The organism is Mesorhizobium helmanticense (assembly GCF_003034915.1).
In the GTDB taxonomy this organism is placed as follows: domain Bacteria; phylum Pseudomonadota; class Alphaproteobacteria; order Rhizobiales; family Rhizobiaceae; genus Mesorhizobium; species Mesorhizobium helmanticense.
Window position 1 is genome coordinate 281,853 of the sequence record NZ_PZJX01000024.1, and the last position, 46,597, is coordinate 328,449.

The 46,597-nt window shown below is 62.2% G+C and carries 43 protein-coding genes (1 of these 43 running past the window's edge); 18 read left to right on the plus strand and 25 right to left on the minus strand.

The window, feature by feature from the left end; all coding sequences use genetic code 11:
- The 3 genes from C9427_RS11085 to C9427_RS11095 all read left to right on the plus strand — a co-directional run.
- Window positions 1-417, plus strand: the 3' end of a protein-coding gene (locus C9427_RS11085) for a nitrate reductase (RefSeq protein WP_107649195.1). The gene continues 2,421 nt to the left of window position 1, outside the view; the window shows 417 of its 2,838 coding nt (coding positions 2,422-2,838); the start codon falls outside the window, past its left edge; the stop codon is at window positions 415-417.
- Window positions 418-684: 267 nt separating this feature from the next.
- On the plus strand, window positions 685-1,170 hold the full coding sequence (locus C9427_RS11090; protein ID WP_107649196.1) for a hypothetical protein: 486 nt from the start codon (window positions 685-687) through the stop codon (window positions 1,168-1,170).
- A gap of 111 nt (window positions 1,171-1,281) precedes the next feature.
- Complete coding sequence (locus tag C9427_RS11095) at window positions 1,282-2,721, plus strand: aldehyde dehydrogenase family protein (RefSeq protein ID WP_107649197.1); 1,440 nt, start codon at window positions 1,282-1,284, stop codon at window positions 2,719-2,721.
- 115 nt (window positions 2,722-2,836) lie between these two features.
- On the opposite strand, the gene C9427_RS11100 is transcribed toward C9427_RS11095, so the two are convergent.
- The 6 genes from C9427_RS11100 to C9427_RS11125 all read right to left on the minus strand — a co-directional run bounded on the left by C9427_RS11100 (window position 2,837) and on the right by C9427_RS11125 (window position 10,682).
- Window positions 2,837-4,411, minus strand: a complete 1,575-nt coding sequence (locus C9427_RS11100; protein WP_107649261.1) for a glycosyltransferase — start codon at window positions 4,409-4,411, stop codon at window positions 2,837-2,839.
- Window positions 4,412-4,444: 33 nt separating this feature from the next.
- The gene (locus C9427_RS11105) at window positions 4,445-6,574 is read right to left on the minus strand and encodes a glycosyltransferase (RefSeq protein ID WP_245437047.1); all 2,130 of its coding nucleotides are present in this window, start codon (window positions 6,572-6,574) and stop codon (window positions 4,445-4,447) included.
- 20 nt (window positions 6,575-6,594) lie between these two features.
- Complete coding sequence (locus tag C9427_RS11110) at window positions 6,595-7,245, minus strand: bifunctional DNA primase/polymerase (protein WP_107649199.1); 651 nt, start codon at window positions 7,243-7,245, stop codon at window positions 6,595-6,597.
- Between the two features lie 159 nt (window positions 7,246-7,404).
- Window positions 7,405-8,748, minus strand: a complete 1,344-nt coding sequence (locus C9427_RS11115) for a glucoamylase family protein (RefSeq protein WP_245437048.1) — start codon at window positions 8,746-8,748, stop codon at window positions 7,405-7,407.
- A gap of 59 nt (window positions 8,749-8,807) precedes the next feature.
- Entirely contained in the window at window positions 8,808-9,560 is a 753-nt protein-coding gene (locus tag C9427_RS11120) for an SDR family NAD(P)-dependent oxidoreductase (RefSeq protein ID WP_107649262.1), read from the minus strand.
- Window positions 9,561-9,755: 195 nt separating this feature from the next.
- Window positions 9,756-10,682 carry a TIR domain-containing protein gene (locus C9427_RS11125; RefSeq protein ID WP_107649201.1) on the minus strand — a complete coding sequence of 309 codons (927 nt, stop codon included), beginning with the start codon at window positions 10,680-10,682 and terminating at the stop codon, window positions 9,756-9,758.
- 255 nt (window positions 10,683-10,937) lie between these two features.
- On the opposite strand from C9427_RS11125, the gene C9427_RS11130 reads away from it, so the two are divergent.
- Complete coding sequence (locus C9427_RS11130) at window positions 10,938-12,215, plus strand: O-antigen ligase family protein (RefSeq protein ID WP_107649202.1); 1,278 nt, start codon at window positions 10,938-10,940, stop codon at window positions 12,213-12,215.
- Between the two features lie 238 nt (window positions 12,216-12,453).
- Here C9427_RS11130 and C9427_RS11135 read toward each other — a convergent pair whose 3' ends face one another.
- The 3 genes from C9427_RS11135 to C9427_RS11145 form a co-directional block, all read right to left on the minus strand.
- Window positions 12,454-13,212 carry a class I SAM-dependent methyltransferase gene (locus C9427_RS11135; RefSeq protein ID WP_107649203.1) on the minus strand — a complete coding sequence of 253 codons (759 nt, stop codon included), beginning with the start codon at window positions 13,210-13,212 and terminating at the stop codon, window positions 12,454-12,456.
- A 91-nt stretch (window positions 13,213-13,303) separates the two neighbouring features.
- Complete coding sequence (locus C9427_RS11140) at window positions 13,304-14,530, minus strand: polysaccharide biosynthesis/export family protein (protein WP_107649263.1); 1,227 nt, start codon at window positions 14,528-14,530, stop codon at window positions 13,304-13,306.
- 148 nt (window positions 14,531-14,678) lie between these two features.
- Complete coding sequence (locus C9427_RS11145; protein ID WP_107649204.1) at window positions 14,679-15,356, minus strand: sugar transferase; 678 nt, start codon at window positions 15,354-15,356, stop codon at window positions 14,679-14,681.
- 480 nt (window positions 15,357-15,836) lie between these two features.
- Between C9427_RS11145 and C9427_RS11150 the strand changes: the two genes are divergently transcribed.
- The 5 genes from C9427_RS11150 (at window position 15,837) to C9427_RS11175 (ending at window position 20,734) form a co-directional block, all read left to right on the plus strand.
- The gene (locus C9427_RS11150) at window positions 15,837-16,232 is read left to right on the plus strand and encodes a hypothetical protein (RefSeq protein WP_245437049.1); all 396 of its coding nucleotides are present in this window, start codon (window positions 15,837-15,839) and stop codon (window positions 16,230-16,232) included.
- A 343-nt stretch (window positions 16,233-16,575) separates the two neighbouring features.
- Window positions 16,576-17,589, plus strand: a complete 1,014-nt coding sequence (locus C9427_RS11160; protein WP_107649207.1) for a glycosyltransferase family 2 protein — start codon at window positions 16,576-16,578, stop codon at window positions 17,587-17,589.
- 286 nt (window positions 17,590-17,875) lie between these two features.
- Window positions 17,876-18,274, plus strand: coding sequence for a single stranded DNA-binding domain-containing protein (locus tag C9427_RS11165; RefSeq protein WP_107649208.1), 399 nt, complete (start codon window positions 17,876-17,878; stop codon window positions 18,272-18,274).
- 225 nt (window positions 18,275-18,499) lie between these two features.
- On the plus strand, window positions 18,500-19,321 hold the full coding sequence (exoK, locus tag C9427_RS11170) for an endo-1,3-1,4-beta-glycanase ExoK (RefSeq protein ID WP_425351642.1): 822 nt from the start codon (window positions 18,500-18,502) through the stop codon (window positions 19,319-19,321).
- Window positions 19,322-19,402: 81 nt separating this feature from the next.
- A complete protein-coding gene (locus C9427_RS11175; protein ID WP_107649210.1) occupies window positions 19,403-20,734 on the plus strand; it encodes a UDP-glucose dehydrogenase family protein in 1,332 nt (443 codons plus the stop codon).
- Between the two features lie 141 nt (window positions 20,735-20,875).
- On the opposite strand, the gene C9427_RS11180 is transcribed toward C9427_RS11175, so the two are convergent.
- The 5 genes from C9427_RS11180 to C9427_RS11200 all read right to left on the minus strand — a co-directional run bounded on the left by C9427_RS11180 (window position 20,876) and on the right by C9427_RS11200 (window position 26,553).
- The gene (locus C9427_RS11180) at window positions 20,876-21,325 is read right to left on the minus strand and encodes a hypothetical protein (RefSeq protein WP_006325262.1); all 450 of its coding nucleotides are present in this window, start codon (window positions 21,323-21,325) and stop codon (window positions 20,876-20,878) included.
- A gap of 13 nt (window positions 21,326-21,338) precedes the next feature.
- The gene (locus C9427_RS11185; protein WP_107649211.1) at window positions 21,339-22,781 is read right to left on the minus strand and encodes a GMC oxidoreductase; all 1,443 of its coding nucleotides are present in this window, start codon (window positions 22,779-22,781) and stop codon (window positions 21,339-21,341) included.
- Between the two features lie 96 nt (window positions 22,782-22,877).
- A complete protein-coding gene (locus C9427_RS11190) occupies window positions 22,878-23,957 on the minus strand; it encodes a glycosyltransferase (protein WP_107649212.1) in 1,080 nt (359 codons plus the stop codon).
- A gap of 39 nt (window positions 23,958-23,996) precedes the next feature.
- The gene (locus tag C9427_RS11195) at window positions 23,997-25,019 is read right to left on the minus strand and encodes a phosphoribosyltransferase (protein ID WP_107649213.1); all 1,023 of its coding nucleotides are present in this window, start codon (window positions 25,017-25,019) and stop codon (window positions 23,997-23,999) included.
- A 37-nt stretch (window positions 25,020-25,056) separates the two neighbouring features.
- Window positions 25,057-26,553: a lipopolysaccharide biosynthesis protein gene (locus tag C9427_RS11200; RefSeq protein WP_107649214.1), complete on the minus strand. Its 1,497-nt coding sequence runs from the start codon at window positions 26,551-26,553 to the stop codon at window positions 25,057-25,059.
- Between the two features lie 165 nt (window positions 26,554-26,718).
- Between C9427_RS11200 and C9427_RS11205 the strand changes: the two genes are divergently transcribed.
- From C9427_RS11205 to C9427_RS11230, 6 genes are all read left to right on the plus strand, one after another.
- On the plus strand, window positions 26,719-27,891 hold the full coding sequence (locus C9427_RS11205) for a glycosyltransferase family protein (protein ID WP_107649215.1): 1,173 nt from the start codon (window positions 26,719-26,721) through the stop codon (window positions 27,889-27,891).
- Window positions 27,892-27,916: 25 nt separating this feature from the next.
- Complete coding sequence (locus C9427_RS11210) at window positions 27,917-28,912, plus strand: glycosyltransferase family 2 protein (RefSeq protein WP_167434313.1); 996 nt, start codon at window positions 27,917-27,919, stop codon at window positions 28,910-28,912.
- Window positions 28,912-29,862 carry a glycosyltransferase family 2 protein gene (locus tag C9427_RS11215; protein ID WP_107649216.1) on the plus strand — a complete coding sequence of 317 codons (951 nt, stop codon included), beginning with the start codon at window positions 28,912-28,914 and terminating at the stop codon, window positions 29,860-29,862. The genes C9427_RS11210 and C9427_RS11215 overlap by 1 nt, the downstream gene beginning before the upstream one ends.
- Window positions 29,852-30,820 (plus strand): glycosyltransferase family 2 protein, encoded by a 969-nt coding sequence (locus C9427_RS11220; RefSeq protein ID WP_107649217.1) that lies wholly within the window; start codon window positions 29,852-29,854, stop codon window positions 30,818-30,820. The genes C9427_RS11215 and C9427_RS11220 overlap by 11 nt, the downstream gene beginning before the upstream one ends.
- Before the next feature lie 57 nt (window positions 30,821-30,877).
- Window positions 30,878-31,774: a UTP--glucose-1-phosphate uridylyltransferase gene (locus tag C9427_RS11225; RefSeq protein WP_107649218.1), complete on the plus strand. Its 897-nt coding sequence runs from the start codon at window positions 30,878-30,880 to the stop codon at window positions 31,772-31,774.
- A 151-nt stretch (window positions 31,775-31,925) separates the two neighbouring features.
- Window positions 31,926-34,304, plus strand: coding sequence for a GNVR domain-containing protein (locus tag C9427_RS11230; RefSeq protein WP_107649219.1), 2,379 nt, complete (start codon window positions 31,926-31,928; stop codon window positions 34,302-34,304).
- A gap of 56 nt (window positions 34,305-34,360) precedes the next feature.
- On the opposite strand, the gene C9427_RS11235 is transcribed toward C9427_RS11230, so the two are convergent.
- Window positions 34,361-35,443 carry an acyltransferase family protein gene (locus C9427_RS11235; protein ID WP_107649220.1) on the minus strand — a complete coding sequence of 361 codons (1,083 nt, stop codon included), beginning with the start codon at window positions 35,441-35,443 and terminating at the stop codon, window positions 34,361-34,363.
- A gap of 176 nt (window positions 35,444-35,619) precedes the next feature.
- On the minus strand, window positions 35,620-37,527 hold the full coding sequence (locus C9427_RS11240; protein ID WP_107649221.1) for a propionyl-CoA synthetase: 1,908 nt from the start codon (window positions 37,525-37,527) through the stop codon (window positions 35,620-35,622).
- Window positions 37,528-38,044: 517 nt separating this feature from the next.
- Between C9427_RS11240 and C9427_RS11245 the strand changes: the two genes are divergently transcribed.
- Genes C9427_RS11245 through C9427_RS11255 form a run of 3 tightly spaced genes read left to right on the plus strand, consistent with a single transcriptional unit; the run spans window position 38,045 to window position 39,752 of the window.
- Entirely contained in the window at window positions 38,045-38,332 is a 288-nt protein-coding gene (locus C9427_RS11245; protein WP_008872463.1) for a PqqD family protein, read from the plus strand.
- The gene (locus tag C9427_RS11250; protein ID WP_107649222.1) at window positions 38,332-38,766 is read left to right on the plus strand and encodes a lasso peptide biosynthesis B2 protein; all 435 of its coding nucleotides are present in this window, start codon (window positions 38,332-38,334) and stop codon (window positions 38,764-38,766) included. Before C9427_RS11245 ends, C9427_RS11250 begins: the two co-directional genes overlap by 1 nt.
- Window positions 38,763-39,752, plus strand: coding sequence for a phosphoenolpyruvate carboxykinase (ATP) (locus C9427_RS11255; RefSeq protein ID WP_107649223.1), 990 nt, complete (start codon window positions 38,763-38,765; stop codon window positions 39,750-39,752). The genes C9427_RS11250 and C9427_RS11255 overlap by 4 nt, the downstream gene beginning before the upstream one ends.
- An 86-nt stretch (window positions 39,753-39,838) precedes the next feature.
- On the opposite strand, the gene C9427_RS11260 is transcribed toward C9427_RS11255, so the two are convergent.
- The 9 genes from C9427_RS11260 to C9427_RS11300 all read right to left on the minus strand — a co-directional run.
- Window positions 39,839-40,969: a nucleotidyltransferase family protein gene (locus tag C9427_RS11260; protein WP_245437051.1), complete on the minus strand. Its 1,131-nt coding sequence runs from the start codon at window positions 40,967-40,969 to the stop codon at window positions 39,839-39,841.
- Complete coding sequence (gene dhaK, locus C9427_RS11265; protein ID WP_107649224.1) at window positions 40,924-41,910, minus strand: dihydroxyacetone kinase subunit DhaK; 987 nt, start codon at window positions 41,908-41,910, stop codon at window positions 40,924-40,926. Before dhaK ends, C9427_RS11260 begins: the two co-directional genes overlap by 46 nt.
- 35 nt (window positions 41,911-41,945) lie before the next feature.
- The gene (locus tag C9427_RS11270; protein WP_097576800.1) at window positions 41,946-42,371 is read right to left on the minus strand and encodes a hypothetical protein; all 426 of its coding nucleotides are present in this window, start codon (window positions 42,369-42,371) and stop codon (window positions 41,946-41,948) included.
- A 9-nt stretch (window positions 42,372-42,380) separates the two neighbouring features.
- Window positions 42,381-43,982 (minus strand): phosphoenolpyruvate--protein phosphotransferase, encoded by a 1,602-nt coding sequence (gene ptsP / locus C9427_RS11275; RefSeq protein ID WP_107649225.1) that lies wholly within the window; start codon window positions 43,980-43,982, stop codon window positions 42,381-42,383.
- Complete coding sequence (locus C9427_RS11280; RefSeq protein WP_107649226.1) at window positions 43,966-44,268, minus strand: HPr family phosphocarrier protein; 303 nt, start codon at window positions 44,266-44,268, stop codon at window positions 43,966-43,968. The genes ptsP and C9427_RS11280 overlap by 17 nt, the downstream gene beginning before the upstream one ends.
- 22 nt (window positions 44,269-44,290) lie before the next feature.
- On the minus strand, window positions 44,291-44,680 hold the full coding sequence (gene dhaM / locus C9427_RS11285) for a dihydroxyacetone kinase phosphoryl donor subunit DhaM (RefSeq protein WP_006325214.1): 390 nt from the start codon (window positions 44,678-44,680) through the stop codon (window positions 44,291-44,293).
- On the minus strand, window positions 44,677-45,297 hold the full coding sequence (gene dhaL, locus C9427_RS11290) for a dihydroxyacetone kinase subunit DhaL (RefSeq protein ID WP_425351640.1): 621 nt from the start codon (window positions 45,295-45,297) through the stop codon (window positions 44,677-44,679). Before dhaL ends, dhaM begins: the two co-directional genes overlap by 4 nt.
- An 11-nt stretch (window positions 45,298-45,308) precedes the next feature.
- Window positions 45,309-46,328 carry an ABC transporter ATP-binding protein gene (locus tag C9427_RS11295; protein ID WP_107649227.1) on the minus strand — a complete coding sequence of 340 codons (1,020 nt, stop codon included), beginning with the start codon at window positions 46,326-46,328 and terminating at the stop codon, window positions 45,309-45,311.
- A partial coding sequence (locus C9427_RS11300; protein ID WP_146172531.1) for a TOBE domain-containing protein occupies window positions 46,321-46,597 on the minus strand: 277 nt, incomplete at its 5' end. The genes C9427_RS11295 and C9427_RS11300, both read right to left, overlap by 8 nt.

Consider the following 46,597-nt stretch of genomic DNA (forward strand, 5'->3'; position numbering starts at 1 on the left):
TCGCTCCTCGGCGACGATGCGCAGGGCGAGACGCTCGCCTATCATGACGCTGCCGGCGGGCACTATCGTTTCGCCCGCTTTGCAGGCAGCCGGCTGGTCGGCGCGCTCTATCTGGCGCCCGGCCCGGTCGCGGTGTCACGTAGCTGGGTCGCGGAGCAGTTGGGCGCGGATCATGCCGATCGGCGCGGACGGCTGGCGATCGTGGCGGGGCGGCCGGGCGGCAATCACATCGACCGTGGCGCCGTCGTCTGCTCCTGTTTCGGGGTCGGCGCCAATCAGATCGCGGAAGCGGTGCGCGGCGGCTGCGCCAGCGTCGCGGCGATCGGCGCCGCTCTGGGCGCCGGCACCAATTGCGGCTCCTGCCGCGCCGAGATCAGAACCATTATCGACGCGCGCCGCCTGCAAGCGGCGGAGTGAAGGCGCGCCTGCCGTTGGATGTCCCGCGGCGGGGAACGGTTCCGCCATGAAGGCAATTTCCGAAAGCCTAGAGCCGGATGATTTCAGGTCAAGTCGACCTGAAATCTGAATCCGGCTCTAAATCAAAGAGATAGAGCATGATGTCGTCCGAAAACCGCTTCACACTTTTCGGCATCATGCTCTAGTCACCGCGCTTCCTTGACGCTTACCAGCCATTTACAGACGGTGGGCTACCAACATTCCAGTTCGATTCGCCGGGGACAAGGCATGAGCAAGGCTCTCACCTCATTTGCACTGGTCGCCGTGCTGACGGCTTTGCTGATGGCGCTGAGCCTGGCGGTAGCCAGGCATGGCTATCCCTATGGCGCAATCGGCGCCAAACGCCTGGACGACATTGCCGATGCCGGGATTTTCATCCCGCTTGCCGCGGTGTATTTTTTCAGTGCGCTGCTGATGATGATCCTGCCCATCAGGGCGGCCGGCATCGTTCTGACAAACGCCGCGGATGCCATCTTCTGGACGGTGATCGTGTTGTTCGCCACCATCATCGGCTGCCTCGCCGCCAGATGGGCTTTCGGCCAGGCTGGTGCCCTGACGGCGCTGCTGAACTGGCGCTTTCTGTTCGTGGCGGCCGTCGTGGCCTGCCATCTCTTCATGAATGAGCTGCGCCGCAATATCCTTCTGAGAAGTCTGTTCTTTGTCATTTTCGCCGCGGCGACGCTGGCCTGCCTGTTCTGGTCTTTCGCAGTGTGAGATGCGCAGCATATGTCTGCCGAACAGCAGAACTTTACCGTCCGGCGGTCTTGCCGTGTGGTGGCCAGTGGTCCAGATAGACGGCAACCGAACGGCTAGGAAGACTGCGACATGACCCTGTTTCGAAAGAACCTCATCGATGGCGAGTGGGTGGGCGAGCCCGGCTCCCGCAACATCAATCCATCCAACACCAGCGATGTCGTCGGCGAATATGCTTCCGCCGGCGCCGAGCAGGCCCGGCAAGCCATTGCGGCGGCGAAAGCGGCGTTTGCGGCATGGTCACGTTCCGGCCCGCTGGTACGCCATGCAGTGTTGAGGAAGGCATCGGACGAGATCACTGCGCGCAAAGATGAAATCGGCCGGTCCCTGGCGCGCGAGGAAGGCAAGACTTTGGCCGAGGGCATCGGCGAGACCGTGCGCGCCGCCCAGATCTTCGATTTCTTCGCCGGCGAGGCGCTGCGCCTGTCGGGCGAGTTGGTGCCGAGCGTGCGGCCGGGTGTCGGCGTCGAGATCACGCGTGAAGCGGTCGGCGTCGTCGGCATCATCACCCCATGGAACTTCCCGATCGCGATTCCCGCCTGGAAGATTGCTCCGGCACTCGCTCACGGCAACACCATCGTCTTCAAGCCGGCCGAGCTGGTCCCGGAGAGCGCCTGGACCATTGTCGATATCCTGCACCGCGCCGGCCTGCCCAAGGGCGTGCTCAACCTCGTCATGGGCAAGGGTTCGGTGGTCGGCCAGGCCATGCTCGACAGCCCGGACCTCAATGCCATCACCTTCACCGGCTCGGTCGGCACCGGCAAGCGCGTCGCCGCGGCAAGCGTCGAGCATATGCGCAAGTTCCAGCTCGAAATGGGCGGCAAGAACCCGCTTGTCGTGCTCGACGATGCCGACCTGGCCGTTGCCGTCGACTGCGCGCTCAACGGCGCCTTCTTCTCGACTGGCCAGCGCTGCACGGCGTCGTCCCGGCTGATCGTTACCGACGCCATTCACGACCGCTTCGTCGAGGCGCTGAAGGACCGCATGGGCAAGCTGGTCGTCGGCGATGCCCTCGATGCGAAAACCCAGATCGGTCCGGTCGTCGACGACAGCCAGCTGAAACAGGACGAGGACTACATCGCCATCGGCCGCAAGGAAGGCGCCGATCTCGCTTTCGGCGGCGAGCGGCTCGATCGCGACACGCCCGGCTTCTACCTGCAGCCGGCGCTGTTCACCGGAGCCAGCAACGCGATGCGCATTTCACGCGAGGAGATTTTCGGACCTGTCGCCAGCGTCATCCGCGTCAAGGACTATGATGAGGCGCTTGCTGTGGCCAACGACACGCCTTTTGGGCTGACCTCGGGCATCTGCACGTCGAGCCTCAAGCACGCTACGCATTTCAAGCGTAATTCGGAGGCGGGCATGGTGATGGTCAACCTGCCGACGGCGGGCGTCGACTTCCATGTCCCCTTCGGTGGCCGCAAGGGATCGAGCTTTGGCCCGCGCGAACAAGGCCGCTACGCGGCGGAATTCTATACCACAGTGAAAACCGCCTATACATTTGCCGGCTAATCAAGCTCGGCAAGTATCACGCACGGATCAGGCAGGCCGGAAGACATTCAAAAATGCCGGCCTGACCTGGCTCGCCGCACAAAGTGCGCGGCAAGTTTATAGGATCGACAACCCGTCACCACGGAACATGCAGTATCTCGAGCTTGGGAAGGCCGACCGGCCTGATGCCCAGATCGTTGGCGAGGGCGCCAAAGCCCTCGGTTTCGATCAGGTCGCGATAGGGGATTTCCGGAAACCGCAGGCCGCCACGATGCAGTGCGGCATCGACAAGTAGCATGGTTGCGCCGACGCCATCGAGACCGATGCTGTCGAGATGCCTGATATCGCTCAGATGTAGCCGGGCCATCGAATAGGCAGGCGGCTGGTAAAGACCGCCGCGTATGTCGCGATAGTAGCGATAGTTCTTTTCGGGCTGGGTGGTGACGAAACTATTCAGGTCGAAGCTGTCGCCGCCGGCGATCTTGACGCAGTTGGGAACGACGATGCGATGCCCGGCTGCGATCAATTGGTTAGCGACATCGCTCGGGAATCGCCAGACATCGATGTCGATCCACAGCGCCCAGGCGTCGTCGGTAGCCAGACCTTGATCAATCAAATGGTTGCGTATCTTGGCAATGGCGCTGCGTCTTTCGCGCTGCTGCCGCGGTCTTGCCCGCTTGTCCCGGTCAAGGCTTGTGCCCAGATGTTTTTGCAGCAGGACAATGCCGCGGTAGCTGGTGGCAAGCGGCGCCGTTGCCGCCTTCAGCCTGTCCCAACTGCCATCGGAACTGTCGCCTTCGCAAAAGACCAGCTTGATCCTGTTCTTGGGATAGTCGAGCCTTTGCAAGGCATCGAGAAATGGCTGGATATGGTCGGCCGCATCGCGAAGCGGCACCAGTATGGCAATGTTCGAGCCCGAAGGGCGCCCCGCAGAAAGCGCCGCCTGGCTGACGCCCGCTTTCGCCGCGGCCTCGTCAAGATGGGCGCCGCGTGTCAGATGGTGCCAGAACCGGTAAGCGTGATTGCGAAGCTTGTCCCGCCACCGCGTCGCGGGCCTTGCCGTCCACCATGTGCCCGCCCAGTGATGGATCGACAGCGTCGGCGTGCCATTGCCGGCTTGCGTCTCCATCCGCCCGGCCGAGTCCATTGGCGCGAACAAGGCGTTCGGATGAATGGCGAAGGCCGTCTGGTCGCGATAGCCGAGCTGCGCGGAGGTCAGCACGCAAGGGCCGGTCGCATCGAGCGCTTCCTTGGCGTGGACCAATCCCGGCAACAGCGACAAAAGCTGCAGCCAGAAGGGGTGCCGGGGCGGGCTCACCATCGTGCCGTTGAACAGCAGGTAGGGCAGCCCTCGAAACTTCGCCTGGACGAGTTCGTGCGAAGCCGGCTCGGTGCAGAGCACGATCCGATCCTCGCCCATGATCGGATCGAAAGGCGCCACGCATTCGCAGTCGATATCGGCGTAGACCCCGCCAAAATGGTAAAGCAGCAGGTAGCGTGCCGCATCGGCGCGCAGCACCCCGTGCGAATAGCTGCAGAAGGTCGGCAGGAAATCCGGATAGTGCTCGGCGACGAACTCGAGCAGCATCCGGTCGTTCCAGAACATGATCGTCCAGCCGGGATGGTGCCGTTTCCAGCTCTCGACGTAGCCCTGGAAGCGGGCAGGGACGCTGTCGGTCCTCCAGGTCTGGTGCAGGATGGTGGGGATCATCGGCAGCTCATCGATCGGCGGTTGCAAAGGGCGTCATGTGCCGGCATCGTCCAGCCCAAATCCCGCACTAACGGCGTTGCTTATGGCCGCCGGGCCAAACCTGGACCATACGCTTTCATGCGCGCGGGCGCGCTGCCTCGCCATGCTCATGCGGTCCAGGCAAAGCTCGATAGCCAGGCCGGCAAGGCCCTCGTCCGTATCAGACAGCAACACCTCTTCACCGTCGACCATATCCAGGCCTTCGACCGCCAGCGGTGTCGCGATCACCGGAATGCCCCAGGCCATCGCTTCCAGGATCTTGATGCGCGTGCCGCCACCCGCTGAAAGCGGAATGATGCTGAGATGCGCGCGGGCCAGCAGCGGCCTAAGATCGTCCGGATTCTCGACGAGGTCGACGCCTTGCAGCCCGCTCAGCGCCTTCACGGCCGGTTTGGGGTATCGGCCGGCAAGAACCAGTCTCGCCATCGGAAGCCTTTCCTGGATGCGGGGCAGGATGGCGCGGGCAAGACGCCCGGCGGCATCGATGTTTGGCTGGTATCCGAGATGGCCGATGAAGAGAATGACCGGAAAACTTTCGGACATTGCTGCCTCCGCTGGCAGGTCAACCGCAATGTCCTCGAAACGAGGGATGCCGTTCGGAACAATATCGATCGGCACCTCGCGCCGGGACAGTGCCGCCAGTTTGTCGTGGTCGAGGCGTGAGCAGACCCAGGCCCTGTCGACGATGCCGAGCGCCTTTCTTTCGAGGCGCCTGACGCCATAGGCGGCAGGCGTCGATCTTGTCGTGTCGGCGCCCTGCAACTGCCCCGCCAGATCGGATTCGACATTGTGCATGTCGAGGATGAGCTGCCCCGCCAATGGCCGCAAGGGTCGGAGCAGCTTGAACAAGGCAATGCCCTCGACGACGATGCTGTCCGGTTCAAACGCTCGGATAATTGCCTCCAGACGCTTCAGCGCGGCGCGCGAAATTCGTTTCTCGGCGCCTGTTCTCCACCAGCCGATCGAGGCCGTGCGAGCTTCTCCCGCGAGCGTCAAGGCCGCCGTTCGAATGCGGGTGTCGGCCGGTTTCGACGGATCGGGCTGAGGCCGGATCGAGACGAGGCAGACAGATCCCAGTTCCGCCGCGGCCACTGCGTTGCCATGGTTCCTCAAATCCGCGCCCGAGACGGGGGGAAAAGCCGGATCATAGCAGAGCACCAGCGTGCGCCGCTCCTTGCCGCGGTTGGGGGCGGGGCGTGAAAACCGTGTGTCTGGCACATGCCCTTGAACCAGGTTCCCGAAGTGGATGCGGGCGCTGTACTGAAAGGCCTTCCAGCTTCGGCCGGATATTTTGTGGGCACGAACGGCGCGCATCATGGCCGCCGCGTCGGCGTACATTTTGTGCCTGATCAGCTGCCGTGAAATTCGTTGCGCTATCCAGGCTTTTCGCCACTGTAGGGCATTCCTGTCGACGCCCAGGCCCGCCAGCCTGTCCAGTTCAAGCGCTATGGCCAGAAAAGTCCGGCGCGGCGCACTGATGAAGCGCTGTGCCATTCTGGCTTCGTCGTGATGATAGAGCAGCACTGGTGCCGAAATCGTGGCTGCATCGTAGCGCGCGAGCATCGCGACCCAGTAGCATGTGTCTTCGTCGAGACCGATCGCCGAGGGAAAGCGGATGGCGGCTGTCGCTGCTGTCGAAATCAGCGCGCTTCCCATGGCGATCGGCCAGAGTTCGTTGCGAAGATATCGCCGGGCGTTTTCGGTTCTGTCGCTTGTGTAGCCATGCGGCGCCTTGAGCTTGTCAGGCCGCCCGCGCGTGCGACGGATGCTGGCCCCGATCGCCAGGCCTGCACCGGGATTGCGTTCAAGCGCATCGTACAGCAGCGACAGGCCTCCCCTGATCAACTCGTCATCGGCATCGAGGAAGAATATCGACTTACCCTTGGCTTGCGCGATGCCGACGTTACGCGCGGCGCCGGCACTGCCAAGCCGGACATTCACGACCTCAAGCGGCAATCCGTATCGTTGTGCGCTCTCGGTCGCTTTCGTCGCGGTCCGGTCGTCCGAACCGTCGTCGATCAGAAGGATTTCGCCGATCAGGTCTCTGTCGGGGATCAGACTAAGCAACGCGGCATCGATCGTTGCAGCGGCATTCCTTGCCGGGATGACGACCGTGACCTCCAATCGCGTTTCCCCGGATCTGGTCACTGCCGCTCGAAGAAGCCGCGGTTCAGCATGCGGTCATAGTAGTGTTTGAGCGGCGTGACCGGACGCAATGAAAGACTGGCAAGGCTGTCAATCTGCTGAGGCTCGACATCGAAAGGCGACTGATTCTCCAGCCAGCCGTAGGATGAGCCGTCCTTGAGCAGCGAGGGGCTGCCCACCACGTAGCCGCCAAGTGCCTTGACGTGGCCGACGCGGCGCATGCCGAAATGCAGGCTCGACGATACCATCGGTTCACGCGTCCTCAGATAGACATGAAAGCCCCTCGGGGATTTTGCCATCGGCGTGCGGCTGGCAATTTCACCATGCCTGCCTTGCCAGCCTTGATATGCGGCGGCGCTGTCGAAATCCAGGATCAGCAAGTTGGAGAAGCCTCCCAATATCCCGACATTTCCGGTGAACTTGCAAAACCAGCGCTCGATATCCTCGCGGGTCGGCGGTTTCTGCGCCAGTTGGAACGCGATGGAACAGAAAGCGAGTTCCTTCAAATCCTTGCGTCGGTTTCGCAGATGCAGCGGGTCATAGCCCATCGCCTCGAGGTCGAGATGCTTGCCGCCGGTACGAAGTGGCAGGCACATGTAACCCTGTGCCAGAAGCCGGACTGCATAGTCGGTTGTTATGTCAGGCGGCATCCAGCGTATTCCGCGGCCATGCGATTCACTTGGAACTTGTTTTGTCAGGGGAACTTCTTTAGCCGAATGGTGCTTTCGTCAAGCTCTGGCGGCCGCTCAGCATGTGCAAGCCACTATTGATCCTTGATCAGGCCGCTGTCGCCGCAAAAGCCATGGCCACTATTCGACATAACCAGGCCTTAGAGGACTCGCCGGCTGCGACAGCCAGCCACCGCTAAATCCGGCTTTTCGCAAGCCGAGACGCAGATGCGGGCTTGATCGCATCAGATCCCAGATCAGGCGTGAGCGGTGGTTTTCAATCATCAGCACGACGATGCCCTGATCCAGGCCATAGTGTCCTTCCGACACCCAGCCGCTCGGGCCGAAGCCTCGCCGGTTCTTCAGAGTCGGGTTAAAGCCGCTCGGCATCCTGAATTTGCCGATCACCTCGGGGTGGCATTCCGTGAGATGCCGCAGCGCCGGCAAGCAGATTTCCGGCGCGAAGGGCAGCGATGCGAGACAGGACCACGGCGCGATCGTCCCGTCGTCCGGGCCGAAGGGCGCGCCGCGCGCCGCGTAGGCGGAAAATCTGCGCGGCTGCTGCTCGATCCGCGCACGGAAGTTGCCGGGTCCATCGCCCGCCGAAAGACCCCACAGCCCGTCGCCGTAGCCGCCGAAGCCATGGGGGTTTTGCCGCGCATAATCGCGGTGAATGTAGGTCGCGCGTCGGCTGTTTTCGAAATAGTCCGAGCCCTTCTCCCGCATGAATGCGTCCTGAATGCCATCGAAGTCGATCCAGGCATGCGAGAACTGGTGCATGAACAGCGGGCCGCCATAAAGCACCTCGTAGCCATGGATATTCTCCCACTGATATGTCGCCGTCCATGCGCCATAGCTGTCGTCCGAGGCCGGTCTGTTCGATGAGGCCATCGCCAGGACATAGAGGATCGTCGCTTCGTTGTAGCCCTCCCAGTCAGAGTACAGAAAGCCACTCTTCGGCTTCCAGCCCTGCCGCAAGGTTGGACGGCGGCCTTGCGCCCAACGCCAATCGACGCGCCGGTAGAGCGCCTCGCTCAGTTCGCGGATTTCGACCTCGTCTTCGCTGTCGCCCTGGAAATAAGCCCCGGCCACCAGCACGCCGGCCATCAGCAGTGCCGTGTCCACCATCGATAATTCGCAGCGCCAGGCACGCAGGCCGGTCCGCATGTCGAGGAAGTGATAGTAGAAACCCTTGTGGCCGGTGACATCGTCGCCATTGCCTTGCCGGCTGTTCCAGAAGAAACGCAGTGCGGCAAGCGTCAGCTTCGAGGCGGCATCGCGTGTGACCCAGCCGCGCTCGACCCCGACCGGATAGCAGGACAGCGCGAAGCCGACGACAGCGATGCTTGCCGGCCAATTTGGCCGCGACGTGTCGGCGACCAGCCCGTTCTCCGGATTAACGGTTTCCAGGAAATAGTCGAAGGCTGCGCGCTGGAAGCGGTCGAGCAGGTCCTCATCGGGCAGGGAAGGTTCAATGTCGGGCAAATGAAGAGGACTCCGGTCGGGCAGCGCGGGGCCCGTCGGCGGGTCGCGTCCAGTCTGCCTCAATAGGTGGCGCGGCCGCCCGAAACGTCGAAGACCGCGGCGGTCGTGAAGGAGCATTCCTCGGAAGCGATCCATGAGATCAGCGCCGCCACCTCCTCGACCTCGCCAAAGCGCGCCATCGGTATTTTCGACAGCATGAAGTCGATGTGCTGCTGGCTCATCTGCTGGAAGATCGCCGTGCGCACGGCGGCCGGCGTGACGCAGTTCACCGTCACCTTGGTCTTGGCCAGTTCCTTGCCGAGCGACTTGGTCATGCCGATCACCGCCGCCTTCGAAGTGCTGTAGGCCGACGCGTTGGGATTTCCTTCCTTGCCGGCGATCGAGGCGATGTTGACGATCCTGCCGTAATTGCGTTCCAGCATGTGCGGAACCAGCGCCCTGTTGCAGTAGAAGACGCCGTTTATGTTGATGTCGACAACCTGGCGCCAGTCATCGGTGGAATACTCCCACATCGTCATGTTCGGTCCGGTGATGGCGGCGCTGGTGACCAGGATATCGACCGCGCCAAGCGCTTCGATCGTCTGCCGGGCGGCGTCTTCGACCGCTGCGGGATCGGCGACGTCGACCGTCACGCCGCGCAGGTTAGCAACGACAGCACTGGCCCGCTCGATCTGGGCAGGGTCGCGATCCCAGATCGAAACGCGCCCGCCCTCGTCAACGATCCTTTGCGCCACGGCGAGACCAATGCCGGAGGCGCCGCCGGTGATCACGGCCGAGCGTCCGGCAAACCGTCCCCTGAAACTCATCGGCATGTGATCTTCCTTGCTGTTCCTATCCGGGAGGCGCCGGCCGGTCGCCATCGGCGGCGAATGTGAAGTCAACGGCGGACAAGTGCAAGCCGGGATCTGGCGCCTCAGAACGGGTTCACAATGGGCCGGGAGGGCAATCGAAACGCGCTGTAGGGTCAAGCATCGAACGGGTCGGAGCGACTCCCATGCGCACCGGGTTCAGCCATTCTTGATCGATTGCCAATGGCTTAGCCGTTCCGCGATCAACTCCACGCGCCGCTGATTGTCGCGCCCATCCAGGATGCTCAGATCGTCCGGATCGGCGCGCAAGTAGACCCCGGAGGTGCGCGCGTTCAGTTTTGGCTGTGTGTCGGCTCGCGTGGTGAAGTAACCGGACGCGCGATCGGCCGACTCCAGCCGGATCTCTCCTGTCCCGTACAACTGCGACGCGTTCGCGTCCAAGGGCCGTTCTCCATTCCAAAAGTAGAAGATACCGGAAGGCTCCTTTCTCTCCTTCACTGCTTCGCTCCAGTATCTGGCTGACAGACTGCCATTCTCTTGCCATGAGCGGCCGGTCACCTCCAGCGCACCATCGCGGTCTCTCGATATGCGCAGGAGACTCACGGCGGAGGGTTCTTTTGCGGAGCGCTCCGAAAGGGAAAACTGCCACCAGAGGCCTTCTATGCGGGCGATGCGCCCTTCATTCTCGATCGCATTGCGGAGCTTTTGGTTGATTGCCCTCATCTCCGCGCCGGTCGTCGCTTCGCCATACCTTACGGAGGTGAGGCCGAGCAGATCGCTTGGAAGCTTGGAACCATTGGCATGGAGGATGAACGTCCTGCGCATTCCAAGGACTCCGCCGAAAAGGCCGGCCTCGAAAACCACATTGTCTCGCGGAGAAGCCTGAGCCGATGCTGTAGCAGAGGCCGGCTGGCTCGCGCTGGTCCAGTCGTCTTGAGCGAACACAAAAGCGGCGAATTCCACTTCACGCGTAAGTTCGAGGAGGCGCCCCAAGGTGGTCGTCCCGGGATTGAAGGACGTCGTCCAGGGCTCCACATTCGCGATGTCTTCGAGGCCGCGTGTCAGCGCCTGCAGCAGTTTCTTCTGCTTTCCCGACGAGCCCAGGAAGATTCGAGGTTTGTCCATCCGTTCCCTCCAGCCCCGCGTAACCAGTGTCTGCCAATTATTTCTATTTCTCTTTTCCATCCGCTGTTGGCAAGCCCGGCGTCTGGTCGCGCCACGCCGGTCGATCGGCATGCGCTCGGTCAAAAGCCGTCTTTTGGGTGACAGATGGCGGAGGTTGGGCTATATTGCACTGCACAATGGAAATGCCCTGAGGGGCGCGGCGGCGAATCGGCGCCGAACTGCGTGGAGTTGCATGATCGGGAATCCGCTACCGAGATGAAGATTCCAAAATCTTTGTTGATCGACCCGGAGAAGAACTCGGTCTACGGCGCATTTGCCGTTGCCGTTTCCGTCTGGGCATTTTCCTACTCCAGCATTTTTGGCCAGATACTGATCCTGGCCTACTACGCGGTCTGGCTGCCTCTCATCCTGGTGGATTACCGGCGGCTGCTGCGGGGCGTGTCCAGTGCCTGGCTTCCGCTGATTTTTGCGTTCTATGTCTGTTTCTCGGTGTTCTGGTCGGATGCCCCTGGCATCACAGCCAGGACTGCGCTCCAGTATTGTTCCCATATTGCCTGTGCCTACATCGCCGCGCGTACCGTCAGCGCCCGGACCTTAACGATCGGCGCCTTGATCGGGATTTTTTTCGTCCTGCTCTATTCGCTCATGGTCGGCGGTTATTCCTATGACGGGCTCGACGGAACATACAATTTCGTCGGCGCGTTCAGCTCCAAGAACCAGCTCGGCTTTGTCGCGTCTCTCGGCATCTACTTTTGCGTTGTCTACCTGGTCTTTCTCAGACGCGGCCGGCTGAGCCTGTTCCTGACGGTGCCGGTCGTCGTTCTGTCAACCTATCTGCTGGTCGCTGCACATTCGGCCACTTCGACGGCCTCGATACCGGCGGTTCTCGCTCTGGTGGCCCTGCTTACCATGTCCAAGACGCTTTCGCTCCGCTATCGACGGGTGATTTTCCTCGTCGGCGCATGCGGACTGGTCACGGCCGCGCTGGTTGCCGTCAATGCGGGACTGCTGGATTTCGTCCTTGGCATCTTTGGCAAGGATTCCACGCTCACCGGACGGACCTATCTCTGGCAGCAGGGCTGGAATGCCGCGCAGCGATCGCCGATCCTCGGCGTCGGCTACGCGGCCTATTGGGTGCAGGGTTTCGCCGAGGCCGAGCGGCTCTGGAACGAATTCTTTATCACAACCCGAGCCGGCTTCCACTTCCACAACACCTATATCGAAGCCCTTGTCGAGCTAGGTTATATTGGCGCGACGCTGCTTTCGCTGATCATCCTGCGCACGCTGTGGGGCCACATATCGGCATTGATATTCAGGACATGGCAAGCCGAGTCCGTAATTCTTGCCGGTGTGATGGTGCTTCTGGTTATCCGGTCCTTCGTCGAGATCGATACCTTCAACCCCTACATCATGGGTTCCTTCCTCCTCTATTACAGCTACTTCAAGCTGCTTAGGGTGCCTTTCGCCCGTCCCCGGTGGACCACAGCCAACCTCGCAGAACCAGAAACCGCAGGGGGCCAAGCAAGGCCTTAATATCTTGGGACGCCACAATTTCGCGAATTTTTCGGGCAGGATTTCCCGCAACCAGGCTTCGTTGGGGGCATTTGGGGGACCACGGACCCAGCTCCATTACGCTGTGGCCCGATTTCAACGCCAGACAGCATTATTGAAGACGCCGCCCAATAGCGCCAAGGCCAAACAACTATCGCAGGCAGCTTCGGGAGGCAGTTGCTCCTTCACACTCGCCCGAGTTGGGCTTGCCGCCCGTTGATCAAGCCCTAAGGGTTAGAAGCGCATACCATGCGAACCGCTTCACAAAGGGAAGCGTCAGAACGACTGAATCGACAGCTTTGCCAACTGTGTAGACGGTCTCCGAGATGCTTCGCGGCATCAGCGCGCTTCCTACTGAGCACAGGCCAAAATATTTCACCTGGACATTGCTGAAATAGCGGCGAGCCAATGCGAAGTCCGAAGTCAACAAAGGATGTTCATCAGCGGTGCGGATGAGGGGTGTCCGCCTTCTATAGGCATTCAGGAGAGGATTGTGTCCCATCGGCTCGTAGAATGACGCCACGCCGTTCGGCTTCAAGACACGGACCACCTCGGAAAAGCACCGATCCAGGTCCAGGTGATGGATGATCCCGCGTCCATACACCAGGTCGAATTTGTTGTCCTCGAAGGACATGGCTTCCGCATTCATCGCCAGGAATGTAGCGTTCGTGCTTCCCAGCTTACTCGCTCGTTCGTTCGCCTTGTTTACTGCTACGTCCGAAATATCGATCCCCGCCAGAGATCGGCAAAGACCGGGCAGATGCAGGGAATGCAGGGACCATCCGCCATCGGAACAACCATACTCGAGCACGTCCGCCTTTTTCGAAAGGCGTTTTATTTCCTCGTCTTGACGTTCAGCACCGTGGCGAATTGTTCGATACCACTTGTCCAGACTCCCTCTTGGATCCTCCTCCTGACCAAATCTGAGATTGTGGAATTCTCTTTCTCTATCGACGATTGCGTCCCTTTCACTATGCATGACAAAGTTCCCCTCGGATTCGAGTTGCAAACTAAAGCACAACATCTCCTTGCAGCGTAATTACTCCTCTGTTCGACGCCGGTCGAAAAACCTATTGAACAGCCACTGGCGCCAGTTTCACCTTGATCACGTCTCCGGGCAGCACAGGCGTGTCTTCGCTGGCAGTGATTTCGCTGGTCTTGCCGTCGACCACCCGAACCAGGCCAAACGACAATGTTGGCTCTTCGCCGTCGCGATAGCGTTGCAACGCCGGGTTCCCCGACATGGCTTCGGACATCAGGCCTGTTTGCATGCTCATCTTGAGCATTGTTTCGCTGAGATCGGCTTCCGTCTGCTGCCGGTCGGCGGCCAGTCCCGCATTCTGGGTGTTTTCCAGATCGATGGCGTCCTGGGTGGCCTTGCTGATCGACTGCTTGGCGGTGAGGATGGCCGTGTCGTAGTCCAGGATCTGGCCTTCCAGGTCGGCGATCGTCTGTTGTGAATTCAAGACCCGTGTGTTGACGACCAGGCCCTTTTGCGCCAGCGAGCCGATGCCGTTCAGCTGTTCCTTTGCCAGGTCGACCTGCCGCTGCTGGTTGACGATCTTCTTCTGCAGCGATTCGATCTCGCTCTGCAGCAACGCCTTCAGATCGTCGAGCGCCTGCAGGCGTAGCTTGAGCTTCTTTTGGTCGGCCGTCAGGATCGCCATTTCGTCGGCGACGATGCTGGGAAGCTTTGGATCGTCGGCCACCTCCTTCGGCACGTCGAACGCCGGCTTGTCCGCGATCTCCGCTTCGATGCGCGCGCGCCTGACGGTCAGTCGGACCCGTTGGTCCTGGAGAACGTCAAAATCGCCCTTGGCATTGATCATGTCGCGATCGTACCGCTGTCCTTCGGGGCTCCGTCGGACACCGCCGGCGATGCTCATCGCCCTCAGGACGGTCAGGTCCGGCACGTAAGGATACTGGCCGGGCGTCTGGACCTCCCCGGAAATGTAGAACGGCCTGTACTGCGCCATTTCGACGGAGGCTTCCGGCCGGTCCGCCAAAGCGAGCTTGCGCTGGAGCGCCTGGCCGATCGCGGCTGCGATCTCGGCCGTGGTCTTGCCTGATGCGGGCATTTCACCGACGAACGGCACCGACAATGTTCCGGCCGGGCCAACCGTGTACTCTCCGTTGACGGCCGACCAGTCGCGGAACGTGCCCTCGACCGTCTGCCATTCGGCGACGCGGATGGTCAGCTTGTCCTGTGATCCGAGGCGGTATTCGTCGGCGGCGGCAAATTGGGGACCGGCAATCGCCAGCGAGAGGCACATGGCCGTAAGCCACTTCCGCCGCATGCGATTCGCAAGAATGCCGGCGCGGGAGATCTCGAAGATATCTGTTTTCAACTGAACGTTTTCCGATCCGCTCTGGCCCCACCCATTTAGCTTGCTGCAGAATTCTTGCCGTCTAGGCAGGCTCGCCTCTCGATGCGGGCAAGCCCGGTCAGTAGCAGCCTCGCGACATCCAGACCGCAGGAACGGTCTTGATGATGATGCGAATGTCCTCGAACAGCGACCAGTTCTCGACATAGTGGCGATCGAAGGCGACACGGCTGTCATAGGAGACATCGTTGCGCCCGCTGACTTGCCACAGCCCGGTCAGACCGGGACGCGATTTCAGATAGTAGACGGCCGAGTTGCCATAGATCTCCAATTCGTCACGCACCACGGGGCGCGGCCCGACAAGGCTCATATCACCCTGGAGTATGTTGATGATCTGCGGCAGTTCATCGAGGCTGAGCTTCCTCAGCACGGCGCCGACACGCGTCACACGCGGATCGTCCTTCAGCTTGCGGGTCGCTATCCATTCGGCGTTGGCGTCCGGATTGGCTGCAAGATGTGCGGCCAGCACCCGTTCGCCGTCCTGAACCATGGTGCGGAACTTGAGGCACGGGAAAATCCGTCCTCCCCGGCCGATTCGGCTGTGACCGTAAAAAATCGGACCGCCGTCGGAAAATTTGACGAGCAGCGCGACCATCAAAAACAATGGGCTGAGAGCAATCAACCCAATCACGGAACCGGCGATATCGAAGCTGCGCTTGATGAGACCGCCGATTGGTGGCGGAAAATCGATGCCGGCCTCCGAAAAATCCGCATTGGCCGGCTTGGCGATGTCCCTCATTCTTTAGTCTCCATACGTGGAACGGATGGTTCGGCGCACGATACCAAAAAAATGGTGCAGCGCAACACACAATTTCCCGCCGGCCTGAAATAGTCACGTCATGAATTGACTAAATAATAAACTGATCCTGCACAAAATTTGCCCTTTACGGCATACGTGTGACGCATTTTGGGCAACTTTGAAAAATCTAGTGCTTTTTTGGGACGGATTTTGGGCTGATCGCTCTTTGTGCGGCAGTTGAGAGCATCATGACGCCATACAGATGCAAAATATAGATGGATTTTAACGTAAAATACTAATCAATATTGTAGATCTTACTGAAGGGAGTTCATATCCGGTCGTTGGCGTTGATGCTAATGTGTGCGTCGCAACATGGCAGAGTCGATCTGGCCAGCGCATTCAAATTTCTTTGTGGTTGGCCTTGCCGGCTATTGCACGCCCTAATAGAATTGCAATTGGTTTCTGTCGGAGTATGGACAGTTGGGAAAGGCCGGAAGCAACCGGCCGAAAAGCGGGCGCTTTGATAAGCTCGCATGGCGAAGGGAGGCTCGGGGTGGGTCAATCATCGATTTATGCCCGAGCAGATTTGACAGGCTGTGGGGTATGTCGCTACCAAAATTCATCGTCGGCATGATTTTCGCCCTGGCGATCGTGATCGCCTGGTCCTATTTGGGTGGCGCCTCGTTCAGTACGACGCTTTTTCGCGTCATCGGCTGCGCCATTGTCATCCAACTGGGCTACTTTCTGCTGGTCTTCATCATGGTTGCCAGAAACGCCCCGACACCGGCTGACAAGATTCGCGACGCTGGACGAAAACTGGGTTCGGCCGAAGCGTCCGATGGCGAGAAGTTCAGCGCCAGGCGAAGCCTGCGCTGAGAGCTAGTCCGCGCTGGGACGACTGCCCGCTCACGGCATTCAACACCATTCATTTGACGTTGGATTGATTCGCAATCAACACCGGCTGCCTATCTAAGTGGCAACGCGCGCTGGCCGCGGGTATTCGCCCCAGCCGATCTGCGCCATAGCGGCACCGAAAGGAAAGACTGGACGGCGCGAATGATTTTGGCGATGCTTTGCTTCGCACTTGCAGCATAGCACTTGCAGCATAAGCGTCGGCCGACGCCGGCAGCGATGGGCCGGGCAGTCGATGGCAATGATATCGGGCATTGGGACGGGGGAAGGAAATTCGGAGCCACCTGTGCAATCGAGAGGCCAAGCCATGACAGGATCCCAGGTCTGCGTGATCATCGCCGCCCGCAACGCAGCGCGGACAATCCCGGCCGCCATCGCATCGGCTTTGCGCGAACCGGAGGTGGCGGAAGTTGTCGTCGTCGACGACGCCTCCACCGACGACACGGCCAAGGTCGCTCAGGCGGCCGATGATGGCAGTGGCCGGCTTTGCATCATCCGCTTCGACGTCAACCAGGGCCCTTCCTTCGCCCGCAACGCCGCGATCGCCAGGTCCAAATCGCCGTTCATCAGCATTCTGGACGCCGACGATTTCTTTCTCACGGGCAGGTTTGGCGAATTGTTCGCTGGCGCCGACTGGGATTTCGCCGCCGACAACATCATGTTGATCCGGGACGATGCGGCGACCGATGTCTCGAAGATCGTGGCCCCACGGTTTTCGGCCGATCCGGAGTTTCTCGATTTCGAGCGCTTCATCGAAGGCAACATTTCCAGGCGCCGTGTGCAGAGGGGTGAACTGGGCTTCCTCAAACCGGTGATCAGCCGTGCCTTCCTCGATCGGCATGGGCTGCGCTACGACGAAAACCTGCGTCTGGGCGAAGACTACGAACTCTACGCGCGCGCAGTCGCATGCGGGGCGCGGTTCAAGGTCATCAGGTCCTGTGGCTATGGGGCGATCGTTCGCGCCGATTCGCTGAGTGGCCGGCACAAGACCCAGGATCTCAAACGCCTGGCCGATGCGGATCTGGCGCTGCTGGCGATCGACACTTTGCCGGAAGGTTCGAAAGCCGTGCTCAGAAGGCACGAGCGGCATGTGCGCGACAAATACCGGCTGCGGAATTTCCTCGACGTGAAGGCCGAGCGAGGCCTGGCGTCGGCGGCGCGCTATGCGCTTGCCAGTCAGTCCAATCTTGTCCCCATCGTTCGCGGCGTGGCTGCCGACAAGCTGGAGGCGCTGTTCCGCCACATCGGCTTCTCAAAGCACCAGCATGTGCCGCCCCGGCGCTTTCTGATGACCGCAACCAGCGCGGCCAGCGAGAGGTAAGCGGTTCGCGCCAGAGCTTTGCCCCTCATGTCATCAGCTTCTTACCTCGCCGTCTCGGCCGGGATTCACGAGTTTCGGTCTGATGCGTGACGCCTGGGGGCGCAGCCATTCTTGCGTATAAACTACATAAAAACAAAAGCTTAACGCAAAGCCTGTGAATTTCTTCAGGCGCGACACGCTTTAGGTGGTTGCCTACTCGCTCCTGGGATGGCACTGTATGTTGCGGTGCAGCAATTCTGGTTGGCCGATCGAAACGGCCCCAAATATCTCCCAGTGAGAGGAGCATATGGCTTCGATATTCGGTTTCAGATCAAGGAATCCGGCCCGCGACAGGCGGACCGACATTGCGCGTCTGGATCGCCTGGCAAAGTTGTTCGACCAGATTGCCGCCGAGGTCGAAGCGGAAAAGAGCGGACTTGAGAGCCGCTACCGGACAAAGGCCACCAACGCGGCCTTCCTGGTCGAGGCGATGGAGAATGGAGCGGCGTCCTCCAGCAGTTCGGCGGAAGTCAGTGAATTAACGAAGTCGATCCTGAATTGCGAGCGCCGGATTTCAGCGCTCACCCGTCAAAACGAATTGATGAAGGACATCCGTCATTCGCTGGATGAAATCTTCGACCAGAACGCCCAGCATGGCTCCACTACCAAGGCCGCTCTGGCCAAGCCGGCTGCCGGCGCGGGCTGAAGCCAGGATCCTGGCCGACGCAGGCAACAGGCTGACGCTGGAGCAAGAGGCCAGGCGCGGGGCTGGACGAAGGGTCAAGATCAGCTTGTTTCATCACGGTTTGAATATCGACTTTGGGTTGGGGGCGCACAGCACAAAGGTGAGTTTGGTATGAGCGCGAATCCGAAGAACACGTCCACTCCGACAACTGGCACTCCAACAACCGGCGACCCATCAACCGGCCGAATGCCGTTCCTGCGCTGGATCAGGCAAGGGAGACGGCTATCCTCGATTGGGGCGTTTGTGCTGGTCGCTCTCGGCGGCCTGATTGCAGGCCCGGCCCCATCCCGTGCCCAAGATATCCAAAGCGCACCATCATTCGTCGATGATTTCAGCAAATTCGACCGTTCGCGCTGGTATATTGCCGACGGCTGGAGCAACGGCGCTTTTCAAAACTGCATCTGGTCCAAGAACCTGGTCAAGCTTTCCGACGGCATGCTGACGCTCGGCTTCGAAAAGCGCAAACTGAAGGATCGCGACTTTGCCTGCGCCGAAATCCAGACCAAGCAACGCTTCGGCTATGGCACCTATGAGGCGCGCATGAAGACGGACACCGGATCCGGCCTCAACGCGGCCTTCTTTTCCTATATCGGTCCCTCCGACAAGCAGCCATGGGATGAAATCGATTTCGAGATCCTGACCAAGGATACGTCCAAGGTGCAGGTCAACGCCTATATTGCCGGCAAGGGCAAGAACGAGAAGTTGGTCGATGTCGAAGGCGGCGCCGACAAGGCCTTCAACGACTATGCCTTCGTCTGGGAGAAGGACAGGCTGCGCTGGTACGTCAATGGCAAGCTTGTGCACACCATTACCGATCCGGCAAAGCTGCCCAGCCATGCGCAAAAGATATTCTTCAGCCTTTGGGGCAGCGATACGATGAAGGGCTGGATGGGCCCGTTTTCGGATCCGGGTCGCAAGCTCACCATGCAGGTGGATCGCGTCGCATTTACCGCACTAGGCCAACCGTGCCAGTTTCCGGAATCGCTGGCATGCGGCATAACGAACTAGCCGTGAAAACACGCCCTGAAAAACGCATCTGAACCGGCCGGACCGGAAACGGTCCGAAGCCTTGAACAGGAATGAAACCGAATGAATCTGACGGTCTTTGGAATTGGCTATGTCGGCCTCGTGCAGGCGGCGGTGCTTGCGGAAGTCGGTCACCAGGTGGTGTGCGTCGACATCGACGCGAAAAAGGTCGAACGGCTCAATCAGGGCTTGATTCCGATTTACGAGCCCGGGCTCGAAAACCTGGTCAAGGAGAACCATGCGGCCGGCCGTATCAAGTTCACCACCGACGCCGTCGCGGCGGTCAAGCATGGCGAGATCCAGATGATCGCCGTCGGCACGCCTCCGGGCGAGGACGGTTCGGCCGACCTCAAATATGTGCTGGCCGTCGCCGAGACCATCGGCCGGGAGATGGACGCACCCAAGATCGTCGTCGGCAAGTCGACCGTGCCGGTCGGCACCTGCGAAAAAGTCAAGGCCAGGATCGCGGCCACGCTGAAGGCGCGCGGTCGCGAGGATCTCGCCTTCGACGTCGCCTCGAATCCCGAGTTCCTCAAGGAGGGCTCCGCTGTGGCCGACTGCATGAAGCCCGACCGCATCATCGTCGGCACCGGCAGCGAGGGCACCGAGGCGGTGATGCGCGAGCTTTACGCCCCGTTCAACCGCAACCACGAGAAGATGATCGTAATGGACGTGCGCAGCGCCGAGTTCACCAAATACGCGGCCAACTGCATGCTGGCGACCAAGATCAGCTTCATGAACGAAATGGCCAATCTGGCCGAGGAGCTAGGCGCCGACATCGAGGAGGTCCGCAAGGGTATCGGCAGCGATCCGCGCATCGGCTACCACTTCATCTACCCGGGCCTCGGCTATGGCGGCTCGTGCTTCCCCAAGGATGTGCGCGCCCTGATCAAGACCGCCGAAGGCGTCAAATTCGATGCCAAGCTGCTGCGCGCGGTCGAGGAGCGCAACAACGCGCAGAAGTCGGTTCTGTTCGACAAGGTGAACCGCTATTTCAAGGGCAATCTCAAGGGCAAGACCTTCGCGCTGTGGGGCCTGGCCTTCAAGCCCAACACCGACGACATGCGCGAGGCGCCGGCGCGCGTCCTGATGGAAGCGCTCTGGAAGGCCGGCGCCAAGGTGCAGGCCTACGATCCTGAGGCGATGCAGGAATGCCAGCACATCTACGGGCTGCGTGACGATCTGCTCTTGTGCGGGACCAAGGAGGCAGCGCTGCGTGGCGCCGATGCGCTCCTGATCGCGACCGAGTGGAAGAGCTTCCGCGCCCCGTCCTTCGATGCGATGAAGGATGCGCTGACCACGCCTATCATCTTCGATGGCCGCAACCTCTACGACCCGAAGGTCATCGCCCGCCACGGCATCGAATACCACTCGATCGGCAGGATGGCGGCATAAGGCCTTGCGGTAACGACCGGCGTCAGGGCTTCGGATTCCAAGGCATGTCGCGCAAAAGTGTGCAGCGGTTTTGCGGTAACGACATGCATAAAAACAAGAACCTAAAGCGCGTCGCATGAGGCCGGTCGAACGCTACGCGCTTTAGGCGTCCTGGCGCATCTCGAAATTGGCGAATGGGTTGGTGCATGGATGCCAGCCGGTAAACCGGATCGGGTCGTTTGGCGAACTGCGCCAGGCGTAGTCGGTCAGCATATGAAATTCGGCGATCACCCAACGGTCGAAATGCCTGAGATCCTGCTTTTTCTCTTCGGGCAGCAACTGGCGTGCGGCTCCCAGTTTCAGCTCCTCAAGCAGAGTGACGGCATCGCCCAGCTTTTCGTTTGGAAATATCCACGGATTGCGATTCCGGAATTCCAGGACGAATTGCTGCAGATGTTCGATACGCATGTTGAGCTTGCCGAAGTATTTTTCGAGCGTGACCCGCACCAGGTCCTCGTCCGAAAGCGAGGAAACGGCGGCGTAGGCAATACCTGACGAAGCAACCCCGCCGGCCAGGATGGCCAGCGCCGCGCGTCGCGAAACCTCGATCATCTGACGTCTCCTTTCATGCTATCCGGCTCGCCGCCCGCAAGGAGAGGGCAGCCGCCGTCAGGCTTGGGTTGACGCAGGAGCAGCTTGGATAGGTGCTGGTGCCGACGACAACCAGGTTCCGCAGCTGATGGTGGATCATGTCGCTGTCGACGACCGAATCCGCCGGGCTCGAGCCCATCCGCAATGTGCCCTGGACGTGCGACTCGGTTGGCCGGATGCCGCGATCGAATATCTGCTCGACCGGCAACGGCGCGAGAAGCGCTGGCAATTTCTCCAGCGCCCGCGCCATGCCTTCGACGGCATAGTTCGACGGTGCCTTGAAACTGACGAATGCGTTGTCGGCCTTGTCGAGGGTGACAAAGTTTTCGGGATCGAGCAGATTCTCGGTCACGATGACAAGAGGAAGCGTCTGGCGGATACGCCCCTTTTCCGGGCGCATCCCGTGCTGCCAGCGATTTTCGAAATAGACGAGGGCTGCCGCATGCTCGGCTCTATGGGGGCCGTCATAAAGGCCGAAATTCAAGCCGGTGGTGATGGTGCTGCCGCCAAAATTGTCGACACCGTCGAGATAGGCTTCGAAATTCCATCCGTAGGATTCGTGCAGGCCGCGGCCGACGAATTCGCCCGACAGGCCGGAGCGCAACATGATCGCCGGGCTCTGGATGGCATTGGCGCCGAGAATGAAGAGATCGCCGGTGACGTGGTATTCCTTGCCTTCGTGCATGAATGTGACCGAACGGACCGATCCGCCGACTTGCTCGAGACGACGCACTTCGGCGCCGAGGCAGACCGAAACGTCGGGATGCTCGAAGACATGCATCAGGCCATTGTTGACGGTGAATTTTGCGTCGACCGGGCATAGGCCGCATCGCAAATTGGCGCAGCACGCGGTTCGCTGCGCCGTCGGTACACGCGCCCGCGCCGTCGGCATGACAAAGTGCTGGTCCGGCTGCGCCGCCTTCATCATCCGGTCCGGCGTCGACATGTTGTGTGGCGGCTGCGGAAACGGCCTGGAGCGCGGCATCATCGCCGCCATGTCGGGATCGCCGGAGATCGACATGACGTCTTCCGCATCGCAGTAGAACGGCTCCAGCTCGTCATAGCCGATCGGCCAGTCGTTGCCGATGCCGTAAAGGCTTTTCAGCCTGAAGTCGTTCGGATGGAAGCGTGGTGTCTGCGCGAACCAGCAATTCGTGCCGCCGCCCAATCCGATTGTGTAATTCCAAGGCTTGTCGGAATTGGTCTTGTAGGTCGTCTCATCGTCGATGTCGGTGTTGGCGTTCCGGTCGAGCTGCCATTCATGCGTGTTGTGTCGGCCCCATTCCAGAACCAGAATGCGGGCCTTTCGCCGCCTCGCGAACCCGTGCAGGAAGAAGGCCGAACCGAAACCGGAACCGATGGCGACGAGATCGAAATGGTCGTTGGCGATTTTGTCCGGCCTGACGTCCAGCACCATCAGATAAAACCCTTTCTTGGGACAAGCGCGTTCATCACGGCCTTCGTGCCACTCCTTCGTGCCGCGCCGGTTCGCGTCGCGACGCGCATCAGGCCCCTATGCAGCTTTTCGTGAAGGCTGTTGTGCGGCCTTGTCGAGCAGCGAGAAGAAAGTCGCGAACTGGCGCTCGGGGTTAAGGGCGGGGCGCTCGGAGAATGTCCGCGCGGCCGCCGAGAGCCGTTCATATTCACGGCTGTCGTTCCACAACAGCCGGATCGCAGCCACCCAGTCGGCGAGCGGCGCGTCATAATCCAGTACCATGCCGCCGGAGCCGATCGCTTCGGGTAGGCCGCCGCGGCGCGAGCCGACCACCGGGATGCCGCTGCAATGGGCTTCCGACGCCACCCGGCCCCAGGCCTCTTCCCACTTGCTCGGGGCAAGCAGGATCTTCGTGCGGCCATAAACCGTCTTCATGTCGCTGGTGCGGCTCTCCAGCGTGACGTTGCCGAGCGGCGCGATCGTCTGCTCGATGCGTGCCCGATGATCGTCGTCGAGCTTCCAGCTTTCGACGAACAGGAACGGGATTTCGGAGCATGCCTCGGCAATGCGCACCGCAAGCTCGAAGCCCTTTTCCTCATAGGGGTTGATCAGCGTGACGAATTCGCCAGTCGTCGGCGTGGAGTAGAATGCCGGATTGATGGTCGGCGGGATGACCGTCGAATCGATGTCGAACCTTTCCTTGTAGGTGCGCGCCGTGAATTCGGAATTGGCGATGTAGTGCGCCGAATGCAGCTCACGCAGGTCGCCGCCCAGTTCATGGAACTCGACATTCCTGAGATAGACGACCAGCGGCACGCCCTCGGCTTGCAGCGCCCTGCCGATCGGAACCGACTTGTGGCATTGGACCACGGCGACGTCGGGCTTCAATTTCTCGACGGCAAAGCGCGCCGCCTCCCAGGGGAACCAGGCCCGCACCACGGGGTAGCCGGGATAGCTGTCGATGACCGCGCGCTGCCTCAGAAGCTTCATCTTGGCGCGGGCCCTAAGCCCAAAAACGCCCTGGCCGAACAGGGCGGCAAGCACCGCCGCCTCATGCCCATGCTCGAGCAACTGCTCGGCCAGATGATGGGTGCTGGACTGGACACCGCCGCTGAATTGCGGCGTGTACCCATTGCCGCCTGCAAAAAGGATTTTCATGGGACAGGGCTCCTTGTCGCATCTCGCATTTCGGTGAGGTCAGGCCGGTCGTTTGACGCGGTTCTTGAGCGTCTCGTAGCCGCGTTCGCCAAGCAGCGTGCGCGCGACATTCTTGATGGCCGTCTTGCGCTCCTCAGGCGATTTGATCTGCCGCAATCTGGCCGGGAGATTGCGCGCGCTCTGCCCAAGTGCCGGCAGCGAAAGCGCGTCGGGATAGTTTACCAGATGTGTCTCAACGCACAGCACCGGCTTGCCGGAGAGCCTGGCAATCTTGAGGGCCTGTTCGTGCTCGCTTTCGATAAACAGGATGGCGTCGGATTTGCGGTAGAAATCGGCCTTGAAACTGCCATGCACGCCGAGCCGCTGCCGTTCCGCCTTGCTCGGCAGGTCGAGCATGATCAGGTGATCGTATTGGATGTCGTGCTTGGCAAGCCATGCTTCGGTAAGCTTGCGGTATTTCTCGAGCCGGCTGGTGACGAGCCAGCCGATCTTGCGGGTCGGGCCGTGGAGCGGCAGCGCTTCGCTCAGGAATTTCTCGTAGGCCGGTCCGTCGTCGTTTTCGGCTTCGGTCGGATCCAGGCAAAGCACGCCGTCAATGTCGACGCAGCTTTGGGCGAGGAATTTGTGGTGCATGAAGTTCCACTGGAACATCCTTGGATGCGGCACGACTTCGAAGACGAGATCGGTTTCCTCGTACTGCGGCACCAGGCCGAACACCGCGGCATAGGTGAAGTCCGCCTTGATGCCGGCGGCTTCTATCCGGCTGCGTGCGTCGCGCATGGCCGCACCGCCGCTGACGCTGTCGTCGATCACCAGGACCTTGCGCATTTCGGAAGCCTTGCGGTCGAGCGCGGCACGGCGTTTGGTGACGCCCGACGTATAGATCTTTCCAGCGAGGAAACTGTCCAGGTCGGTCATCGGGATGTTGGCCGTCAGGCTGACCAGCGTTGCGGCAAGGATGCCGCTGCGGGGAACGCCGACCACCAGGTCGATGTCGCGCGGCAGCCGGTGAAGGTTTCTGACGATGGCATCGTTCATGTCGGAGATCGATCGGTAGTGCATGGATTAGACCCGGTCCTGGTATGAATGTCCGTGCATGTTATTTCGCCTCGCTTGGCGCCGCCGCGGGCACCCGCGCCGGCAAGAGCTTCAAGGCCTCGCGCAACGCCTCGCGGCCGGAAGCGAATGCCAGCGCGATCACGATGGTGACTGCGTAGGACAGCACCGCCGCGCTCGCCATGGCGACGATGTGCTGCTCGGGCAGCAGCGGTTTGGCGAACCAGATGGCGGCAAGCGCCAGATGCGCGCCAAGCACGAAGGGCGTTGCCGCGCGCAGCACATGGCTTGCCCTGAGCGGCCCGGTCTTGCCGATATAGAGCCACAGGAAGGGTGTTCTCAGATACTCGCTGGCCGCATAGGCGATCGCCACGCCGAGCGCGCCATAGGGTAGGCCTATGATGAAGGCCAGCACCGAGGTCAAGGCTGTGATGATGCCCCAGCGCATGAAATCGCCTGAGCGGCCCTGGCTGACGAAAAGCCATCCCGCCGGATTGTTGAGCGGCTGCAGCAGCCCGGCAAAACCGAGCGCCAGGAAGATATCGGAGCTCTGCCGCCACTGTTCGCCGAGCGCGAACGGGATGAGCACATCGGACATGGCGGTGGCGAAGGCCACACCCGGAAGCGCCACCAGCAAGATCAGCGGCATGACGCGAAGATAGGCGCTGCGGTAGCGGTCCGGCTCGTCCTTCAGCCTGGAAAGGGCAGGCACCATCACCTTCGACAACGGATTGGTGATCTGGCTCAACGGAAACAGCAGCAGCTTGTAGGCGCGGTCATAGAGGCCGAGCTGCCCTTCGCCCCAATATTTTCCGATCAGCACGTTGTCGAGGTTGCGGGCGAAGAAGTTGGCGAAATTGAACCCGGTGATGCCGGCGCCGAAATTGATCAGCGCGCTGATGCCGTCGACCTTGCGCGGCAGGCTGGGGCGCCAGCGCGAGCTTGCCCAGAAGCAAAGCGTCGGCAGCACGGCGCCTGTCAGCGTGCCGGCAAAAAGCGCCCAGTAGGAACGGTCGATGAACGTCCAGGCGATCGAGACGGCAAGGCCGGCGACGGCACTCGCGACGTCGATGACGGCCAGGCGAACGAATTGCATGCGCCGCGTCAGCAGCGCCAGGTGCTGGGCGCCAAGGCCGTAGGCTATGATCTGCAGCCCCAATGCGGCCACCAGGCCCGCCACCCGCGGTTCGCCGTAGAACGCCGCGACCAGGGGTGCGGCACCGGCAAGCACGCAGGCGAGCAACGCGCTGACCGCGACATTGATCCAGAAGAGGTAGTTGACCTCCTCATGCCTGATTCCGCTTTTCTGGATCGTCGCCTGGGTCAGGCCGAAATCCTGGAACAGCGCGATGAAGGCGAGCACCGGCGCGCACATCGCCACGACGCCGAAGTCCTGCGGCGACAAAAGCCGCGACAAGACGATGACGGAGACGATCTGCGTCGCAACACGCACCGATTGTGCCAAGGCCGTGACGATGGCGCCACGACCGACCGATCTGCGGAGAGAACCCTCTGGCGGATCGAATGCATTGGCTTGCAAATTCAGGATCCCTGATCTTGTGCCGGCCCGGTCACCAAACTACGGCAATAATTTTGCAGTGCAACAAAAAACGTGGATTTTTGTTACGTCGCACCAAAAATGTTGCGATGCAGCAAAAGCTGTACTAAACCTTCTCGCGGGCGGGCCAACAGCGGTCGAGTTTTCATGCTGCATGTCTTGTACTTGGTACACGACGTCTCCGACCCGGCGGTACGCCGGCGTATCATAATGCTCAAGGCAGGCGGCGCTGAGGTTACCTTGGCGGGCTTCCGTCGGTCCGTGAGCCCGATTGCCGACGTCGAGGGATTGCGGCCGATCGACCTTGGCGCGACGCGCGACGGCCGATTCGGCCAGCGTCTGACTGCGGTTGCGAGAGCGGCGGTTTCCATCGGCTCGAAACTTGGTTCGATGCCCAGGCCCGACCTCATCATTGCGCGCAATCTGGAAATGCTGGCGCTTGCCCGGCGCGCCCCGTCGGCGTTCCAGGCATCGGTGCCGATCGTCTATGAGTGTCTCGACATCCATCGTCTGCTGCTTCGCGACGACTTGCTGGGCAAGGCGATGCGCGGCACGGAGCGCTATCTGGCCAGGGACGTCAAACTCCTGGTGACGAGTTCGCCGGCCTTCATTGCCAATTATTTCAAGCCGTTCGGGCAGGTCGCGGCACCGGTAGAACTGCTCGAGAACAAATATTTCGAGACTGCCGCGATGTCACCGGACGATGGCATTGCGGCAGAGAATCCTGTCGCTCCGCCTTGGCGAATCGGCTGGTTCGGCGCGCTGCGCTGCCGCCGGTCCCTGGAGCTTCTGGCCGAATTTTCCCGCCGCCTCGACGGCCGGGTCGAGATCGTCCTCAGGGGCCGTCCGGCATTGTCCGAATTTCCGGACTTTCACGGCTTTGTCGAAGCCGAGCCATGGCTCTCGTTCGGCGGACCCTACCGGAACCCGGAAGACATGGCGGCGATCTACCGGGAGGTTCATTTTTCCTGGGCCATCGATTTTTTCGAGCAGGGGCTGAATTCCGAGTGGCTGCTGCCCAACCGCCTCTATGAGGGCTGCCGCTTCGGCGCCGTGCCGATCTCGATGGGCAACACCGAAACCGGCCGCTTCCTTGATCGGCAGGGCATCGGCGTTCTTTTGCCTCAGGCGACGCCCGAGGCGCTTGAAGCCGCCCTCGGCGATATGGAGGAGCATCATTTCGCGACGTTGCGGGCGCGTGTTCTTGCCCGCAATCCGCGAACCTGGAGCCATGATCGCGGCGATTGTCGGGCGCTGGTCGAGAAGCTGCGCGGCTTGGCCTCCGTGCCCGATCCCTATGCCGCTGAGGCACTGGCATAGCATGGCTGGGGATGGACACAGGTCGATGACGCAAACCAAAATGCATCCGTCCAGCCTGATCGTGATTCCGTGCCTGAACGAGGCGGCCCATATCGGTGCGCTTGTTCACGCGCTTCGGCCGGCGGCCGAGAGGCTCGGCGCCAGGATCGTCGTCGCCGATGGCGGCAGCACTGACGGCACAAGGGCCATCGTCGAGGAAATCGCCGGCAAGGACCCGAAAGTGATCCTGCTCCACAACGAAAAGCGCCTGCAGAGCGCGGCGATCAACCTCGCCGTCGCCCGTTACGGCGAAGGCGCCGAGTATCTCATCCGCATCGATGCCCATGGCGGCTATCCCTCCGACTATTGCGATCGGCTGGTCGAGGAGGCGCTGGCCACCGGCGCTGATTCGGTCGTCGTCTCGATGCTGACCAGCGGCAGCGGCACCGTGCAGAAAGCCGCCGCTGCGGCGCAGAACTCCAAGCTCGGCACTGGTGGCTCCAAGCATAGGCATCTCTCGGCGGGAGAGTGGGTCGACCACGGCCATCATGCGCTGATGCGGATATCGGCCTTTACCGCGGTGGGCGGCTATGACGAGACGTTCAGCCACAATGAGGATGCCGAACTCGACTACCGGCTCCGCCAGGCCGGCTACCGGATCTGGATCAGCGGCAAGACGCAGATGGTCTACTATCCGCGCTCGTCGCTGAAGGGCCTCTATTTCCAGTATCTCGGCTATGGCCGCGGCCGGGCGAGGAACGTTCTCAAGCACCGCATGATACCGAAGGTCCGGCAGATGGTGCCGCTTCTGGTGTTTCCGGTGGTGCTGCTCGCGGCCTTCTCCTTCGTCCATTGGCTGGCGGCCGTGCCACTGCTGCTGTGGGCGTCGGTCTGCCTCGGCTATGGCGTGTGGACCGCCATCGGCCAGCGCAATCCCGATATTGCGCTGGCCGGGATCTCGGCGATGGTCATGCATTTCGGCTGGTCTGTCGGCTTCTGGCTGCAGCTCCTTGGACCTCGATCGCAGCGCGGGGTGGCGTGATGGGCAACACCGTCAAAAACAGAGGCATCGACATTTGCGTCTGCACGTTTCGGCGGCCGGAGCTTGCCGACACGCTCCGTTCCCTGGCTGCCATGGACATGCCTTCGGGGTTCGATATCAGCATCATCGTCGCTGACAATGACGATGCGCCGACGGCAGAGCCACTGGTGACGAAGCTGACGGAGGAGATCAAGCTGCCGATCCGCTACCGGCATGCGCCGGCGCGCAACATCTCGATCGCTCGCAATGCCTGCCTCGACGCCAGCATGTCGGATTTCGCCGCCTTCATCGATGACGACGAAACGGCGTCTTCGCGCTGGCTGGCCGAGCTGGTCGCCACGGCCGAGGCGAGTGGCGCGGCCGCTGTGCTCGGCCCGGTGCGGGCGCTCTATGCGCCGGACGCGCCCGACTGGATGCGCAAAGGTGATTTCCACTCGACCTTGCCGGTCTGGGTGCGCGGCGAGATCCGCACCGGCTACACCTGCAACGTTCTGCTCAGGATGAGCGCCGACAGTCTGCGCGGTCGGCGCTTCAGCCTGGCGCGTGGCCAGACTGGCGGCGAGGATACCGAATTCTTCGATCAGATGGTCAAGGCCGGCGGCCGTATCGCCTTTTCGCCCGAGGCCTGGGTCGACGAAGTGGTGCCGCGCTCCAGGGCGGCCTTCGACTGGCTGAAACGTCGCCGCTTTCGTTTCGGACAGACGCACGGTCACCTGCTCGGACACAACGCAGGCGGCGTACGGCGCGCGAAAGAGATCGGCATCGCCTCGGCAAAGGCGGCCTATTGTTTCGCCATGGCGCTCCCCGTCGCCATCAATCCGGTGCGCAGGAACCGCAGCGTGCTTCGCGGCATCATGCATGTCGGCGTCGTCAGCGGTCTGGTCGGCGTGCGCGAGATCCGCCAGTACGGCCTGCCCTCGCCGCGGGAAGGGGGCAAGCATGCAGCCTGACGTCAGCTTTGTCATTGCCGCCTACAATGCCGAGGCGACCATCGACCGGGCGATCAGCAGCGCCATCGCTCAGCGCGACGTCTCCGTCGAGGTCGTCGTCGTCGACGACAAGTCGCGCGACCGGACGCTCGACCTGGCGAATGCCTGGCCGCAAGATGTCGTGCGGGTCGTCGCCCTTCCCGCGAACCGCGGCCCAGGCGGCGCCAGGAATGCCGGCCTCGAACTTGCCCGCGGCCGATGGGTCGCGGTGCTCGATTCCGACGATGCGGTCTATCCCGGACGGATCTGCGCCATGATTGCGCGCGCCGAGAAAGCCGGCGCCGAGATCGCCGTCGACAATCTCCAGGTCGTTCGCGAGGACGGCGTCGCTGAAGAAACAATGTTCCCGGTCGACTATCTCGAAGGCCTGAGCGAAATCTCGCTGGCGGACTACATCGCCGGCAATGTTGTCTTCGAGTCGAGGTTCAACCTCGGCTATCTCAAGCCGATCTTCCAGCGCCGGTTCCTGAACGAGAACGGGCTTCGTTATGATGAGGACCTGATCATCGGCGAAGATTACATCCTGTTGGCCAGTGCGCTGGCCAAGGGCGGCAAATGCGTCGTCGAGCCGACGACCGGCTATGTCTACCATATCCGCACCGGCTCCATTTCCCGCGTGCTTGAACTTCATCACGTCGAGGCGATGCGCAAGGCCGATATCGTCTTCGCCAGAACGCATTCGATGGACGCAAAGGCCGAGGCCGCTTTCGCCAGGCGCACGCGTAGCCTGAGCAAAGCGGCGTCGTTCCTGTCGCTGGTCCAGCACATCAAGGCGCGGTCCCCGCTCAAGGCGATATGGACGGCGCTCAGCGATCCGGCGGCGGTCAGGCATATGGGCATGCCGATCGCCGTCCGGTTACGAAGGGTTGCGGCGCAATTTGCCGTGGGTGCGGGGGAGGTGAAGGATGCGGGCAGGTGAAAACGGTTTCACAGGCTTGCGACAGGTTGAATTCGATCCCCTCAGAAGGAACATGCGATGAAGAAAGTCAGGAAGGCAGTCATACCGGTGGCGGGGCTTGGGACGCGATTCCTGCCGGCGACGAAATCGATGCCGAAGGAAATGCTGCCGGTCGTCGATAGGCCTGTCGTGCAATATGCGGTTGACGAGGCGTTCGAAGCCGGCATCGAGCACATCGTCTTTGTGACCGGCCGCAACAAGGCGGTCATCGAGGACTATTTCGACCTGCATCCCGAACTGATCGGGACCCTGGAGCAGACCGGCAAGAAGGCGCAGCTTCTGTCGCTCGAAAGCCTGCTTCCGGTGGCCGGCGCCACCAGCTTCATCCGCCAGCAGTCGCCGCAGGGTCTCGGCCACGCCGTATGGTGCGCGCGCGAGGTCATCGGCGACGAGCCCTTCGCCCTGCTGCTGCCGGACATGGTGTCCTTCGGTGGGCGCGGATGCCTCGCCGAAGTCGCCGACCTTTATGCCGAGACCGGTGGAAACGTCATCGCCGTCGAGCGCTGCGACCCGACCGAGACCAGCAAATACGGCATTGTCGGCTGCGGCGCCGACGTCGGTTCGGGCTTCGAGGTGACGGCCATGGTCGAAAAGCCGGCTCCAGCCAATGCGCCGTCGAACTATTACATCAACGGCCGCTATATTCTGCAGCCTGAGATTTTCTCGCTTCTGGGCAATCAGCAACGCGGCGCCGGCAATGAAATCCAGCTCACCGACGCCATGGTCCGTCTCTCGCAAAGCCAGGCCTTCTTTGCCCAGCCCTTCAATGGCCGCATGTTCGACTGCGGTTCGAAAGAAGGGTTCATCCAGGCCAATATTGCCTTCGCGCTGGCTCGAGATGATATGAAGGAGCCCGTCTTCGACATGCTTCAGGAGTTCGTCCGGTCACATGAGCGCCGGGTCGAAGCCGCATAATGCCCATTTTTTGGGAGCATCAGCGTATGGATGGCGACGCAAGGATAAGCGAAGCGTTTGGCCGCCAGGTCTCGCGATATCTGGCATGACGTTTGCATCGCGTATTCGCTGATGCTCCCGATCGCACCTGCAAACTGGAATTGGACCGAAGATGAATTATGCCAACTTTCCTCTCGACAAGAGGAAGCCATTGCCGAATTCCGAAGCGGTGAACGCTGAAGACTTCATCGATGTCGAGCGCCTGCTCGCCATGGCGGCAAGGCAGGCGAAGGTGGTTGCGGCATGTGCCGCGATCGGTCTTTTTCTGGGCGTGCTCTATTTGCAGACCACGCCTCCCACCTACATAGCGACGAGCAGCGTGCTGATCGACGAAGGCTTGAACAAGGTCGTCGACGATATTTCGGCGGCGTCGGTCAGCATGCAGACCGACTCGGCCATTCTGAGCCAGCTCGAAATTCTCCAGTCGGCGAGACTGGCGGCGGTGGTCGTCGACAAGCTGAAGTTGGACAAGAACGACGCTTTCATGAATCCTCCGACGTCGGCCGTGGCGAAGGCTGGCGGCTTCGTGCGCGGCGTGATCCGGTACTTCCGCCCCAACCCCGTCGCGGGCGGCGCCGACATCAGCCAGCTCGATCCGGCGACGCGTGACGCGATGATCGCTTCATCAGGCCGCGATTACGCAATCCTCAAACTGCAAAGCGAGGTGCAAGCGCAGCGCAGCGGCCGAAGCTTTGTGATCTCCATCGCCTATCCGGCGAAGGATCCGGCGCTTGCGACCGCGATCACCAAAGCCTATGCCGACGCCTATCTGGCCGATCAGCTCGATGCCAGCTTCGATGCGACCGAGCGCGCGGCGGTCTGGCTGCAAGGCCGGCTGACGGAGCTTCGCGAGAGTTCGCAAGCCGCGGCGCTCGCCGTCGAGAAGTTCAGGGCCGAGCATGGATTGGCCGTCAATGACGGCCAATTGATCAGCGACAAGCAACTGGCGGACCTCAATGCCCAGCTCATCGTCGCGCAGGCCGATACCGCTCGCGCCAGCGCCCGCTACCAGCAATACAAGACGATTACCGAAAACGGCTCGGAAAACGCCTTCAACGATGCGGCCATATCAAGCGACCAGCCGAGCAGCTCGGTCATTGCAACGCTCAAGACCCGCTATCTCGCGGTCGCCAAGCGGCAGCAGGATGTCGAAGCCAATTACGGAGCTCAGCATCCCCAGGCGGTCGCGCTTGCCAAGGAAAAGGCCGATATATCGGCGCAGATCTTCGGCGAGCTGAAGCAACTGACCGAAGGCTATCGCAACGAATACGAGGTCGCCCTCGCGCGTGAGACGGCGCTCCGCGCAAATGTCGCGTTGGCGGCCGGCAAGAGTTCCATCGACAACCAGTCGCAGGTCAAGCTGCGGGAACTGGACCAGAAGGCAACGGCGCTCGCGACGCTCTATCAGACGTTCCTCGGCCGTTATGAGGAAGCCTCCCAGCAGCAATCCTTCCCGGTCGGCAAGATCCGCGTCATATCGGATGCGTCGATGCCGCAGTCCGCGGCAAGCCCGCGCACGTCCATCGTGCTGGGGCTGTCGCTTGTGCTTGGCATGATGCTGGGAGCCGGCGTTGGTGGGCTGAACGAATTCAGGGAGCGGTTCTTCAGGACCGGCGAGGACGTTCGCGATCGCGTCGGTCTCAAATTCCTCGGCTACCTGCCGGTCATCGGCAGCAAGGCCGCCAAGGACGACAAGCGCGTCGATGGGCAGGCGGACAAAACCGCCAAATCACCCTCGAGCGCCGAAAAACGTGCGCGCATGCGGGTGAGTGTCGACGCCCCGGCGTCGATGTTCTCCGAAACGCTGCGCAGCGCCAAGATCGCCTTCGACGTGGTGATGGAAGGGCAAGGCAGCCGGGTTATCGGCATGATTTCGGTCCTGCCCGGCGAGGGCAAGTCAACGGTCGCGGCCAACCTGGCCGGATTGCTTGCCGCCAACGGATCGAGGACGCTGCTGGTGGATGGCGACCTGCGCAACCCCGGTCTCAGCCGCGGCCTTGGCATGGAGGCCGAGCAGGGGCTGATGGAAGCAGTGGTCAGCGGGCAGACCTGGCAGTCCGTCGGCAAGATCGACCGGCAGACGAAGCTGGCGATCGTCCCGTCGGTCCTGCGTGGTCACTTTTCGCATACGAGCGAGCTGCTGTCGTCGGCCGGCATGCGGCGTTTCATCGACAACGCCAGGGCAACCTTCGAATACATCATCGTCGACCTGCCGCCACTCGGCCCCGTGGTCGACGCCAAGGCCTTTGCTCCGCTCGCCGACGGTTTCGTCCTCGTCACCGAATGGGGGCGCACGCCGCGTGCCATGGTGCAGTCCATGCTGAGCTCGGAACCCTATATCGCCAACAAGATCGTCGGCGTGGTCCTCAACAAGGTCGATCTGAAGAAGCTGGCGAAATATGGATCGATGGGCGGATCAGAAAAATTCTTCGATAGATATTCAAGCTACTATCTGGAAAAGTCGGAAGCGCGGACGAAGACAGACGCCTGAGGCTGGTACCGTTGAGGCGCCGCCCCGTGGCAGCCGGCTTTAAACGAGCCGGCGCGTTATGCCGCCCTGAGGCGATAGCGGAAAATCGTGTGGTCGAGCAGGAGGCGAATTCGTGGTTCGGCCTCGATCGCGACCAGCCAGCTCGCCGCGATCATGGTTGCTCCAACGACCATCATCGACAGCAGGTATGGCACCCCGGCACGCACCAGGGCGCCGAGAAGGGCTGCGCCGACCACGTCGTGGATCAGGTAGAGCGGATAGGTCATCAGGCCGATCCGGCGCCAGCCGCTCCAGGCCAGGTCAAGCCGTAACGACCATGCCATCAGTGCCATGGCGGCGAGAAACAGGACGATCGGCGGCGCGTAGGGCATCGCGGCTTCGACCTTGACGCTGCGGACGTCGACCGCGCTGATGATCTGCAGCAGGCCGCCGGCTAGAAACAGGGCGCAGAAGACGAGGCGGGCGGGCGTTACGGCCTTGAAACGCATCAGCCAGATCAGCACGCCTGTCGCAAAGAAGCATCCGTGATGCACCAGGAGAAGGTCGAGCCATCGCGCCTCTGCAAGGTTCGACCAGTCGAAAGGGAAATACAGGCACCAGAAAAGCGTGCTGATCGCACCGAGCGCGATCGCCACCGCTTCCATCAGGTCGAAGCGGCCGAGCCGCAGCAGAATCCACACGATGGCGTAGAAGGCTATCTCGATGCCGAGCGTCCAATAGACGCTGTCGACCCAGGGGTTGAAGGGAACGAACAAGGCGGTGCGCAGGAGCCTGACGACGGCGTCCGTCGGCCAACTCAGATCGACGAAAAGCAGCACCATCGCGGTGATAGGCGCGCAGATCCACACAGCCGGCGCCAATCGTTTCACCCTTGCCTCGAAAAACCGCAACGGCGTCGAATGCTCGGCGCTGAAGGCGATGACGAAGCCGCTGATGACGAAGAATATCTGGACGCCGACCCATCCGAATTGGACGAGCCCGCCTATCTCCGGCTGTGGGGGCACGCCGCCCGTCGCGCGTGCCGAAACGCCCTCGGGGAATGCCCACACCCAGAAGCCGTAGTGGTAGAACATCACCATGACGGCGGCGAGAAAACGCAGGATGTCGACGCCGCCGAATGTGGTTTTTTGCTGAGCCATGCCGTGCCTTCGGGATGGCCCCCCACGCAAAGTTTAGGGTCTACTGCTGCATTGCACAACAGACGATTGCAATGCGGGATGAATTCGGGAATTCCCGCGCCGGTTTTCGGAAAAAGATCATGCTCAAATAAGAAAGATAGGAGTTCCATCCCGATTTTATCGGGATGGAACAGGCTCTAAAGCCCGATCCCACGACCTTTCAGCGCCGCCGTGATCTCGTCCAGAATAGCCGGGTCGTCGATCGTCGCCGGCATCGCCCATTGTTCCTTGTCAGCGATCTTCTGCATGGTGCCGCGCAGGATCTTGCCGGAACGCGTCTTGGGCAGGCGCTTGATCGTCACCACCGTCTTCAAGGCGGCGACCGGACCGATCCGCTCACGCACCAGGGCGACCACTTCGCTCTCGATGGCGCCGGTGTCGCGCGCGACGCCCGCATTCAACACGACGAAGCCCAGCGGAACCTGGCCCTTCATCTGGTCGGCGATGCCGATGACGGCGCATTCGGCAACGTCGGGATGCGCTGAAAGAACCTCCTCCATCGCGCCTGTCGACAGCCGGTGGCCGGCGACATTGATGATGTCGTCCGTGCGGGCCATGACGAAGAGATAGCCGTCGTCGTCCATCATGCCGGCATCGGCCGTCTTGTAGAAGCCGGGAAACTCGTCGAGATAGGCTTGCCGGAACCGGTCGTCGGCGTTCCATAGCGTCGGCAGGCAGCCCGCCGGCAGCGGCAGCTTCACCACCACATTGCCCAGCGTGCCACGCGGCACTTCATGGCCCGCATCGTCGAGTACACGAATGTCGAAGCCCGGCATCGGCACGCCGGGCGAGCCGTATTTCACCGGCAGCAGGCCCAGGCCTGCCGGGTTTATCGTCATCGGCGAGCCGGTCTCGGTCTGCCACCAATGGTCGATGACCGGAACGTTCAGCTTCTGCTCCGCCCATTTGATGGTTTCCGGGTCGGCGCGCTCGCCGGCAAGGAACAGCGTGCGGAATTTCGACAAATCGTATTTCGGAATGAATTCACCCCTGGGATCCTGGCCCTTGATGGCGCGGAAAGCGGTCGGCGCGGTGAACAGCGCGACGATGCCATGCTCCGCTATCACCCGCCAGTAGGTGCCGGCGTCGGGCGTGCCGACCGGCTTGCCCTCGAACAGCACAGTGGTGCAGCCATGCAGCAGCGGCGCGTAGACGATATAGGAATGGCCGACCACCCAGCCGACATCGGAGGCCGCCCAGAACACCTCGCCCGGTTTGACGCCGAACTCGTTCTCCATCGTCCATTTCAAGGCGACCATGTGGCCGCCATTGTCGCGCACGATGCCCTTGGGTTGGCCGGTCGTTCCCGAGGTGTAGATGATGTAGAGCGGGTCGGTGGCGAGCACCGGAACGCAGTCGACATTGGCGCCCGCGGCCCGTTCGCGGGCGACGGCGTCGGCATAGTCGATGTCGTAATTGTCCCTCAGCTCGCAGCGCAGCTGGTCGCGCTGCAGGACGAGGCAGGCCTCTGGCTTGTGCCGGGACATCTCGATCGCCTTGTCGAGCAGCGGCTTGTAGGCAACGATGCGGCCGGGTTCCAGCCCGCAGGAGGCCGAGATGATCAGCTTAGGCCTGGCGTCATCGATGCGGGTGGCGAGCTCGTGCGAGGCAAAGCCTCCGAAGACCACCGAATGCACCGCACCGATGCGGGCGCAGGCAAGCATGGCAATCGCTGCTTCCGCCACCATCGGCATGTAGATGATGACGCGGTCGCCTTTTTTGATGCCGCGATTCTTCAGCACCGAGGTCAGCGCCACCACCTCGCGCTTCAGTTCGGCATAGGTGTATTTCCTCACCGTGCCGGTGATGGCGCTGTCGTGGATCAGCGCGATCTGGTCGGCGCGGCCGCCGGCGACATGGCGGTCGACGGCGTTGAAGCAGGTGTTGCAGGAGGCGCCGCTGAACCAGCGGCCATAGACGCCGGCCTTGGCATCGAACACGCTATCGAAGGGCGTGAACCAGTCGATGGCCTTGGCCGCTTCGGCCCAAAACCCTACAGGGTCGCGTTTCCAGCCGTCATAGACCTCGTGGTAGCGTGACGCCATCCAACTTCCTCCCCAGGAACGATTTGCCGGGGATAGCCTATGCGGTTTTTCGCAACGATGTGCAATTTCGTCTTTCGGCGACCCTGCCTAAGGGCAAGACGGTAGGCCGCTCAAAGTCCTGCACGGGGACATGCGTTAGAACGGCAATGCCGCGAGCATGAGCCCGACTCCGCCGGCGATCAATATGGCTGCCGCCAGCGCCTTGCGATGACGTTCGAAGCTCGTCGGCGCCCGATCCCAATTGTAACGCATGTGCCAACTCCCCCGATGCCCGCCGGTTTGTTACTTTACCCTGGGTAAGAAACGCAACACCGTGCCTAGAATCCCTTTGTCAGCTTGACAATGCCGAAGCGCGGCTTGTCATGAGGCTGTCACCGACTATTTCTGGGGGAGTCACATCGGCGCAACTCTCGGAACCTGATGCGATTGCCCTCCTGAGCTATCGCCGTACAATGGACAGCGTAGCGTTGTCGCGCTATTGGCTCTGCCGCAATCCTGCATGGTCTGGAGCGGGCCCATGGTCGAAATTGCCTCTGAAATGGTTCTGCGGCTGGCGGACGATGCCTCGGTCCAGCATGTCGGCGATGGAGCAGTCGTGCTTTTGGCGCGCAGTGGCCAGCTCTACACTTGCAACGACACCACCGAGGCCTTTCTCGACAAGGTGGATGGCGCGCGCAGCCTCGACCAGATCGTCGGCCTGCTTTCCCAGGAGTTCGAGGTCGACAAGGATACGCTCGATCAGGACATGGCGGCGCTGGCCGAGGAACTGGTGGCGGAAGGCATCCTCGCCGCCCCGGCTGCGTGATGGCTGACGGACCTCTTCTGCGTGCGCTGTTTCGAGCCCACCTATGGGCAAGCGCGCGGCTGATGCCGGTGCTGATCGGCGAGCGCGATTTCGAAGCCGTGCTGAAATGGGCGCCGCTCCAGTCATCGACCCCCTATCGTGGCCTGCCGTCGTCCTACATCGTGGCGGCGGTCAACCGCACGGTCAGGCATCCCTGGCTGATGCGCGATCGCAGATGCCTCAGGGAAGGCCTGCTCGCCCATCGCTTCCTCCGGCTTGCCGGCTTCGATCCCGATCTGCGCTTCGGCGTCGATCCCAGGTCGATGCAGGCGCCGAGCCTGGCGGCGCATTGCTGGGTCTGCCTCGATGGCAGGCCGGTGGTCAGCGACAGCCTTCCGGGCATGGTCGAAATCTATCGTCACCACGCCGACACGGCGAAGGCGCGTGCCGCTTGACCGGACCTTTGGCTCAGGGTCGCTATGCCCTCAACGGGCAGGTCGTCGGCATATCGGCCGAAAGGCCCGACCTTTGGCGGGATTTCGACAGGATGCTCGCCAGCCTGCGCACGACGGCATCGGTCGAGCCGGATTTTTTGATCCGCATCGTGGAGACGCAGTCCTTGGCCGAGGCGCCATGCGGATCTCCCGCCTTCGATGGCGAGGTGCCGGAGGACGGCCGCTGCCGGATGATCGATAATGGCGACCTCATCCACCTGATTTTCCCCGGCCGCCAGACGGTGGCGATCCACGCCGGCGAAGGCTGGGCCGAAATCCGCGTCCGCCCGGATACTAGAATCACCTGGACCGCCTGGATGCTGCTCCTCGACGCAGCACTCGACGCGGGTGGCCAGCACATGCTGCACACCGCCGGCCTGACCTTGCCGGGCAGCGATGCCTTGGTGCTGATCCATGCCCCGAGCGGCACTGGCAAGACCACGACGTCGCTGGCGCTGGCCTCGCAAGGCTTCGGCCTCTGCTCGGACGACGCCATGATCCTGAATGTTGTGTCTGGGAAGGCCACCGCCTGGGGCCTGCCGCGTGCCGTGAAGATCCATCGCAAGACCGCCGAGATGGTTCCGCTCGTCGCGCCATGCCTCGGCCCTTCATGGGATCGCAATGGCGAGCAGGCGGTTGCGCTCGGACGGTTGGGCGAGATCATGCGCATCGAAGATTCCAGTATCAGACCAGTGGCGGCACTTCTCCACCTCGCGCGGTCGGCCGATGGCCAGACCAGGCTCCTGGCCATGGCCAGGACCGATGCGATGGTCGCACTGGCCGCGGACAATGTCAGGACCGGCATGACCGGCCTGCTGCCGTTGCAAAAGCACCGGCTGGCGACGATCGCCAGGCTGGTCTCGACCGTCCCGACCTTTACGCTGGAAGTGGGGCCCACGCCAACCGATGCCGCGCCGCTGATCCGCTCCGCCTTGGAGCAAGGTTGAAAGGACAACCACGCCGAGCCGTCTTCTCAGGCGAAGTGCGGCTTTGCCCGGGCAAGCCGCTGGATGCAGACGCCGATATCGTCGTCTCAGGCGAAGTTCGGCTTTGCCCTGGCAAGCCGCTGGATCCAGCGGAAGGCGTCGCGGCTGAGACGCGAACCCATCTTGTTCCTGGAATTGACGTTCAGCAGGGTTTTCCTGGTGATCAGCCACTTGGCCAAGCGGATGCCCAGATCGGGCTTGATCCGTCCCGCCAGTTCAAGGGCGTGGGCGTCGTCGAACAGCCGGCCGGTCACGTTGAGCACCGTTGCCAGCTCGAGCTCGATCCCCGTCATGCGCGCCGCCTCGAGCAGACGCGCTTCCGCTTCCGCCGATTGGAGCGCGCGCACGCCTTGCAGCACGTCGACGCAAAGCTGCAGCCGGTGGAATTTGTGCCCGCCGCAGGCGTGGACGATGGCGATGGTGAGAAGTGCCGCCGGCGTGTCGGTTGCCTCGCCGTCGATCGCGCGCAATTCGGCGAAGCCGAGCGACAGGCGTCGCCGCATGCCGGTATCATGCACCAGATTGCCATGCAGCTCGATCAGCAGGCTCGAATTCTCCTGTTCGAGCCATTTGAACTCCTGCAACTCCCGCGACCGCGCTTCATCGCCGGCGAGCTTGAAACCGCATCCTGCGATAACCCGATTCGCATGGGGCAGATTGGCCGGCTCGACCAATATGTCGATGTCGGTAAACGGCCTGTCGGTGACATGCCGGTAGAGCTTTCGGGCAAAGACCGGACCCTTGACGATCCGCGCCGGCACACCGTCCGCGGCGAGCGCTTTCATGATACGATCGCCGTGATATTGCAGCAGCATCGACTGGCCGGTGACGATCGGCGCCTTCTGGCGCAAGCTGGACAATTGCTCCTGCAACGCCGCATCCTGAGGCAGACGCTTGTCGCCACGCTCCGGCAGCTTGCGCAACATGATCGGCAGCACGCCATGAAATTCGGCATTGGCGAGCAAGGCCGACAGGGTTTTTGCATCCGGGTCGCCGGCAGTCGGCGCCTCGGGATCCGCATAGTTCAGCAGCAGTTTTTCATCGGCGGGCGTCAGCGGTGGCAGCATCAATCCGGCAGCGTTGCAATTGGCGACGATATCCCTGACATGGTCGCAGAAAAGCACCGGCGAAGCTACATGCCCCAGCGCAATGCCGCCGTATGCACCGGCGCGTCCCACAATGCGGTCGTCGCGTCGTCGAACATGGTCAGCGTGATCGAGCAGCCAGCCATGTCGAGCGACGTCACATAGGATCCGACCAGCGAGCGGGTCACCGTCACGCCGTGCTTCTCGAAAATTGTCCGGGCGCTGTTGTACATCAGATAGAGCTCCATCAGCGGCGTGCCGCCGAAGCCATTGACGAAGAGCAGCGCCGGGCCTTTCGCCCGCTCGCCGAGATCGCCCAGGATCGCCAGGCAGATCTCCTCTGCGATGGCATCGGCGCTCTTCAGCGTGTCGCGTCGCCTGCCGGGCTCGCCATGGATGCCGACTCCGAATTCCATCTCTCCGTCGCCGATATCGAAGGTCGGCTTGCCCGCGGCCGGCACGGTGCAACTGGTCAGCGCCACGCCCATCGAGCGCGTCGCGCCGTTGACGCGTTCGCCCAGCGCCTTCAGCTCTTTCAGCGCCATGCCTTGTTCGGCCGCCGCGCCAACGATCTTTTCGACGACTAGCGTGCCGGCGACACCGCGCCGGCCGGTCGTGTAGGACGAGTTCTCGACGGCGACATCGTCATTGGTCACGATCTGCATGATGCCTTCAGACATTTCGGCGGCCATGTCGAAATTCATCACGTCGCCCTCGTAGTTCTTGACGATGAAAAGGCAGCCGGCGCCGGTGTTGACGGCTTCCGCTGCCGCCATCATCTGGTCCGGCGTCGGCGAGGTGAACACCTGGCCGGGGCAGGCGGCGTCCAGCATGCCGTGCCCGACCAGCCCGCCATGCAGCGGCTCATGGCCGGAGCCGCCGCCGGAGATCAGCGCCACCTTGCCCGGCTTGAGCAGCTTGCGGCGGACGAATTTGTGCTCGTCCCCAAGCTCCAATATGTCGGAGTGCGCGGCGACAAAGCCGTCGAGGCTTTCTGTCAGCACCGTATCCACCGAATTCAGAAATTTCTTCATGGCCGTCCTCCCGAAATAGCCGCTTCGACAAGCGGTCAGCCGCCACCCTTGCCGGTGATGCTGGTGATCTTCTGGATGAAATCGTTGACTGCCCGGTCGAGCGCCGCGTTCTGCTTTTCGTCGCCGAAATCGGGCACGATCAGCGAGACGTGCCGCGTCTTGCGCATGCCCGCCGCCACCGACATCTTCCCAGGATGCGCCTGGTGGTAGGCGGCGAGGAAGTGGTCGCGCTCGGCCGGACTGAAATGGCAGACGGAAAAAATAGCCGGCAAATGTTTTGACGGGATCGGGATCGAATAGGCCGGGCTGGAGATCTGGGTGACGAAGCTGCGATGCTTGCCCAGCGCATCGGCGAGGCGCTGGCGCATGCCCGACGGGCGCTGGTCGATGACCTGCGACAGGATCGTCTTGTAGGCGCGGATCGCCTCCTCCGAACCTGGTTCTGGCGTCTTGTCGGCCATGCCGGCGCCCTAGAAGGCTACGTCCGCGATGGCCGCCTTGGCCATGGCGAGTTGTGCCGGCACCACGGAGAGGTCGCGCAGGCCGGCCTCAAGCAGGGCAGGGATCGAGGCTGGGTCGCCGCCGGCATCGCCGCACAGGCTGACTGGTATCCCTTGCGCCTGTCCGAAGGCGGCGACGGAAGCGATCAGCCTCAGCACGGCTGGATGTCGGACGGAATTCAGATGCGCGACCGAGGCATTGTCGCGGGCTGCCGCCATCACATATTGCGTCAGGTCGTTGGAGCCGATCGAGAAGAAAGCGACGCCGGAGAATGCCTCGGGCGCGATCGCCACCGACGGCACTTCCACCATGATGCCCAGCGGCGGCATTTTGCAGGCGACGCCGCGCGCGGAAAGCCCGGCCTGCTCTTCCGCGAACAGCGCGGCGGCTCGCTGATATTCGTCCATGACGGCGATCATCGGGAACATCACCTTGAGATTGCCATGCACGGCGGCACGCAGCAGCGCCCGGATCTGCACGCGAAACACCTCCGTTCGCGCCAGCGACAACCTGATGCCGCGCAGGCCGAGGAACGGATTGCCTTCTTCGACGGTGAAGCCCGGCACCGGCTTGTCGCCGCCGGCATCGACGGTGCGGATGGTCACCGGTTTTTCTCCGGCCCATTCCAGCACCTTGCGGTAGGCGCGGTATTGCGTCTCCTCGTCGGGCAGCGTCTTGCCGAACAGGAATTCGGTGCGCATCAGCCCGGCGCCGTCACAGGTCGAGATATCGATGCCGTCGACATCGGACGGATCGGCGATGTTGACCTGCACGCGCACAGCCGTGCCGGCTTTCGTCACGGCCGGCTTCTGCAGATAGGTTTCTGCTCTGTCACGCCGCGCCGCAAATGATCTTGATGACCGGCGGAAAGCGTCGATCTCGGCCTTCGACGGCGAAAGCACGATGCCGCCATGCTCGGCGTCGAGCAGTGCGATGCCGGCAAGATGAGCCGGCGAAGCACCAAGCCCGACCACCCCAAGCCCCACGACCATCGGTACGCCGCGCGAGCGCGCCAGCATGGCGACATGGCTGGCGGCGCTGCCGGCCTTCAGCGCGATGCCGCCGCCGGAACTCCAGTCGGTTTCGAGAAAGCGTGTCGGGGCGATGTCCTCGCCATAGAAGATGGCGCCGGCAGGTGCCGCGATCTCGCCGTCTTCGGTCAATGCGCGCAGCACCTGGTCCCTGATGTCGCGCATGTCGGCGGCGCGCGCCCGGAAATAATCCTGGTCGGAGGTTTCGTAGCCGGCGATCTCGGCATCGAGCGCCTGCCGCCAGGCCGCATCGGCCGGCTGGCCGGCTGCGATCGCCGCGAAGGCCGGGCCGGTCAGCGCATCGTCCTCCAGCATGGCAACCTGAAATTCGAGGATACCGGCCGCCTCGTCGTCTGCTGTTTCCATCAGCCCGGCAAGCCGGCCTGCCGCCACGCCGATCGCCGCCTCGAGCGCGGCCTTCTCATCCGCCGCCGTCGCCTTGCCCGCGTAGCGCGCGGCAGCCGGTTCGAGGTTGAACAGCGGCCCCTCGGCATAGCCGGCCGAGGCTGAAATGCCTGTCAGCCTAAGCGGTCCGGGCATGGTCCGCGCCCTCGTCGAAATCGCGCCGTACCAGCTCGACCAGCGCGTCGACCGCCTCGCCGGCGCCGTCGCCTCTGGCTCTGATATGCAGCATCGTGCCTTTCGGCGCCTTGGCCGCCATCACCTTGACGATGCTCTTGGCGTCGAACCACGGCCCGTTGGCGGCGAGCGCTACCTCGACCTCGGCCGAAAATGTCTTGGCGAGCTTGGTGAACTTCACCGAAGGGCGCGCATGCAGGCCCACCTCGTGGGTGATCAGGACGGTGGCTTCGGCGGATGCGGACATTTGAGTCAAAATTCCTGTTCGTTCACGACGGCGATAATTCGTGCGCCGTCGCCACCACTTCCCTCAGCGAGGCGCCGCCGGAAGCCTCCGTCGCCGCCATCACCGCACCCTCGACGATCGGCGCATTGCAGACGATGATCTTCTGCGCGCGCGGCTCGCCGATCATCTCGACCGCCATCTCGCTGTTGGTCTCGGCGCCGCCGAGATCGACGAGGATAGCGACACCCGCCTCCGACCAGGCCTTGTCGATGGCGCCCATGATCGCCTCGACGTTTGTGCCCAGTCCGCCATGGCCGTTTCCGCCGCACCATGCAAGCGGCACTTCGTCGCCGACCATCTGGCGCACCATGTCCGCCGTGCCTTCGGCGACCAGCGGCGAGTGCGATACGATGACGATGCCGACATTGCTCATGCGTGCCCCTCGATTGTTTCCGCAACGGCCCGTACCAGCAGCGCCGTCGAACGCGCCCCGGCGTCCATATGGCCGATCGACCGGTCGCCAAGGAACGAGGCGCGGCCGCGCAAAGCCTTCATCGGCACGGTGGCCTCGGCCGCTTTGTCGGCGGCGGCGACGATTTCCGGCCCGATTCTGCCTTGCAGCAGCGCCTCATGCACCGGATACAGCACATCGAGCATGGTCTTTTGCCCGACCTGCGACTTGCCCCGCGCGGCCACCGCTTCGATCGCCTTGCCGAACGCGGTCGCCAGATTGGCGCGATCGGGCTCTGGGAAAATTTCCTTGCCGAGCGCCATGAAAAGCGTGCCGAAAAGCGGGCCCGAAGCCCCGCCGACGGTCATCACCAGCTTGGTGCCGATCGCCTTCAGTGCGTCGGGCAGGGGCTTTGCCGCGAACTGGTCGGCCTCGGCGCGCACCGCCTCGAAACCACGCTTCATGTTCAGCCCGTGGTCGCCATCGCCGATCGCCTGGTCGAGCGTGGTCAGTTCCTCCGCGTGGGCGGCTATCGTATCGGCGGCAGCTGATATCAGCGCCTTGAGGTCAACCTTGTCCATCGTCCCAGTCTTGCTCATCGCCTCTATGCTCATCGGTTTGCAATCCTGTTGCCGGCCTGGTCGAAGAACAGCGGCGCCCGGTAGCGGATCGTCACCCGGTCGCCCTTTTCCAGTTGCGTGTCGGGGTCGGTCAGCGTCACCAGCTTCCTGGTCCCCACGCTCACATGCAGATGGTTCTGGTCGCCCAGATGCTCGACCCAGTCGACAACGCCGTCGGCATGGCCGTTCGACGCCTTGCCGATCGACAGATGTTCTGTACGCGCGCCGATCGTTTTGGTTCCCGCAGGCATGTCGCCATCGGGCAGCAGCCCGGCCGGCAACAGATTGATCGCCGGCTGGCCGAGCCTTGCGGCGACATGCAGGTTTGCCGGCTCCGAATAGATCGTGCGCGGCGTGCCGATCTGCACCAGCACGCCGTCGGCGAGGATGCCGATGCGGTCGGCCATGGTCATCGCCTCGATCTGGTCATGCGTGACATAGAGCATGGTGGCGCCGAGCTCTGCCTGGATGCGCTTCAGCTCGAGCCGGAGGTCGGCACGCAGCTTGGCGTCGAGCGACGACAATGGCTCGTCCATCAGATAGATCGAAGGCTTGCGCACCAGGGCACGGCCGATGGCGACGCGCTGCATCTCGCCGCCGGAAAGCTTCGTCGAGCGGTTATCCAGCTTGTGATGGATGCGCACCATCCTGGCCACCTCCTCGACGCGGCGGCGCACCGCCTCTTCGGGGAAGCGCCGTGCCGGCGAGCGCAGCGGAAAGGCGAGGTTGTCAAAGACCGACAGATGCGGATAGAGCGAATATTGCTGGAAGACGAAGGCGGTGTCGCGCTCGGCCGGCGACAGCGTCGTCGCATCGTGGCCGCCTATATGGATCGTGCCGCTGTCCGGTCGCTCCAGCCCGGCGATCAGCCGCAGCGTCGTCGTCTTGCCGGCCCCTGTCGGCCCCAGCAGCACGACGAATTCGCCGTCCTTGATCTGCAGATCCAGCCGGTCGATGGCGGTGTGCTCGCCAAAATTCTTGGTCACGCCCTTGATGTGCACGTCAGCCATGGCGCGCCTCCACGGCTGCGTCATGGATTGCGGTCCTGACCGCGCGTCCCGATCCCTTGTCGAACAGCGACAGCCTTGCGCTGCTCAGCGCCAGGCCGACATGGTCGCCCGTGTTGAGCCGGATCTCGGCCGGCACCCTCGCCTTGATGATGCCGTCCGCCGTCTCCACCGCGACGATCTGCGTGGTGCCGAGATATTCGGTGCCGTAGATGGCGCCGCGCAATTTCGAGGCGTCGTCGAAACGGATATGTTCGGGGCGGATGCCGAGC

Coding starts and splice junctions, on each gene's coding strand:
- C9427_RS11090 (WP_107649196.1), top strand. CDS start 685: ATGAGCAAGGCTCTCACCTCATTTGCACTGGTCGCCGTGCTGACGGCT.
- C9427_RS11095 (WP_107649197.1), top strand. CDS start 1,282: ATGACCCTGTTTCGAAAGAACCTCATCGATGGCGAGTGGGTGGGCGAG.
- C9427_RS11100 (WP_107649261.1), bottom strand. CDS start 4,411: ATGATCCCCACCATCCTGCACCAGACCTGGAGGACCGACAGCGTCCCT.
- C9427_RS11110 (WP_107649199.1), bottom strand. CDS start 7,245: ATGCCGCCTGACATAACAACCGACTATGCAGTCCGGCTTCTGGCACAG.
- C9427_RS11120 (WP_107649262.1), bottom strand. CDS start 9,560: ATGCCGATGAGTTTCAGGGGACGGTTTGCCGGACGCTCGGCCGTGATC.
- C9427_RS11125 (WP_107649201.1), bottom strand. CDS start 10,682: ATGGACAAACCTCGAATCTTCCTGGGCTCGTCGGGAAAGCAGAAGAAA.
- C9427_RS11130 (WP_107649202.1), top strand. CDS start 10,938: ATGAAGATTCCAAAATCTTTGTTGATCGACCCGGAGAAGAACTCGGTC.
- C9427_RS11135 (WP_107649203.1), bottom strand. CDS start 13,212: ATGCATAGTGAAAGGGACGCAATCGTCGATAGAGAAAGAGAATTCCAC.
- C9427_RS11140 (WP_107649263.1), bottom strand. CDS start 14,530: ATGCGGCGGAAGTGGCTTACGGCCATGTGCCTCTCGCTGGCGATTGCC.
- C9427_RS11145 (WP_107649204.1), bottom strand. CDS start 15,356: ATGAGGGACATCGCCAAGCCGGCCAATGCGGATTTTTCGGAGGCCGGC.
- C9427_RS11160 (WP_107649207.1), top strand. CDS start 16,576: ATGACAGGATCCCAGGTCTGCGTGATCATCGCCGCCCGCAACGCAGCG.
- C9427_RS11165 (WP_107649208.1), top strand. CDS start 17,876: ATGGCTTCGATATTCGGTTTCAGATCAAGGAATCCGGCCCGCGACAGG.
- exoK (WP_425351642.1), top strand. CDS start 18,500: ATGCCGTTCCTGCGCTGGATCAGGCAAGGGAGACGGCTATCCTCGATT.
- C9427_RS11175 (WP_107649210.1), top strand. CDS start 19,403: ATGAATCTGACGGTCTTTGGAATTGGCTATGTCGGCCTCGTGCAGGCG.
- C9427_RS11180 (WP_006325262.1), bottom strand. CDS start 21,325: ATGATCGAGGTTTCGCGACGCGCGGCGCTGGCCATCCTGGCCGGCGGG.
- C9427_RS11185 (WP_107649211.1), bottom strand. CDS start 22,781: ATGGTGCTGGACGTCAGGCCGGACAAAATCGCCAACGACCATTTCGAT.
- C9427_RS11190 (WP_107649212.1), bottom strand. CDS start 23,957: ATGAAAATCCTTTTTGCAGGCGGCAATGGGTACACGCCGCAATTCAGC.
- C9427_RS11195 (WP_107649213.1), bottom strand. CDS start 25,019: ATGCACTACCGATCGATCTCCGACATGAACGATGCCATCGTCAGAAAC.
- C9427_RS11205 (WP_107649215.1), top strand. CDS start 26,719: ATGCTGCATGTCTTGTACTTGGTACACGACGTCTCCGACCCGGCGGTA.
- C9427_RS11210 (WP_167434313.1), top strand. CDS start 27,917: ATGACGCAAACCAAAATGCATCCGTCCAGCCTGATCGTGATTCCGTGC.
- C9427_RS11215 (WP_107649216.1), top strand. CDS start 28,912: ATGGGCAACACCGTCAAAAACAGAGGCATCGACATTTGCGTCTGCACG.
- C9427_RS11220 (WP_107649217.1), top strand. CDS start 29,852: ATGCAGCCTGACGTCAGCTTTGTCATTGCCGCCTACAATGCCGAGGCG.
- C9427_RS11225 (WP_107649218.1), top strand. CDS start 30,878: ATGAAGAAAGTCAGGAAGGCAGTCATACCGGTGGCGGGGCTTGGGACG.
- C9427_RS11230 (WP_107649219.1), top strand. CDS start 31,926: ATGAATTATGCCAACTTTCCTCTCGACAAGAGGAAGCCATTGCCGAAT.
- C9427_RS11235 (WP_107649220.1), bottom strand. CDS start 35,443: ATGGCTCAGCAAAAAACCACATTCGGCGGCGTCGACATCCTGCGTTTT.
- C9427_RS11240 (WP_107649221.1), bottom strand. CDS start 37,527: ATGGCGTCACGCTACCACGAGGTCTATGACGGCTGGAAACGCGACCCT.
- C9427_RS11245 (WP_008872463.1), top strand. CDS start 38,045: ATGGTCGAAATTGCCTCTGAAATGGTTCTGCGGCTGGCGGACGATGCC.
- C9427_RS11250 (WP_107649222.1), top strand. CDS start 38,332: ATGGCTGACGGACCTCTTCTGCGTGCGCTGTTTCGAGCCCACCTATGG.
- dhaK (WP_107649224.1), bottom strand. CDS start 41,910: ATGAAGAAATTTCTGAATTCGGTGGATACGGTGCTGACAGAAAGCCTC.
- C9427_RS11270 (WP_097576800.1), bottom strand. CDS start 42,371: ATGGCCGACAAGACGCCAGAACCAGGTTCGGAGGAGGCGATCCGCGCC.
- ptsP (WP_107649225.1), bottom strand. CDS start 43,982: ATGCCCGGACCGCTTAGGCTGACAGGCATTTCAGCCTCGGCCGGCTAT.
- C9427_RS11280 (WP_107649226.1), bottom strand. CDS start 44,268: ATGTCCGCATCCGCCGAAGCCACCGTCCTGATCACCCACGAGGTGGGC.
- dhaM (WP_006325214.1), bottom strand. CDS start 44,680: ATGAGCAATGTCGGCATCGTCATCGTATCGCACTCGCCGCTGGTCGCC.
- dhaL (WP_425351640.1), bottom strand. CDS start 45,297: ATGAGCAAGACTGGGACGATGGACAAGGTTGACCTCAAGGCGCTGATA.
- C9427_RS11295 (WP_107649227.1), bottom strand. CDS start 46,328: ATGGCTGACGTGCACATCAAGGGCGTGACCAAGAATTTTGGCGAGCAC.